The organism is Bacteriovorax sp. Seq25_V (genome assembly GCF_000447795.1).
Classification (GTDB): domain Bacteria; phylum Bdellovibrionota; class Bacteriovoracia; order Bacteriovoracales; family Bacteriovoracaceae; genus Halobacteriovorax_A.
In genome coordinates this window covers 464,198-515,544 of record NZ_AUNI01000015.1, presented here as the reverse complement: position 1 = coordinate 515,544, position 51,347 = coordinate 464,198, and the positions used below count along the sequence as shown (strand labels likewise).

The window sequence follows — 51,347 nt, the reverse complement described above, 5'->3', positions numbered from 1 at the left end:
GCTCCTGTGAAGCTACAAACTGGAGCTTGTGTATCTACAATCCAAGTCATATTGATTACATCAGAAGTTAAACCAGACTCATCAGTTGCTCTAACATTTAATGTATGTGAACCTTCACTCAGTCCGGTAAGATTTAGATTTGTTGCTGAATCACACAATGAATATGGTGCACCATCAACAGAGCACTCAACAACTAACGTTGTCGCATCAGTACATGCAAAAGTTACATTCTCACTATTTCTTCCAATATTTCCTGAAATAGGATATGCACCAGTATATGTACACACCGGTTTTACAGTATCTTTTATCCATGTGTGACTTACTTCACTACTTAGATTTCCAAGTGAATCTACCGCTTTAATAGTATATGTGTATGAACCGTCCGGGTTATCCGTTGAGTTTAGATCATATCCATCAGTAAGAGTTTCACAATTTTTCCAATCAAATAGAGCAACAGCTCCGTTTGGTCCTTCTAGTTTACAACTTTCAGAAGTTACTTCTACAGGCAGGGCCTCAAAGCATGTGTATTTTCTTAGATCTACAGTTTCTTCCGAATTTACGGCCGTCATTGTTGTAGTAAACCCAACATCAAAACTACATAATGGTCCTGTTCGATCTAATTTTACTGTGGTGCTTATACATTCTTGACCAAGTGGGTTTTGAATATATGCAACAACTTCCTGGTCCCCATCGGCTATGTCAGAAAGAGAAAATCTATGATTACCTTTTAAAACATTATAACTACCTGAGTAAGTTGAAGGGCAAGAACCGATTGCCATTGCTATATTTTCACCATTAGCACTTGTTACTTTGAAGTCATTTAAAAGTGTTGATGTTACAACAGGTCCAGTTATTGTCGACCCTGAAGGACTATTTTCATAATAAACAATGTCTCTTCTTAAACAATCAGACATAACACCAGTTACAGAATTTTTTAAGCGAAGATAAACAGTCTTTCTTCCTTCGCCTGTGCTTAGTGTGAAAGGATGGGAAGTTACCACTTCTGGTGGTGCTGAATTTACAGCACTCTCATACACTCCACTAGGACATCCAACACTCTCTGAAGCTATATACTGATCATACTGTAGAGAATTATCCCACATCAATACGATATTAACGTTTCTTGTATTTGTTCCTGAACCTTCGACGATGTTAAAAGATACAGGATAATCATCAACAACTATAGATTCCGACGGTTCTGTGCCAATATATGAAGCACTATCTCCTACACCTGAATTACTGCCATTACCTAACTGTCCATAGTCGTTACGACCAAGACAAACTAGCTTTCCACTTTCCATGTAACCACAGGCATGATTTACACCGATATCAAATAAATACACACCCTCTTCGTTACTTATATATGCGTCGGTACCTGCACCAAAGTGAGTACTAGATACAGAGCTAAAATCAGTTATTGAGTTTGTATGACCCAGCCCAAATTGCCCAGAACTATTATTTCCAAAACAATAAAGTTCATTATCATCTGCAATAACGCAAGAACTATCGCCAGCAGCATAAATAGCTACTATCTTTCTTGAATCTGCAAACGTTTTCTTAGTCGCACTATAAGTAGTAATATCATTTACTTTCAGTCCAACGCTTTTTCTGACTGCAGGATCAATTCCAAGCTGTCCTTCTGAGTTTTTCCCCCAACATGTGAAACCAGTATCTTTATAAAGAGCACAGGCATGAGAACTTCCGGCCACGATATCAGTTACATTGGTAGGTATTGAAACATTTCCAGCATTAACAGGCTCATTGTAGGTAACACTATTATCCAGTCCTAATTGACCAAAGTTATTTGCTCCCCAACAACTGACAGATCCATCTAAAAGAAGGGCACATGTAAAGTAATCACCTGCAACAATCTTGATAGGTATCGACATACCAAAGTCAACACTGTCCCCTGGTGTTACAAATTGACCTTTTGAGTTATCTCCAAAACATTTAACTTCTCTCTGTGAAGTTAGTACACAAATATGATCCATACCAATTGCAACGTCTTGGGCGACTCCTACCCCAAGATATATTGAATCAAATTCGATAGCAGCTGTATTTGTCAGAATATGTGTGTCTAGTTGGTTCTTAGAATTATCTCCCCAACAATAAAGCTTATCTGACTGATCAATAGCACATGAGTTTCTTGGACCAGCAAATACTTTTTTACCAACGATTACATCTGATCCGAATTTTACACCCTCAAGTGCAACCCCCATTTCCTGGCCAACAAGACCTTTTGTTAAATACACGCCAGAGTTTATCCCAAGCTGAGAATATTGATTATCCCCAAAGCATTTAACTTTTTCATCAACGACCACACATGTATGGTTTTCACCTAACGAAATAGATAAAACACCTGACTCAGTTGTAAAATTAGAAGTAAAGTTAGGAAAAATTGCTCTCCCCTTGTAATCCTTTAACTGAACAGTTGTTGATATCGTATACAAAGACGAGTATTTAAATTTTTTATTGGTAGTAGTAAAGACAGCTTCTTTCCCATTACAAGAATAAGTCCCTGAGACAAGAGTTGAGTTCCTTTTGATGACTAACCCATTAGAGTTAAGTGTCGAACAATCTAAGGTTTGATTAAAAGTTAACTTGATATTTCCTTCATCAACTAAAACATCAATAGACTTATCTTTAGGAGAAACTGACAGGACTTCGAACTTGGCCATATCAACTTCATCAGTGTTAAATGAATCTGAAGAACTGGCCCTAGACGATGAGGAAGCTGCAGTAGAAGAGTCCCCCCCACTATCAAATCCTTCCCCTCCAGAAATTCCAGTTTCTGTTCTTGTTCCAGACTTATCAGAATCACTATTTTCAGAATTTGTTTGATTATTCTGCGACTGAGAAGTATTTGCCTTAGCCGTCTTTGGAGCAACGACTCTTTTCCCTTTAGAAGAAGATTTTGCTTTATTTTCATCCGAACTAGTTGCTCTATAATTTACAACCAACCCACTTCTTGCTTTTGATTCCTTAGCAGTATCCTCTTCTTCGGAAGCTGGAGAACGACTAGTCCCGCCCTTACTATTTTTGGTATTGGTATTACTGATTTTATCGAGATAAATTTGAGAATCTTTTTCTATACTTTTTTGGAACCTTCCCACACTCAAATCATTTTCTTCACTTAGGCTCTCACCCTCCACATAAACAGAATCAGTCTCAACAGAATGATCCGAAATTTCTTGAGCTTTTTTCGATACGAGGTGAAAAAAGACGAAGAAGAGAATGGTTGAAAATGTTAAAAGTTTTTTCAAATAAGTCCCAATTGCTGAAATTACAAATGTCCTATCGTCATTTTAGGTGAAGAAGTTAGCAATTTAGATTATTTAGTGACCGTAGTTTCAATTGTTACCTAATATCAATAACAAAGAAAAAATATTGAACATGATCAATTAATTTTAAAGCTTAATAGAATTAATTATTGACCATTTTTATGGTCAAATTATAAAAATTTTTTAATCTTTAATAGATAGTTAAATCAGAAATTAAGCATCTGCTGAGATTTCGTTTAGGTTGTGAAATATAGAACCTCAAAATTGTTCTATTTTTTTTAGTAAGTATCTTAATTAAATATACCAAGAATTTTTCATCATCAATTTTCTTCTCTATTTCAAAATTAATCGTTTCCAGAGTAGATGAGGAAAAAATACTTTGTCCTTCATAATCAAGTACAATTACTTCTTTACCATCAAACCTTATCTTTCGAGAGCAAGAGAGAGGATCGACAACAGATTTAAACTCTCTGGTAATAAGAGCAATTTCTTTGTTCTCAGTTTCTCCATCGAATGAAAATGAATACAAAGAAAACATTGAGAATAAGAAAAATGCACACAATTTAGTCATATAGTAATATACTATTACAAATGTCTAAATTTATAAATATTTTTAAGAAAAACTACATCCTTATTATCGGTTTAATTTTTACCGTAATCTATTCTCACTTCGCCAATAATGATCTCATTTTGGATGACAAAGAATTTATCTTCGGTAGTAACGGACTAATACGCTCGCCTTCTATGTGGGCTTTTTGGGACTCTACCAGTGGGTACACGAGATCATGGCCAATGAGTTACTCTCTACTGTGGCTCTTATCAAAAGTATTTTTACAAAATATATACCTCTACAAAGTCACGAATATTATTCTACATTTTTTGAATTTCCTTCTTCTTTTTAAGATTTTAAAAAGTTTTTATTCTAAGGCGATATCTTCTTTCGCTGCAATAATTTTCCTAATTCACCCGATGCAAATAGAGAGCATATTTTGGGTTTTTCAATTCAAAACGATAATTTCAATCACATTTCTTTTCTTGTCTTTAATTTATTTCTTGAAATATCTTGATTTAAAGAAAAAGAGATTTTTTATTATCAGTATATTATTTTTTTCTCTTTCTCTTGCATCTAAAATTACTGCAATATTCTTTCCTTTACTATTAATTGCTTTTACCTATGGAAAAAAGAGAAGCCTTGTCTCCGCAATGGTTACATTACCGTTCCTGCTTATATCTGCATACTTTGGATATAAAACAATTCAAGGTGTAAATTATAGCAAAGCAGAGATTAGTGTAATAAATAGTGATTACAAAAACCAAGGCCATACTTCTACAGCGGCGTCTGATTTATTTGCCAATCAAGAAGCTCAAAAGATTAATTTTCCCAAACTAGAAATCCAAGACGAGAGATTTATTGATAATTCTATTTCGAGAATAAGAATTATTTTGTTCACGACTTCATTTTATTTCAAAAAGTTCCTTCTTTTCGGTAAAAATTCCCTACTGTATAAATATAACTATATTGGAACACTAGAAGAACTCTACTCTGTAATAACCTTTATTTTCCTAATGTCATCAGTATTCGTGCTCAAACTACCTTTTCAAAAGTTTGTCACAGTTGCTTTAATATACCTCTTATCTCATCTCCCTGTATCTGGATTAGCGTATGTTCCATACATGAAGTATTCTCTAGTTGCTGATCACTGGGCCTATTTATCGATTGCACCACTCTCCTTGCTCTTCTCAATCTTTCTTTACTCACTTCTGGCCAAGTACTCCATACAGAAGAGAACTGTTATGATCTTATCATTAGTTACTTTATTAATAACAATAGGCAATAGTGTAAATTATATAAAAATATTCACCAACAAAGAGGCCTTACTAGAACAATCAAGGACCATTAACACTACTGAGCCGGCCCTAGCCTTGGAGTACTTAGATTATAAGAACAAAAAAAATATAAAGATATCAGCCGACGAAGTAACAAATCTTCTTAATGTAGCCAGCTACACGAGAGATCTTCATTTTTTAAATAATTTAGAAGTTATAACTCTTAACAATGGAGACTTCTCAAACTTGGAGTATATCTACTTCAAGAAAGCTTTACTATATTTAGAGCAGGATGAGATCGATAATTTTGAGATAGCTTACACAAAACTTGAACAACTCAACTCTAAAAATCCAAATCTATCCTTATTAAAGCTTGTTAAGCATAAATTAGGGTTACATATTTTGAATGATAGTGAACTTGAAGAGCTTTTTAACAACTAAACTTTTACAAATCCCATCGCGCCCAGTTTCTTGATAATTTCTTGCTTGCTCCAGCTCTCATCTAATTTTTCTTTAGAGTGTTTTATATATACTGCTTGTAAATTTTTTATCTCCATCTCAACAAGATCATCAAGCTGATACTGTTCATCGATATAATCTTTCGAACCAGGATTGCTCATTTGAGGAGAAAGAACCCAGCCTTCTGCTTTTGCTAATTCTTTCAATTCTTCTTTTATTCCCCACCCTAATGTGGAATCTCCAGATACCAGTTCCCCATCTTCACCAAGATCAGTGAGAGGTATAGAGTCATACCAACTTGCAAGCTCTGGAAAAGCTCGAGTAAAGTTCTTGTTTTTTCTTCTAAGATCATATTGAGAAAAAAATGATTTTAGGTCTCTTTGCCTTGATTGAAGAGAAGATACTCCCCTATGTGGATCACCAATTTCTTCTAAGTAACTAATCAGACGCTTAACCGCATCAATTTCCATTTCATGCATGACTTCTATATCAGCAGAGGAATTTAGCCATTTCTTTATATGTTCAGACCTTTCTTTTCTTAACTCTAAAGGAAGAGTTCCAGGAGACATAAAACTTGGAAATCTTAAAATATTAAGAGAATAAACTCCATGAAAGCGACCGTACTTTTTCTTTAGACTATTACAATAGTCCATAAAATCAGTGATTGAGTACAAACACAAAGAATTAATAGTCATCATGACGTTAAACTCTTTAACATTCCCATGCGTAAGAAGTTTATCAACAGACTTTTTCCATTCATCCCAAACTAGCCCATCTCTTATATACTCAGCCTGCTCTCCAGTTGCTTCACAAGAAGTATAAATGACAAATTTCTTTATAGAGTGAGACGCATCAATTAATTCATCTAATTTCGTACCCTGTACACCAAGGTTCGTATTTACCGCAAACTGAATGTCTGAGTCTGGCTTTGTTTTCCACCATTCAACAAGCCTCCAAAAATCAGGACTGATTGTTGCTTCACCACCCGTTACTCTCAATTCAGAAATTTCTTTACTTAGCTGTGGCCACCAATCCCAAAACGCTTGAACGTAAGGATTTTCATCATCTTTTTTATATTGCCTCGCCCATGACCCATCATGCTGGTAAGCTTTTGCCCCATCACTCACAAGATTTTTATAAATCCCATTTTGCACAATATCTTTTTGCCAAGCTGTCGAAAAACTTGAATTACAATATGAACATGCAAAATTACAGTTTGCATCAAATGCTATTTCGAGTGTTTTTAAATCTACGTTTTCTGTCTCTCGGTACTTAGTCTGACAAAGCTTGATGTCATCTTCTTCGTAGATAACAGTCTTGAAAACTCTATCTGAAACATGTTCATTAGAAATATCTTCAATCTTCCAACAATACTCACACTCTTTTGGCCTAACACCATCAAGCATCTGCTTTCTAACTAGCTTCTTGTAACTAGTATTATGAATCATCGATGGATTTTTCTTTAAATCATCAAAGCTTTCACCATTTTCAAAGTCGATAATTCTATGCGCTGGGGGGTGATGACAACTAGCAGTTGTTCCATTGTTTAACCAAATTGTTGCGTTAAACCACTTTGCGGCACAAAAAGAAGGAGAAATACTATTAATAACGCGATCTCTATATTCAGTATTAGATTCGTTATATTTCTTTCCCATTGTGTCTCCGTTATATAAATAACAAAATTATACCATCAAATTCTATTAGCTGTACAAAATTAAAATAAGGCTACAAAAGAGAATAAACTTCTTCATACTCCTCAAGCATTGCATCAAACTGCGATCTTCGAAAGTAATAGAAAGTATTGCTTATCTTTGAAAAAAGATTAGATTTAGCGTGAATATTTCTCTTATCTAACTGTAGAAATCTTGCAAGAGCCTCTCGAGTATATTCACTACCTATAGAATTGTAGTATACTTCATACTGCTCACGACTAACCCTTCCCATTTGACTGTATATATCAAAAGAGTTTCTTAAAAAATTATTTTCACCAAATTCATCATCACTAATTCCTTCATCAAATACAGGGAAGAAATATTTAGAATGATTGTCTGTATAAATAACCTCTCCAATATCTTTCTCTCTAAGCTCTAGAACTTGTAGATAAGAAGCGGCAAATGTTGATCGTAAAGATGAAGAGAACTGCTTATTTAACGATCCTACTTTTAAGGATTCAATAAATTCTGATGCTTCTTCAATAGATTTGAAAGCAAATATATGCTTTGTATAATTATTGTAAAAAACTTTCTTAAACCCCGCCGTTTTGATTGTGTTAACTAAGTTCTTCAGGTAGGCATTTTTCGCACTTACATTTTTGATAAAAAAATTATGAGCTAAATTTGTATTTAAAGAGACAACACCTTTTGCAACAAGTGAATCAAAAACTAATTTGTAAAACTCTAAGGTTATACAGTGTTCCGGAATATATGAGGTTTTAAAAACATCAATATTTACATAATCAAACTTTTGACTACTTCTTTGTAAAAAACGTCTAGCGTCTGTAAAAATAAGTTTTGCATTTTTAGATAATGCTCTATCTAAATAATAGTCAGAAGTTTCAACAACCTCTTGATCAATATCAACACCGACTATCTCCCCTTCGGTATTCAAGGCCTTTAGCTGTAGTATTTGACTCCCTCCCGATACACCAAGAAAAAGGGACTTTTTTGGATTATTAAGATATGCCCATACCAACTGACTAGAACTCCATTGGCTTGAAAAAATATCACTAAAAGAAATAAACGTATCTGTACTACGGGAAGTTTTAACCTTGAGCCAATCTTTAGTTTTATGAATTTTTAGCTGTCCATAACTAGTTTCTCGCTCGTGAATGATTTCATCTACAGCATATGGTTTAACTTCAAAATTTATAGAGAATATCGTAGTGAAAATTATTAAGCTCAGAGCACTCATTTTTTTGTCTCGCATAAGAAACAATGCACAGAGAAAAAGTAGTGAACAAAAAATAGAAATTACTAATTTTTGACCAAAAATTGGAAGTAAAGCTAATGATGTTAGAAATGTTCCCAGAATACTGCCTAAAGATGACACTCCCAGTATCCGAGCTGTATTGTCAGAAATAATAGCTTGTTTATTTTCATTAATTTTAAATAGCAAAGGTAGAGCCTGTCCAAATACGAGGTTAGGCAATGCATAAAACAATAGCGAGAAAATTAATGTTATATAGAACTCATCTCTTAAATCTCTTATAAAAGCAGAATTGAAAAAATCAGCGAGAACGAATTTATGCATAACAAGAAGAAAGGTGGCAGTGAGAAGCAACTCGACACCAAAGATAAAAGTACTTCTTCTTTGACGAGCGATAAATGCACCTAAGAAATTTCCTAACATCAACGAAGACAAGATGACACTAAGAATCGTACTAATAACGATAACATTTGCAGATATTTGAAATTGAGCAATTCGAATTGCGACAACTTCAATTCCCATAATTAAAAAACCAATTAAGAATGAATAAAAATATGCCATTGCTGCTTATTCCTTTACAATCGTCAAACAAAGCTGTGATATAATTTTAACACATGAATCTAATAAAGCTCACTACTATTACAATTTTTTGTATTATTTTGATATTGAACATTGAAAATATCACAAGTAACTCATCCTACATTTCACAAAGCCAAAATTGGAAAATGTTTTCCCCAGATATCGAAACAAAAAAGCTGAACATAACTTTTCAGTGTCACGAATCTTCTCGCAAAATTTCTTTGACGAATAGTTACATGGCCAATATATCGAATGATATTTTGATTCTAAGAGCGTTACAAGATTATGCGAAAACAATTCTCGTAAAACAAAAGAGAATTCTCTCCAAATATAGCATATCTAATCATTTTATAGTTATTGAAGCACATACAAAAATAGTGAATATCCTTGAAACACAATGCAAACAACTGAGCTGGTATGAAATTAATCGCTAAGTTTGAAGATAAAAAAGATACAATTTCTAATACATTTAGATGTATAAATCTCTGGATCTTCGTTTATCTATTTTTTCTTCTATTCAATTATAAAAATATTTTCTTATCTCATCTTTTACTTTTAGGGTCTAATATTTCTCAAAATACATACCTCAGTAGCTTAATATACAATATGAACTCATCTGTTCTTGTTGGCGTTTCTTTTACTTTGTTGCTTGTATCTGTCGGCGTAGGAATATTTTATAAACTTCACTCAATATTTTACTTAATTCAACTCTTTCTTTTTTTAAACATTGAGTTTTATTTAGGTGCAACAACTGACACAGGAAACCAAGTAATTAAAAATATATTTGTTCTTGCGCTCATATATGAGATTCTGAAAAAGTATAATAGCCAAGATGCGATCAAATACTTCAAAACAATAGTGATTGTTCAATTAGCAGTGATTTACCTGTTTTCAGCAATAAACAAACTTCATGGAAATGATTGGACAACAGGTGTTGCGTTACAGAAGATTTTTTTACTTCGAGAAGACCTATATTTAATGAATTTACTTCCTCTGGGAAATAATGCCTTAAAAGTAATGAGCTATATAATAGTTATTTTTCAACTTCTTTCACCACTTTTAGCATTTCGAAGGATTAGAAAATATTATCTCCTTCTAGCAGCGAACTTTCATATATTGATATTCTTCGAGTTTGGATTATTCTACTTCTCACTAGCAATGCTATTACTTATTTTCGTCTCTTCATTGAAAACTAATGATCTCGAAAATAAAGTGACGAAGAAATAACCAATCATAAAGAAATGCCAATTCAAAACATTCACGCTAAAAAGACCTACCAAATGAAATACGATGCCCAGATAGCAAGAAAAACGCCAGAACTTAGTTAATATAAGTAACGCAACTAGCCCCTCAGTCAGCAAGACAGCATAATTTAATAACGATGAATACAAGCTACCAAATGGTATCCCCGTAAAGTCTATCAAGCTTTGAAAGTGATATAGCTTTAGAAATATTAAAGCTCCGTCCCCGCCTTGCCAAGCATCATCAAGACAGCGTAATTTAACAACGCTAAAATATAAAACAAAGATTAGAAGACGGGCAATGAAGAAAATCCTCTCCTCTCTCCTCCTCTTATCAAAGCTACTTATAACGACACCAAGAAATAAATTGAAGGCGAAGCTATAGCTACCAAATTCATTTGCGAGAGGAAAAATATTGTACATTCCAAATAGGCATAAGCTAGCTATGAAGATATTTTCCTTTTTTACAAGAAAAGCACTCGTTATCAATGTCAAAAAAAGAGAGAAATATAACAAAGGGCTTTCACCAATATAAACAGTCATATACTCTTGATTGAACGAAACCAAAAGTATGACCAAACAATTATATAGGGATAAAAACTTTAGTATTATTTTGAGCTCCTATTTTGACAATCAACTCTTAAAAGATTACCACTAAGGCTGAACATACCATTAGTTTTTACTGAGTTATATTTCACATTGTATAAAATTCTAAAACGCTCTTTTGGACCTAGACAATGTCTAAGCCCCTCGTTTCGATAAAAATCTAAGATGTCATTTCCGTATGAAAAATTCCTTTTTCTCAAATTTGTATTGATTTCGAGGCTGAAGTCATTATTTATTATCTGAGGAAGAGGAGTATTTTTATCATCTAAAGCATTTAAATCTTCATAAAACCCTAGCACTGAGAAGAAATTAATATAGCCATTATTCCTTGCAATACCCAAAAAACTTAAACCTTGTAGGTCTTTCCATATCTTTTCTTTTTTTCCATTCTCTCTCTCAAGTATGATTTCAGCATGAATTGGCACATGATGGACATGCTTGGCAGAAGTAAACATTGACATTTCACTAATCTTAAAAAAATTAGAAACTTTCAAGTATACATTATTGATGGAGGAGAACTCAGAAATACTAAGAGCTGGAAACAGAATTAAAAAGCAATATGTATAGAATAAAATTCTACTAATAATTTTTATGCTAAGGATAAAAGAGCCTCCACCAGGTAAAGTTAAAATCTCGATTTTTATCAAACCGCAATGCCATTTCTGTTACCAATGGAGTCTGAATAAAGCTTAAATCGGTTACATTTGTCTTAAGAGACATATTAGGTATTTCAAAGGGAACAAAATCTCCATCATATATTTTAGGTATTATTACTTTTTGACCTAGTCCATGACATAAACCATGATCATGAAATGAAATATTTCTTTTCCAATACCGAGCAAGGACTTCATCTTTAATCTCAGGGATAATATTCAACACGCCTAGCATTCCATGGCACCAATCCTGTCTAGTATAATCATTACCACCAAAAGTACGTGCCAGCTCAAAGTCACTATTTAGCGAGGTTTTAACTCGATGGAGCATTTCATTGCGACAAGCTTCAAAAGAATTATCAAAGTCTAATTTTCGACTTACATATATAATTGAAGATAATCCATGAGCAAACCCAACATGGTCAGAGCTGTATTCAATGAGCCTATCTTCTCCATCATAAACAACTTTTCCAATACGGGAAATGTCAAAGCCACTAAATTGAGTAAAGAAAACTTCTTTCACTATGGTCTGAAGACTAGAATTTAAATATGGGTAAATAATATACCAACCCGTAACACCGTAAATAAAATCGAGAACTCCAGAGTGATGATTTAAAAATTCCTTCTGTTCAACAAGATACTGCAACAAAATAGCGTCAATTCGATTGTGATCAATAATTGTTTTTTTGAAAACCTCTTCTGCTAAATATAGAGACCAAACGACTCCAAGAGGCCCTAAAAAAAATGAAGTCTCACCAAAGCCATCATCAAGGTTCTTTAGACAATGACCTATGATGTCTTTAGTTTTTTTGAAATCGTCAACATTCTTTAATGCCTGAAACCTCTGTAAGTGATAAAGAAGAAGTCCTGAAAAACCGTGGTTAATACTCGTCGAGCCATGTTTTTGAACAAAGTCATAATACTTATCATAATAACTTGCTGCATAATCTAAATATTCTTTTTCTAACATATAAACTCAACCAACTCGATCTTTCTTAAATGATTTATTATTGCAAAAACTTCTTTAAAGTCGACACCAGAATCTATGATGATGTCATTTATTGTTCGATGCCCATCTATTAAAACCCATATTCTCATCACTTTACTATTCAATTTTAAATCAAATTCAGCTGATTCAACAATGACCTCTTCTGGGCCAATATAAGTACGAACGCTACAAACATTCACTGTTCTGATTACTTTATGATTCACCATTTATCATCTCACGGGTAAGGTTACATAAAGTATATGAATTCTGACGAAATAATCCATCTCTAATATTACGAGGAACATTTTCAACAAAACTAGCAACTTCGTCCCAACTTAAGCTCTTTAAACTCAAGTCATCTGAACTCGCTAAAAGAGAATTTTCTTGTGATGACTTACACATAATTTCAACAATAGTGTCTAAAGAGTTCTCAGAGTAATCACAATCGATACTTTCTAGAAGTTTATTACTCGATATTCGTATAATGTTCTTCCCTCTAAGATGAGCATACGGACCGAAGGTCGATACGATTGTGCCCCCCCCAATCTGTTGCCACTGGGCGACTGAAACATTGAAGTCATCAAAAGGATCGAGTGACAAGTTTATTAAAGTTTTATCATGTGGATTCTCAACCTTTTTATACCAGTCAATACCTAGATCCCCAAGAAACTCGATTTCTATATCATTACTCTCTGGAATATAGCGTATGAAATCAGACTTTTTAAACATTGGAGAACAAACCTCAAGCTTCACGGCCTCATTAGTCATCTTTTTATAATGATTCAATAGCATTATAGTGAGTTCAAAGTTTTTTAAAGTTAAGGGACGACCAGAATATATAAAGTTCGAAAGTTTTGGTAAATCATATTCTCTTTCTACTATAGGTGGAAATAATTCATATCTGTCGAGGACTCCGATTGAATCTGACGGAAGTCCCAAATAATGAACAAAACGTTTTTTGAAATTTGAATTAAGAACCCAGAAAGTAAATCTGGACGTCCGAGGAAAGAGTTTATAAGAGAAAATATTTTTCAATCCGTGACCAAATAAAACAATATCTACGACATCGGACTTTTTAAAGGTTATATCTAAATTATCACAAAAAATTGTTGCGTTTCGATTCTGCTTGAGAAAGTGTAGTTTAATCAGGTGCTCAAGAATTGTGATACTACGACCGATCTCAGATCTGTACATATTTTTCTCGTTTGATTAAATCTGCTGCTAGCTTCAAAACAAAATCGTTTGCAAACACATGTGAACCATCCGTGAGCCTAAAAAGCTCCATATGTATTAATCGATTTACAAAGAAGTCCAAATCTTTATCAACCTTCCCGCTCTCAAACAGAGCTTCCCATGAGTCCAGAATTGGCATTATTTCAACTAATAAATTATCAACAAGAGCATTTACACTTGCGACAAACTTTGAATTGTTTTTACTCATCTCCAAAAAATAGTTAAATATTCTTTTATATGAAAAATTGAGATAATCCTCCTTAAAGATAATCTGTGATGGTTGACTAGACAATACTTTACTTGAAAACAGGCCTAAAAATAACAGAGCACTTACCGGACCAAAGTTATCATCAACCCCCAAATCGACAGAGTCGACAACTTCAGTAATCTTCAGGAAATTACGAGACATGACTTTTGAATAAATTAAATATAAATCAACACCATCTTTTCCATATATAGAAGTTTCTAACTCGTAATGAGTGACGAGCGAGTCTCTAACAGTAAAAAAATCATTCAATTGACTATCATTTGCAATTTGCATTGCTAGTTGTGAATTATTGAAAATTCTAAATCTCAAATGAGAAACCGGTAGCTGATAATTAATAAAATAAAACTCTATCTGATTTTCGCCCGAAAAATATTTCTGTATTATAAATTCAGCAAGATCTTTTAGCATGGCAGGTCCGGCAATCAGACGGACTTCAGAAATTTCGCTTAGAAGAGGAAGTTTTCTATTATTATAAATCTTAAAATTTTTCTTTTCCTTTTTCTCTTCCAAAGAAAAAGAATAAAATATTTCATTTACAAAGTTTTGCCCATTTTTTAATTTAACTGTAGAGCTTAGAGAAAAGTCTTCTTGTAATATAATTCTTGTTCCTGAAAGCTTCATAACTTGATCAATAATATAGGGACTCGAAGTATCAACAAGCCCATCTTTGTCTCCATCTATAACTCTCACAAATTGAGGGAGATCTTTAATGCAATTCCTCAATTGAGCCTCATTATCTAAAACCCAAGTTTTAGGGTAAAGAACAATTCCCTCATACATAACTCGTGGATAGATGCGTTTGTTCATCCATGCCATATCCAGATGCACACCATCATTATAGTGAAACTTAGAGATTGCACTCATAAATCGATAAATGAGATTTGAGGAATTTTCAGAAAGATAAGAAGACAGTAAAACAGGGACAATTCTTTTATTAAGTTTTTTTGAATAGAGTACTATTTCAGAGTGGCTTGCATAAACATAGACATCATTAAGTTCAATACTTTTTTGTATTGAAGCTAGTTTAGTACCATCTAAAGAAATCGCATAATTCGTTGCTAATGGACGATTTAGCAATACCCCTCTATCTAAGGAGTCTTGGCATAAGATATCACAATAAATAACATCTTCATCATCTGTGATGATTGTATCATTTGCATACTCACTCATTACTCTAAGTCCATTAAATGAACTGCGCGCGTATAACAATTGATACTTCTTGTCTGCGGACTCACTGATCTTACGAAATATAACCCCAAACTTCTGACTCAAGTTAGTTGGAAGTTTTAACGACGCCTCATTAAGAATTTTCAGATGACTTTCACTTAAAACAACTTGAGACTCACTATCCATCGAACTTAATACATCCGAAAACGCTTTTCTCGCAATGGATATCTGCGACTGAGATCGAATAAATAGCTCTTCTAAATCAGTATGGATTTTTTTTTCAGAAAAAAACAAGTCGAGTATTGGGATAGGATTAGCTCCATAGTTCTTAAAAATTTCAACTCTTACATCATTGAGCCAATAAATAGATTTGTTAACATCATTGCTATTTAGAAAAACAAGGCTAGCAATAGCTTTAGAAAGCTCATTTAAATCATGAACACTAATTTCACTTCGCTGTAGTGAAAAGTCTAACAAAGAACGACTAGAAAGTTTTCTCGTGTTATAAACATCGATATCTTTAATCTTAACTAAAAGGCCAAGTTTCAACAAATTGATAACTTGGGGTGTGATAGTATTTATTTCATCTGGCAGGCTGTTGAAATACTCGATGATCTCTTGAGACTTAATTCTCTTGATTCTTTTTCCCGCTATAAAAGATAAACTATTCGGCATAAATTTGATCGCTTTATTTTTTACGATAATAAAGTTCTCAATTGTCTTACCAGGCTTCACATCAACTTTGATATCATTATTAGAAAAAGCAGTTGAATGATCTGACAAACTTAACCCATGAACACCTGAAAACTCACGATAAGGAGAACACCTAGTAGTCGATCTCATTAGATAATTTAGAGCCGATACAATATCTTTTCTAGACATATTCTTATTAACAATTGACTCGTATAAATATTGATTTTCATGCTCTAGCAATTTTCTAAAATCCGAGTAAGCTTCAGTATTAATTAATTTCACTAATTCTGCAGGATCGCATAAACATGCATCAAGATATAACTCGACAGGAAAGCGGGGTAATCTAAGAAACGTATTATTTGCGTTAATTTTCATTTGAATAGCCTAAGTATATCTCTTGAACGGAATCAGAATCTGTACAAAAGTCTAGATTTTCCACATACACTTTATCAATTTTCTTATTAGCTTGATTAAATATCTCTGCAAGCATCTTTCTCATAGAGAGTTCATTACAAGTGTCTATTCTAAAAATACCGTTAAATAGGTTTAAGTAAAAGACAGAAGGTAGACCAATCTCTACCCTCCACTCTTCGCTAAAGATATTATCAATCATATCACTTTTTCTAAGACACCATGTATCTGGAGCAAGTATAACCTCTCCAACCTGTATTTTATCACGCTTTTTCCCTATCTCAGGTAAATAATCAAAAAAAGAAACTAGGTCTCGTCCATTAGTTCTCTTGGACTCATATATTTTTTTATATTTTTCATCTGCTATAGAATCGACAGGAAATGAGTCATAAATTATTGCATTACAAAATTCATTTTCCTGTAGTTCGGAGACAGGCTTCCTCTCTACCCCATGAGTCATCACGCGTTGGTAAAAATCAATAACTTGATTACCTGTACCCAATAGATAAAACATCGAGTCTTTGATCTCATGTTTAGAAAATCTCGCGAACTCAGAGGCATAAATACCTTTGAAGAGAAAGAGACATCCCGCACTAGTTCTCATCGAGAGGAATTTTAAAACATACGCACTATCTTCAAGATCTTCAGTTTTATAATAAGCTTCAAGTAATTTTCTTACTGACTCACGATTTGGAAGAACAACATCATCATAAGATTGTCCCATTTCATAAAAAATAGCCCCTGGCCAAGCATCACCTAATTTTACAGAGAGAATTGCCTTCAATTCTTCAAGCCCTAATCTCTTCCCGATTAACTCCTCAGACATCAGTCGCAGCTTACTTGATTCTAAGTTCTTCAAATAAATTTGTAAGTTTTTTGAATAGCCAGGATAGAAAATATTTTCTAGATAATGCAGCAGAGGATCAACTAATTTTAGATTTGAAATATAATTTTGTAACTCACGTGATCGGGAGATTTCAGAAAGAAGATTGGCCCTAACCGCCAAAAGTTTTATGGCCACAGATGGGTCACTATCGGAGGAACTCATTATGAACCAATTCATCCTCGAGTGTGTCTATTTGCTCTTTTATGTCATCTACAGCAATATGTGGGCAAAGTTCCACAAGATCAGTAAGTACTGAATAGAAGGTAAAAGGTTCATTTTTGTCATGAACAGAAAAATATAGGCCTAGAGCTCCATCTAATATCAGCAACTTATCTGACTCGGAGTTATAAATTGACAGTCTTTCTTCTTCTTTATTATAAGAAATGATAAGATCATCTTTGAAATATTGTTCTGTATTTTCATTATTCACAGAAATATTATAAAATATTATAGATCAGTAAGCAAATAGACAGGAAAATTTAATGAAAAATAAATTCAAGCAGTTAGCTCAAGCAATGAAAAAGATGAGACTTGGTAAAGTTGAGACTGTCGACCTGAAAAAAGAATTTAACTTTGATGATGGCTTTGAGTATGTAGATATTGCTCAAAACACAGCTGACGATTACACGAAAAAGAGAAAAATTTCTGCTTATGCATCTTATGCTACGACATCAGGATGTTCTGACTCTTGTGGATCTTCCACTAATTGCTGTTAAGATTCATTAATCTAGTAGCGGTTTCTTTTAACTGCTCCTCATTTTCATATTCAATAGTTTTAAAATCAACCTTGGAAAAAATATAAATCATCAACTTCATTCTTAATAAGAAAATTTTTAGCTTTCTAAAAAAATCAGAGATTCCAGTCTGCCAAAATATTTCAAATATAATAGGAGTATCAAAACCTATACAAAGGTACTTCATAAGATACGAAAATTTTTCTAAAAATGTTGATTTACGAACAGAACAGCCATGACCTTTCTTAAGTAAAAATAATTCTTTCAAGGCCATCGTTTGCTTTTCGGGGAGATAATTAGAAGGGTCAGCAAGTTCCTTCAATCCAAACCTTCTGCGCAGAACTTGAGAGAGTCCATCAAATGCCATTGAAGTAATATCATAGTCCTTGGGTATACCTACTCGTAAGGGAAAGATATAACACACTAAATTAGAATTAAGAAATAAAAGGTCATCACTAAAAACTTTAATATTATAATTACTTAAAAGGTTTAAAAGTAATGTCGACTTTCCAACATTACTTGCTCCTATAAAAGAATATAAGTTATCTTCGTATACACAGCTCATTCCATGAATTTTATGAACGCCAATCAAATCTAGAATTTTACCAAGTCGTGATAAAATGATGAGATAAATCATTTCGTGTAAAAAAACATGGTCAACAGAATATACTTCAAATTTATCTGTACTAAAATCAACAAGAATTTCATCACCATTTGCATAAGAAATAAGTCTGTGATTTTTTGATTCAAATATATTATATCTTTCACTCTTCCACACCAACCTAGTAAAGGAGTATTTCGTAGGATTGTTAGTTTGTTCGATAAAGATAGCTTTCTTACAAAGTTCGTTTTCTACTTTATTGAAGTTTTTAAAGTCAAAAGTTAACAGTCTCATAATGTCAGGACTTGCTTTAATATGAAAATCAATCCCAAAAATTGTCAAAACTTTATTTTCCATATAAATCCACTCGACAAAGAGCATATATTTGACCCAAGGAATAAGAAGAGACGATCATAACTTGTGCAAATATTACCCAAAGAAAGAGTTGTCCTTCCTTATTTTTAAGAGAATATACAAAAGAAGTAACTAAGTTTAGAAAAAAATAAAATCCCATCAAAAGCATTAGAACATCGATATATGTAAAAAAAAGAGTAATAGCGAGAATGAGACAAAGTAATGGAATGAAATAGATGAAGTCAAAATTTTCTTTTCTAAGCATACACATTCTAAAACGGTAATAACCACTGATAAAACTTGGTTTAAAAATTAATAGACCGTCTCTTCTCTTATGATAAACAAACAGATTCTCAGAGCGTAACATCCTGTATCCAAGAATCGTAAGCCTATTAAGAAAATCGTTTTCTTCGTTTCTTAATAACCTTTCATCAAAGTTTATTTGATGACATATTGAAGTTCTTACCAATAAATTACAGAGCGTCAAATTACTTTCATGACCAGAAGAATACTTTAATAAATTGTGCCTATATCTTGTCTTAAAAGTTGTTAATGGCGACTGTAGAGCAACTGAAACGGCCCTTTCTAGTCTTGAACTATTAAGATAAACACAATCAGGACCACCGACAACATCAATCTCAGAAGAATTTTCTTTAAAGACTTGATCAAGGTTATTTAAATAGTCATCATTTAAAATAATATCATCATCAAGAAAGAGGACATAATCTCCTATTACATTAACTACAATCTTATTTCTTATATAAGCAGGGTACTCATCGGCAAACTGTAAAGTTTTAAGTAGCGGGCTCACATGAGGAAGATAATTAATTTGCGTTGGCCTAGAAGAAAAGCCAACAACAACTTCTACAACATTAATTGCATTTTTTTTATGAGATGCAAAATTTTTATCAATAGACATTAAGCAATTATTTAAAAGCTCCTCTCTATCTTTTGACACTATTACGATTGAAATATTCAAGTTAGATATCCTTAATTTTATCTACATATTGTAAATATTCATCAAGGACACCAAAGCTTTCATGATTCCCCCCGACTGAAAATTCTACAAGGTCACCATTTTTTAAATATTCATTAAATAACAATGAAATATATAACTCTGTTTCATTCTCACTTTCTATAATTTTACGAATTCGCTCAACAAGATCTAAAGAATTGCCTAAATAATACAATCCGGCGACAGCTTGATTAGAAATACATACTTTCTCTTTTATCTCTAAAACATTATTTTTTTGAGTACGAACAAAAGAGAAAGAATCATTCGTTGAGTCAAAAATACAGAGTCTTGGTTTTCCTAATGATTTTTTTATTTCAGTCCAGAAATCTCTGGCATCAATACCTAGATCACAGTCTAAGCTAACAACCCCATCCTTCAAGTCCAAGTCAGAATCGATTTTCATTGCGGCATACAAGGACTCTAAAGCTCCACGTGTTTCCTTCCCAATATTAATAAAACTTGCATCCGGATATCTCTCTTTAAGAATTGAATAATTCTTATCCTCAGAAATTCTATCATTCACTACAAACTTAATTTTAAACGGAAAATCGATTCCACGAGTATTTGACTTCACAGAATGTTCAATTAGAAGTTCGTCACCGATGGGAAGAAAAGGCTTAGGACAATTATTAACAGTAAGCCTTTTAGACCGTCCAGAAGCGAGTACATAGATATTTAAGGCCATCTAGAAAACCTCACAATGTCTTTCTTCACTATTTTTGAGATACATTAATCTGCGAGTAAAAAAATAACAAAACAGCATTTTTATAAGGTCTTTTGCAACTCTAAAATTTCTTGCATTAGAAACTTGATCAATATTTATCCAGTTGATAGGCATCCATATTGTTTTCTTTCGATAAAAGAGAAAAAGTAAGTTAGCATCGAAAGCAATATGATTTGGCCAGTCTTCTATATCTGTAGAGAGACTAGAAACTTTATATGCATTCAAGCCACTTCCCAACTCTTTTATAGGAGTGAACAAAAACAGTGAATATAATGCCATTATAGCTAAATTTCCAATATATCTAAATGATGAGTAATTGAATCGTTCACTTTGAGACATAAAACGAGAGCCAAAGACACAATCCGGGTTCTGGAGAACGACAAGATCATACATTTTTTTTAGATCTTCCACTGTTGCCTGAAAATCTCCATGAAACCAAAATAAGTAATCAACACTATTCTCACGACAATACTTAACTGCAGACTTGAAACTCCCCCCAAGTCCATAATTCTTCTGATGTGATATTACTTTAATCGCTTGTGATGAACTATCTTTGTAACTCATCAAATGAGCTAGTGTATTGTCAGTACTACAATTTTCAATGAATACAATTTCTTCAAATTGTGTCAGGTCCGTTTTCTCTAAAGCAGAAAATAAGCGAACCAATTGCTTTTCGCAATTATAACAAGGAATAAATACTGTTTTTTTAATATTCATTCATAACCTGATTAAATAGTTGTAACATTCTACCGTATAATACATGGAATCTTCTTTTATTGTTCTTAGCAGCATAGGGCAAAGATCTTGCTAAATGAATGGCCTCATGAAAGTACAATTCCCATTTTTCTATAGTAAGCCGCTCTTTCAAGTATTCTTCAAAAAATGAATTTATACTTTTAGTTTTATCTGAAGTCGGTACGTTGAAATTGATAAAGTCATCACCAAATTCGACGGTTTCAACTTTATCAAAATTTTCATAACCAGAGTGTAAAGATTGTGATAATTTTGAATATTCCACAACGATATTGTCAAAGCCAGACAGAGGGTTACAATCTAGTAAAATAAAGTCACCATTATCATTTACGATTATATTCTCAGCTGTTAGATCACCATGAATCTCACAAAATGGCCTTTGTGAAAGCTTCTCTTCAAAAGTTTTAGTTTTAAAAAAATCAAGAATAGGAACAATATTTTTATACAAAACATCATTTACGCGGACTTCATCAGATTTGAGATAGCCAAAGATTTTTTTTTCAGCATCTAATATTTTTTGTGCTTCTAGCACCTTGTTCTTAAGTTTTACATCGATATACTCTACGATGCAAAAGGAAGAAGATATTGTTTTTGGATGGAGTCGATCCTCGAGGAAAGATATTATATTTTCAAGAACATTTTTCGATTCTTCGAAAGGTTTGCTCTGAATATAGTCTGAAAAATTAATATGCTCAGAATAAAAGGGCATTTCGTATTGCCCATAAGAAGAGGATTCAACCCATTGCGAAACACGTGGAAATTTCTCAATGTCTTTAAATTTGTCGAACCAAAGGTATTGTTGCTTCAGTTTAGTAAAATCACCTTCAATTTTTTTCACAACAATTTCTTTATCTGTATTTTTGAAACTAAGCTTAGCTCCAGATAATCCTGAACATAACTCCTTCATTTCTTAAACTCTCTTGAGGGAATCCTTAACTCTTGAGGTATAATTGATTCAAGAATACCAGCGAGATAAAAATAATCACAATTTTTACAATTATCAGCCGCTATATTTTTACATAAGAGCTCTCTTGTTTTTTTATAGTGAAGGCTGCTATTAAAATATTCTTCGACATCATCTTTATAAATATTACACAAAGCTTCTTGTGTCGTGTTTATTATACACTGCCTAACATCTCCATACACATCAATGACTAATCCCTCATAGGGCCAGAAGCAATTTTCATATTTCCAACCAGCAACGCCTTTGACATCCTTGGCATACTTTTTTAATGAAGAAATATCGTCAAGTTTTAAAGATAGACTATTCTTTTGATCTTCTGACCAATTCTGAGCTAAATTAATACGCACTCCTGCAAGCTCATAATTGTCGACAAGTTCATATATGTCATCTAGGCACTGAAGATTATTTTCTCCTAAAACAAAGTTTACAAATAACTTCTTCTTGTCCTCACTTGGGATAACATCTTTAATATATTCTAGCGAACTCAATAAGCGCTTGTACTTTGCTGGTGGTCGTAAATCTTCATAAATTTTTCCTACACCATCAATAGAAAGATATACCATATCAACATATCGAAGAGTTTCTTTAAATGTAGTTCTCTCAATTTGATATTGTAAATTAGTCGCAATAATAACAAAGGCAGATGGAAATACTTTCTTTACGACTCTTGCGCACTCGTCGAAACGACGATGCAACATTGGTTCAGAAATACCTTCCAATTTTATTGTGTCAATACGACAGTCTTTAAACTTAGATAAAAGTTGCTCAAGTTCCTCTGGAGTTATTTCTTTTGGTTCTCGCTTTCCTGAAGCAACGAGCTCTTCTCTATTGCAACTTAAACATTTTAAATTACATGACGAATTTACTTCTATAACAAGGTAGGATAATTCTTTAAAATGATTAATCATGAGAAATACCGTTTAACACTTCACATACGTACAAGACTTCTTCATTTGAGAGTTCAGGGTAACATGGTGGACAAAAATGAACTGCGCTAAAGTTATTTGCGACAGGAAAGTCTCCAATTATTCGGTCTGCAAAGTATGGCTGTCGATGGATTGGGATGTAATATACTCCACCGGTTATAGCGACTCCGTTATTTTGGCAGTGAAGAATAACTTTCTCTCTATCAATCACTTTACTTAAAACAACCTGTTTATAATAACTCCCACAGAAATCACCAGAATCTTTTATGCACTCATATAAATAAGAATTTAAATTATCCTGGTACAATCTCGCAATCTCTTGCCGTCTCCTGACCCTCAATGGCAGCCTATTTAAATCAAGTACTCCCAAAAGAGCACTAAATTCAGAGAGCTTGTAGTTGCTTCCTTGCCTGATGTGAGAGATGCTGTTTTCAAGATTCATTCCAAATTGCCTAACTGATTTTAACAATTGGTAATCTTCCTCTGTATTACAAGTAATTGCTCCCCCTTCTCCCATGGCAAGCACCTTTGTTGTAAAAAAGCTAAAGCACCCAAAGCGTGAAAAAGAACCAACTTTTTTCGAGTTTAAAGTTGCACCTAAACCTTGAGCGCAATCCTCTATTAATTCAATTCCTCTTTGCTTACAGATGTCGACGATTTTCTCAACGTCATAAGCGCAATGACTCCCAATATGGACGAGTATACAAGCTGCAATCTCTTTATCTTTTAAACCTTTCAATTTTTGCTGTAAATCAACATAACTCATCCCAAAATATTTAGATTCAACATCCACAAGAACTGGAATCCCACCTGAATTCTCAACTGCTATTGCTGTTGCGATAAATGTATTTGTAGGTAATAAGACATATTTATCTTTAACCCCTATAGCCTTCAAGGCTACTTCAAGAGCTCCTGTGCCTGATGTTACAGCAACTGACTGATAGGCTCCCTGATAGCGTGCAAATTTATCTTCGAAATCTTTTACGAATTGGTCATTTCCCAAGAATGCTTTTTTTAGAATATTTTCGGCACCAGACTTAAACTCTTCGATAAAATCTTCTTCATATTCTATATTAAATATTCTAACTTTTTTTTCAGGCATCATAACTAAATTATAAATGATATATGTACTATTTACTAATAAAAATGACCAATTATTGCTTTTTGAAAAGACTTAAGTCGAGCTTTGAGTTTCTATAAATTTCCCGACTATACGACTGCAAAAGACAACTTTCTGACTTTAGGTTTGTACGATATGCTCTTATTTTTAGAATTTTATTGGTGCCTGAGAAATTCAAGCTTTTATATAAATCATTCCATTGATTATTACCATATATGAGATCGAGATTAGCTTGATCAAAAATCATGCACGGCTTTTCTTGACTCGTTAATAATTTTCGAAACTGATTCATTCCATCATTGTACTTCATCGAACTAAAACCGCTCACCAAGACTAAAATAGTAGCAATTAAAACAATACAAACCTTAGAAATCTTAGAAATCTTAAGCTTCTCGGAATTATACAAGTACATAAAAAACACAGTCACAGGAATACTATAAACTCGAAAATGATACGAATTCGCAGTGGCCAATACCACAATACTACCGTTGTAAATAAATTCCAAAATGAGATAAGAGCCAATACACAAAATTAAGCTACCTATCCAGCAAACATATTTTTTTTTGATTCTCTCTTTTACCTTACAGATCAAAGCAAAAAAGATGAATTGGAAAAACAGAAAAAAAGGAAGATTTTTTAAGCTCTGAAAGCCGCCCGATACATGTTTTCTATATGAAGTGGTAGTATAAAACAAAGCAAAAATCATATAAAGCAAGACCGAGAAGAGAATTAAACCGAGATACTTTTTTTCTTTTTCAGAGAACTTTTCACTCTTGTACAAACCCCAAAGAAATAGAGGTAAAAATAAAAAACTCATATCATATGTAAAGATTAGTAGTGTCGAGAGACCGGCAATCAAGAATAAATCATATGACGTCTTTCTAAACTTTATTTTTTCTAACACAATCCATGCAAGAGAAACAGATAGATTAGATACGCCACATGCATAAGAATCAACCCCAATATATGTGATAAAATATGATAATATTGCAAATAAATAAAACCTGTCTCTATCTTTCAAATATTTACATACAAAATATAAAAGAATGGATTGAGATATAAGAAAGTAATTTAAACCATATGAATAACTAACTTCAATAGGCACGACTTCAGAAAAGAAGTTCAAGACAAAAACAGGAATGACTTGGTATAGATATATGATCAATCTAGTTGTCGGGTGATCATGGTGAAACTGATGATCAGCCAAGATATTACTTAACCAAAAGTGACCATCACCTCTCAAGCATTTCAATGAGAAAGCGGTGAAGAAATTCGCAATGAAGCCAAGTACAACAAGAAGAAAAACAAATAACTTATCATGCTTCTTTTCCATCTAATCCAGCTCAAATTTTTTAGAATTTTCTAAGAAGTAACTAACAACCTGTTCATCCTGCTCTGACTTATGGACAATAAATGAACCAATACAAAGGCAATCCATATCTGTATGAAAAAAGCATGAGATCGCATCGAGAGGACTCTCAACAATCGGTTCACCACGAACATTAAATGATGTATTAACACATATTCCCCACTTCTTCTTTTCCTTCACTTTGGACAAGACGAGATGCAATTTCTCATTCACCTCTTTTTTAAGAGATTGAAACCTTGCAGATTTATCAACATGTGTAATCGCGGGAAAGATAGATTTTTTCAGCGCTCTCTTTTCATTCAGAGAAAGTTTTTCAACATCTACAGGATTTCCCACTAACAAATCCTCATTTATATGATCAGTAATCAACATATATGGTGAGTCGATAATAGAGCTTGAGATTTTTTGCATATCTTCATACATCACAACTGGTGCAAAAGGTCTAAATCCCTCTCTCTTTTTTATTTTCAGATTAATACGAGACTGCATACTTTCACTCAATGCGGTAGCGATAATACTTCTATTACCAAGGGCCCTTGGACCAAACTCCATTCGTCCCTGAAACCAACCAATTACATTCTCATTTATAATCAGCTCACTTGCTGCTTCACAGTATTTATTAATTTCAGAAAATTCATGATATTTAATATTTAATCGTTCTAACTCATTCTTTATTTGTTGATCGTTATACTCAGGACCTAAGTAAGCATTTTGCATACCATCTGTGTCCATTACTTCACGAACATGACCCAAACTAAAGTAATAACCCAAGGCACATCCAACGGCACCTCCTGCGTCTCCAGCTGCGGGTTGTATCCAAACCTGATCAAATATTTTTTCTCTAATCAATTTACCATTAGCAACACAATTCAATGCAACACCACCAGCAAGACACAAATTAACTTCGCCAGTAATTTTTTTTGCATGAGTAGCTACTTTTAAAACAATCTTTTCTAAAAACAATTGTGCAGCTAAAGCAAAGTCACATATTTCTTGTGTTAGTTCGGACTCAAGAGGACGTGACTTTATCTGGAGCAAGTCCTCCCAGACAGTAGTATTAATCATTTTAAGACTATGAGAATATTCAAAATAGTCGGGATTAAGCCAAATGCTGCCATCATCATATACATGACAAATTTCATTAAAAAGCTCTAGTAACTTAACAACTCTATCGGAGTTTACGTTTCCATACGGAGCGAGCCCCATAAGTTTATATTCTCCAGAGTTTACTTTAAATCCAGCAAATTGAGTAAATGATGAGTATAGCAATCCCACAGAATGTGGATAATCCATTTGTTGGATGAGTTTCAATTTATTATTCGAACCGACACCAATTGTTGTAGTGGCCCACTCTCCCACTCCATCCATTGTGATAATACATGCATTTTGAAATGGAGATGGAAAAAATGCACTGGAGGCATGAGACAAATGATGATTTGAAAATTTTATTGGAACTTGCGAGGGGATAAATTTTCTAATTTGTTTCTCTAGGAAAATCTTTTCTTTGAGCCAAATAGGAAGACCTTGCTTAAAGAGCTCAAACCCACGAGGAACTTGAGAGTAATATGTTTCAACGATACGTTCAAATTTTAACCAAGGCTTATCATAAAAAACGACAGCATCAATATCTTCAATTTTTACAGAGCCGAATTCGAGACAAAACTCGAGCGATTTTTTTGGAAACGAATAGTCGTGCCTAATTCGAGAAAATCGTTCCTCTTGAGCAGCTGCAATAATTTTCCCATCCTCAATTAAGGCACAGGCACTATCATGATAGTAAGCTGATATTCCTATTATTTTCACCAATATTCCTGATATTCTTTTTCTTCGTTGTTCAAAGCGATCACACTAAAATTACTCGTATTTCCAGTCTCTAATTTTTTGAATTTTTTTAAGTCATTGCTAACTACTCTCCTAAGCATAGAAAATGGGGTTAAAACGAAGAAGAAAAACAGAAAAAATAAAAGAGGAGAAATAATATAATTAATACCGCTAGATATTTTGATAAAAACTTTTACAACGCTTTGCCTTGGTAAATCAAAAAAAAGTGATAAAAAGAGAAGAAGAACAACAATATAAAAATACTGATATTTAAAATAACCTAAAATAGAGAAAATAATCATTAAATTGATAACAAAAATTACTTGATTTTTTTTTGACATTTCTTCATTTGAATTTGACATACTTCTATTATAACAATTATCTTATAGTATGCTATCAAAATTATTTAGATATTTTAAAACTCGTAAAAAGTATTGGCTTCTACCACTACTCATTTTCTTTATGATGATTTCAGCACTAATTATTGCAGGGCCTAGCAATCCCTACTCTCCATTTATATATAGCTTATTCTAATGTTTAATCTAAAACTGATTATTTTATTTTTGTTTAATTTAAATTCTCTCGCAGAGATAGAGAATTTAAAAACTCAAAAGCTTAGAGACTTAGACCACAAAATAAATCCAACAGTAGCAAGAGAACTCTCTCACTATGCGAAAAGCCTAAACCTCGTTAGAAATATTAATGGCACGCAAGTGCTAAACCAAAAGTTGTACTATAACCAATTCGGGCTCAGAACAAGCAAGAGCAATATTAATGAAAGTAACGAATTTACTAATCCCAAGGATGGTCCGTCTATTATATTTGGAGGATGCTCTTATACTTTTGGAGAAGCCGTTGAATATAATGACATTTTTAGCTCTCTGGTAGCGAGTTCGCTAGAATCCAACAATATTTATAATTTCGGCTTTTCTGGTGGAAGTCCTATTAATCAAATTATCTATTTTCGATCTTATGACTTTAACAAATTGATCCCTTCGACCAAGGGAAGTGTTTATATCTACACCCTCTTTGATGATCATATAAAACGAGTAAATAAGGACTTCTCAATCCTAAGTTGGTACCACGATGCAATTGTTGATTACGAGGTTACAGATAGTGATGTAATTATAAAAGACCAAACAATGTCCGGAAACTTTTCCTATTTATTATTGAAGTTTTTTAAAACTATTAAGCTTGAATATTATTTCCTACGCTTTATTTATCACTTTGATAATATGGATAATAGGAAAAAAATATTAAAACTCATCACGTCTTTAGAGGTACTAAAAAAAGAGTATCTTCAACAATTTCCAGAGGGAAATTTCATTGTCTCAGAATTTTATCCATTTCCATTTATAGAAAGAGAAGAGGATAGAGCCTTTTTCCTTAAGGAGTTAGAAAATCGCAATATCAAATACTGGGAAAATAGAGATAATGACTTCAAGCTGGAATTTCGAAATAGTGACCTTGATCCAAACTTATTATTTTCAAACTTACAAGTATTCAACGATGGACATCCAAATAAGATTGCTCACAAAAAGTATGCAGACTTCTTAATAAAAAAACTTAAAGAATTAGATAAATTCAGATAAAAAAAGGGCCGCTACTGCGGCCCTCATTATTTTTTAATGAGCTACTAAATTTGGTAGTAATTCCATTAAGATCATAACTAGAATTGTTGGTCCAATTGCACCCATCAGTAGTCCAAGAGGGCTAATTCCATCTTTTCCAAATGAGCCTTTTAGAATTCCAAAACCAGCAGGGTTTGGAGCGTTAGCGATAACAGTTAAACCACCACCGGCAACAGCACCAGCGACAAGACTATGCTTAGCCCCATCACTTAGCTCAACAAGTGATCCTAAGTATGTTAGAGCTGCATTATCTGTAATAGCAGTAAGACCAGCCGCTCCAATAAATAGAGTTAGGTCACTTAGTTGAGTTAGAATTGGTTGTAACCACCAAGCTTGTTGACCACCAAGAACAACTAAACCACCAAGGAAGAAACCTACAAGTAGAGATTCCTTAAGTTTAATTTCGTCTTGATACTCTCTTGTTACACTTGTAAACCCTAGGAAGAATAAGAATAGACCTAGGAAGAAAACCATATGGTGAGCTGTATAAACAACTAGTGCCATAAAGATTAAGTGAATAAGAGTCATCCACCAAGTTGGAACCATCCAGTTGTCATGCTTTTGCTTAATTTCAAGCTTTCCTTCAAGTTCTTTTCTAAACATAAATGCAATAATAAGAGTCGAAATTAAGATAGAGACAACTGCCTTATAACCAAAGTTCCCCATCATAAATCCCATTCCCCAGTGCCACTTACTCGCAACCATTAATACTGGAGGAGCAGCAAAGTGTGTTAGAGTTCCACCAACTGAAATGCTCACGAATAAAAGTCCAAGTGTCGCATATTTAAACTTATCAGACATCTTGTTACTGTAGAAATAATCTAAAAGGATTAAAGCTGTAACAGTCATCGCAGCAGGCTCAGTAATGAATGAACCGAGAATCGGTCCTACGACCATCGTTGCAACATAGAAAGCCATCTTTCCTGGTAAAGGGATAACTTTCGCAATCGTTAAAATAATTTTCTCTGCGAAAAGAATGATTGGACGTGTACCGGCCATACACATAATAACGAATACAAATGCAGGCTCAGTGAAGTTCAGGTCTTGCTCTAAGTACTTAAGAGCTCCGCCAATCACTTTATGGTGCTCATCTAGAACCATTAGGCCTTGAGTAGCCGTATAGTAAGCTAGAAAAATTGCTGACCAAATTCCAAAAACAGCTTCTACTTCTCCTAAGAAGTGAAGTAAGTTTTCCATCATTGATCCTTCTGGATACTTGTGTGCGAGGTGTTGAATTTTAGAGACTAAGAATGTGTGCAAAATTGCCATTGCAAACAAAATTGTCCCTACTAACTGAAGATTAGTTGGGTTCATAGGTTCCTTCCTTTTTTAAAAAAAATCCATTTATATTACTTTAATACTCTTAAAGATTTTCATCAAATATTGGTAAGATATGCTCAAGACAAAACAATATTTGACCAAAAAAATCCACTTATTTTCGAAGTGAAATCATTTAAATTCCATAACCATAATGATAAAATAGTTTTTTTAATAAATGGAGATAAAATGTTACGTAATTTAATTTTTCTTAGTCTATTTTTGCTGATGTCATGTGCGCAGCAACCAAAGCAAAATTTTTCAGACCTAGCAACCGTATGGCAACAAAGCTCAGCAGAACTTACTGCCCTATCTTACCAGGCATATAATACAGCAAGGTTGCAGCTTAATAGAAGCTTAAAGATAAAAAGTAAAAAACCGCTTGCGATAATTGTTGATGTTGACGAGACAGTTCTTGATAACTCTCCTTATCAAGTAAAAAATATTTTTGAAGATAGAGAGTTCAATCAGGAAAACTGGTCGGAGTGGCTAGAAGTCGCCCAAGCACCAGCTGTTGCAGGAGCTGTAGACTTCTTAAACTATGCCCAGAGAAATAATGTTACGACTTTCTATGTAACAAATAGAAACAATAAAAATTTTGAAGCAACATACAAGAATTTAAAAGCACAGGGCTTTCCAATTACAAGAAACCAACTCAGACCTAAAGTAGATCCAAATTCGAGTAAGGAAAAAAGAAGACTAGAAATTCTAAAAAAATACAATGTTGTTCTCTACATTGGGGATGCTCTTGGTGATTTTAATAAAGACTTTGAAAAAGTAGAATTCGGTAAGAGAAAAGAGGTCGTGGAGAAATACAAAAACGACTTTGGAAGAAGCTATATAATTTTACCAAATCCTATGTACGGAGAATGGTTAGAGTCAATTTATAAGTATGATCACTCACTTTCTAATGAAGAAAAGAAGCATCTTCGTCACCAAATCCTTGAAGCTTATTAAATATATTCAATAACTTAGAGTGTGTAATTAGTTACACACTCTTGTTTTTTTAATGAATTATACCTCCAAAAAAGCAATAATGCCGCAATGCGACACTGGTTTTTTGGAGGATTTATGTCTTACGTAAGAAAAGGGACTTCTGCCCTACTTTCAACAGTACTTACTTTATCTGTTCTGGCCAAAGAGCCTGATAAGACTCCTTCGATTAGTGACTATGTCAAAACGCTCAAATACGCAAAGATAGACGCTAGTCTAAAGGAAGAGATAAGACAAATTCTTGAAAAAAATAAACTACCTTCGACAAGACCAGAGTTTTGTCCTTTGAATAATACGATGACCTATAAGCAAACAGTTGATAGCTTAAAATCTATTGTGACAGTTTTTCAGGATGATTGTTTTGATGGGAATCAAAGCCTTATTGATCAGATTCTTACAAGCTCTAACGAACTAGAAGCACAACTGAATAAATTAGCAGAAGAACAAGGAAAAGAAACAAAAGACGTAATCCCAGCAACGGAAGATGTGAAGATCGATGGTATTCCATTAACTCAATTAATGAATGGAATGAATACGCTATTTTCAAATAATAAATGTACAAATCTTGATAAGACTCCCTTTCTCGAACGTTCAGCTGATGTTATTCAAACTTTTGCACAATTTGGACTCTACTCTCCCGCTGGAGTTAGCGTTGCCTATGGGGGGTTGGCCGTCGCTTCAATACTCCGTTTTATTAATGGTATCTTTGATAAGAGATTTGAATTTGAAAATGAAACAGATATCGAAACTTTTGTAAAACTTAACTGTGCCTATTACGATGTAAGAAATCAGGTGAGAGCACTAGAAATGTTCGATATCGATACAGATGAACATTATAAAGATAAGGAAGTGGCCAAACTTCTTCTCGATGAAGTCACAAAAGCAAATAAAGCATTCTCCGAAGCTAAGGAGAAGTCACTTGTAGAACTTGAAAAAATAAAAACAACACAAGTAAATAATGTTGATAAAGAGACCGAGAAATTAATCTCTGATATTTTTGAACAAATTAAAAATCCAATTGTTGACCTTCCTGGCAAATCTGCGACGTATCAACAAGCAGAAGTTCTAGGTCAACTTGTCTTTATTAGACCAATGCTTGAAGAAGTTCTTACTGATTACATTAATGAATCGACAGGAGCAGACAAATTTCTAAATATTCTGTTTAAAAACAAACTCGCAATGCTTGACGATGCACAAAGTCTAATGGAGATGACTCCTAAGGATTTTAATTCAAAATTTCTGAATGATATTTCAAGTTCATTCAATAGAGTACTAGGAACAATCGCAAAGAAAAGAGAGTCAACAAAGAAAGTATTCGATGAAACTTACACAATTGATCTAGGAAGTGAAAAACTAACAGTCAAAGAGTTTAATGAACTTCTAAAAAGTAAAGAACTGGAAAAAAGAGAGAAAGAGTTAACTACTGCACTTGAGAAAATGACAGAGCTAAACAAGCGACTTGATACAATAATCGCGAAAAAAGAATACTCTTCGGAAGATTCGAAAGATGGTGGCCTTCGTGAAATAATCAAGTCTCTAGATATTGTAAAAAATCATGTTTATGGAAAGTATGGAAAACAATTCATCGAAAAAATGAGAGATCTTTCAGAATCTCAAAACAAAAATTTCGATGAAAAATTTGATACATTCAAAGAGCGATACTTCGTGAATGAATCAGGAGACATAGGTAATCTGAGTGAAGATGAAAAACTTAATGCATGTGTTGATGCTTCAACAGGAAGAGAAATTTGGGTTTACTCTCAAAAACTTTCTGAGCTTGGTTATGATTTTCTAGCAACGAATAATGATATTTTTGGAGATCCTGATAAGAACAAGGATAGAAAAATTATCAAATCCCACAATGACTCTGCTGTGCTTGCCCGAAGAATTATTACAGCAAAGAACTATATGAAAATGATCGCTAACGCAGAATCTTTTGGAAAGACAGAAGTTGAAATAGAAGGAAAAAATCTTTCTATCCTAGAAGCAAAAGAAGAAGCTTCCACAATTCGCTTTTATGGTAAAGTCATGACGATTAACGAAGCCCAAAAGTATCTAGACAAAGAATTTGGTCAGAAAGGATTAAAGAATGATCGTATTGGACAAATTATGCTTGAAATTATGAACAATCGCGAACGTACAATTTTACTACAAGATTTTTACAAGGGTAACGACTGTGATACGATGACAACAATAACAAGATAAAAAATAATGCTGGGACACATAGTCCCAGCGTCTTCACTACTCTACTGGTAATACGTAGAACGATCCCATTTCATTAGCATACTTTTGTGTAATTATTCCGTAGCCTGGATAGTACTCATTCCCAATCTTAGTTGTTGCACCAAAGCTTGAAGTTCCCCAAGAATTTTTAAAGAAGTAAACGCCTTTATAATTGAACTCTTTATATGTACCATCGTTCATCAATACATTAGTTGTCACAACATAATTATCATCATAGCCGACGATCATCACAGAATGACCTGCTCGATGCTGTCTTGAAATTGTCCTATCCTTACTATTATATTCTGGATAACCAACGATCCCCTCATTCCAATTACTAGCATCTCTTCCAATACCATACTCAGCTGCCTTTCTGTGGTTCCAAGCACCGTAGAAAAAATCTATTCCCATTGTTAATGGAATTCCATTAGACAGATAATTTTTAATTTCTGCAGTTGAATATAGTTGTGAGGATGTATTTGAAAATTTAACTTTCTTTTTAAACTCTTTTCCTTCTTTGATTAGGTCATAAACAAGTTGTGCGCCACTTATTTCAGAATCTTTAAGTGCTGTAAGGGTTGAGTTTATTAAGCGCGCATCGAAGTGACCAAGGTAACAATTTTTTAAATAATTCCCAGTTAAGTGAGAACATCTTTCATTCTTTAGACTTGAAAATCCACCTTCGCTCCAATCCTCACTAATGTATGGAAGAGTATTTTCTGAGACCATTCCGTATTTTTTGATAGCGTTGAAATTCGCATATGAGTATGAACCATCAGTTGTTTTAAGGCCATTTGTGGACATCGCAAGATATTCTAACCACTCTTCTGATAAATCAACATCCTTAGTTTCATAACCCTTAATTATAAGCATGGCCTCGAGTATTGCTGTTGCAGAAAAAATTGAACAAGTGCCGCGTGAGCCCTGAGATTTTACAGATGTAACTTTTGAAATCAGTTCTTTCGTGTTTGATACGGAATTAAAAGATTTGATATTCTTAGCATTGTCGACTGGATGAACAAGGTTTTCATAAGGCGCATCAAGATATGCCTCTTGCCCAAGCGCGGTAATACTTAGTAATCCAATAATTAGCTTCTTCATGATTGCCCCCATCTAAAGAATAATTTCGTGGAACATAGATTTTATTGTGGGCTTTGACAAGTTTCTTTATTTTGAGGGGGCTTAAGCGCCTAAAAGCAGGTGGAGATCCACCTGCCATAGTTGAGTTTTAGCCGTCGTTCCCGATAGAAGCGACTGGACATGCATCCATTTGCTCTTGGCAAAGTTCAATCTCTTCAGGAGTCGTTGGCTGCTTTTTAATATAAGCATTTCCATCTTCATCTTCAGCGAAAAAGTCTGGAGCACCTGTATAACAAACGTTACAAGCGATACATCCCTCTCCATTATCATCATCAGGATCCGTACAGTACCAAGCACCTGGCTGGTTCGACTTATGTTTCATGCTAGGATTTGCCATCTCTATCTCCTTTCAATCTAATTATATCCAAACAAAGATAATCTATATGTAGTTCTTCAAATAAACAAGTAGTTATATGGATAAGGCCTTATCGGAGGTTATGCAGATTCCATTTAATTAATAATTTTAAGTTACTGAAATTTGGACTGACAAAGATAAATGGCATCTTTTTATTTACCAAAATTCATAAGCCCTTGAACTTATGTTCAGCAAAAAAGTAACGATAAGATAGGTTGTAGTGAACTTCCCCAAGGGTTAAAAAATGAAAGTCATTTCCTTCCTAATAACAATACTTCTTCTTGCTTCTTGCGCAGGTAAGAAAGGTCACTCTTCAGCTAGCTTCAAAGTTGACCTTGCGGCACTGACGGGCTCACTTTCCACTGCTAACGGCGGGGCACTGCTAGTCGGTCATACACTCGATGATAAATTCAGTCTTTCAAAAGCATTAAGTGTAAATGATAGTGATCTTGTGCTTGAACTCCCAAACGGTGTTTGGGAATTTTATTTGGTAGCTTGGGATGGAGGTGGAGGCCCGACAATCCTTGAAGGAGTTACGAAATGTTCATATTCAGGAACACATACATTGGATGGTAACGATACAAGTGTTACATTCAAACTTACTACGTCAAATTGTGCTCTTCCAATTCCTGGAGACTCAGAATTATTTTCAGAATTTACTTATAACAATGGATCATGGCCAAAGGTAAATTTTCACAGCTGCTTAGCTATTGATGATGTAGCAAATACTTGCTCAGGAACAGGTTTAACTCAATCCTATCGAGTGAGTTTAGGAATGGATGTCGATGCAGGAATTGCTCCTCCTCCTCATCAATTAGTTTCTGGTTGTAAAACAATCAGTGACACAAATTATTTAACTCTACCAAGTGGCGATAGTCTTGGTGGCGGGTTCACACCAACTGTATTTTTCTACACATCAACAGATTGTACAGGACCAGAGGTTGTATATGCTTTCAAAGAAGGTTTCTTAAGAGGGTCAGATGGAACAGGGTCACAATACCCTAATTATACTGACTCAACGGCCGGAACGATTATAGTCGGTGGTAACTTAGATATTTACTTTGAACATAATACTGAGACTCCTGTAGGAGCGGGTCCAAATCCACTTCAAATTTTTGGAACAGGTGCAGACGGAAATTTATCTTCGTTTAGTTACGTTAATCACCTTGTTACAAACTTCTCTCCTGATGGTCGAAGTGCAAACATAGAATCAACAACTGGGTATAATCCAGGAGACGAAATCATGTGGTATGTCTCAGAGTTTACAGCTAGCTCATCAGAATGTGGGCCTCTTAGAACAGGAGAATATGGTTTTCAAAGAATTAAGACTGTTACTTCAGGTGTAATGCTTGAATTTTATGACACAATTAAACCAAATACAGACCTAACCTCAGGAAGTTCTGTTGATTATACAAATTGTAAAATTCAAGTTCTTCGAGTTCCAAATATTGCTAATTTTGCAGTAGCATCCACTCCGACACTAAATCCCTACTCCAATGGAAAAGGTGGAATTATTGCAGTAAGAGTTAGAGATAAGCTCACATTTTCTGCAAATATATCAGTTCTAAACAAAGGAACTACTCACCCTACACACAATCCTTCTATGTTTAGTGATTATACGAACTGTGATGATCCAAAGAACTGTCTACCTCTTGGAAAAGGTAATGGTTCAGCTCCTGGCGGTGGGTTAATACTGATCTTTGCAAGAGAGATCGATTTCTCCTCAAACGCTGCTGCGATCACTGCCGGAACGACAAATGTTGGCGCAAAAGCTGGAAGGGCAATGATTGTAACCGATAAAATCTATGCATCAGGAAGTAGCGTCACTATTGATGCATCAAAATTTACAGCTGATGGGATAACTCCAACAAATATGGGAAATCTTGATATTGTAAACTCAGGAACTGCATCATCTGTAGATGCTAGTATCCCTCTAGGTAATAGCTTTACTTCAAGTGCAACAGGAACAGTTGATGCAATCTTTTCGGGTATCGGTGGTTCGGCAACTAACGTTGGAAATACCTACATAAAAGATTTCGACGGAATTTATAAAGACTACTTTGTTTGGGAATCTCTAACACAACCTGCTGGTGTTATTGACTTCTCCTACTGTGCAATTGATTCTTCCAGACTTAATGGAGTAAGCACCATAGATGATACTAGTACATCGGGGACAAATCTTACAGGCTCCGTATATTTCAATCCAACTAGTCAATTATGCTTTGACTAATGACATTAAAACACGCGCCTAGGGCCTTCTAGGCGTATTTTGACACAACTCATATAAGGAAAAGGTGGACGTATCTTTTCCAATTTCTTAAAATGAGCCCCTAGTTTCAAGGAGTAAACATGAATTCATTAGACAAGGCACAGGCCTGGGCAAATAACGAATATTTCTCACCGGAAAGCAGAGCTGAGATCCAAGCTTTAATCGATGCTAACGACACGAAAGAAATCGAAGAAAGATTCTACCGTGAACTTGAGTTTGGTACAGGTGGTATCAGATCAATCCTTGGTGCGGGAAATAATAGAATAAATATCTACACAGTAAGAAAAGCAACTCAGGCCCTGGCCTCAGAGGTTTTAGACTATAGTGCAAAAAATAATATCGAGACTCCAAAAGTTGCAATCAGCTACGACTCTCGTCGCTTCTCTTTTGAGTTTGCAAAAGAAACAGCAGCAGTTATGGCGGCCAATGGAATTCACGCTTATATTTATGAAAGGCTAAATCCTGTTGCCCTACTCTCGTTCTCTGTAAGACATCACGGAGCACAGGCCGGCGTTATGGTAACAGCTTCTCACAATCCACCAGAATACAATGGATACAAAGTTTACTGGAATGATGGAGCACAGGTTACTCCTCCTAACGACAAGAATATCATCAATCGTTACGCCAATATTGAACGTTTTGAAGATGTTAAAGTGATGAGCTTTGAGGACGGTCTCGAAAAAGGACTTATTCATTGGGTTGGAACAGATGTTGAAGATAAGTATTTTGAAGCAATTCTATCAAAAGCGGTTAACCCAACATTTTCAAGAAATAATGGAAAAGACTTAAAGATCATTTATACTCCAATTCACGGAACAGGTTTAGTTCCATGCCTTAGAGGTCTTTCTGATCTTGGCTTCACAAATGTTGAAGTTGTAAAAGAGCAAGCACAACCTGATGGCAGTTTTCCAACTGTCTCAAGCCCTAACCCAGAAAACCCTGAGGCCCTTAAAATGGCCGTTGACCTCATGGAAAAAACTGGTGGTGATATCGTCATGGGATCTGATCCAGACACAGACAGACTTGGTGTTGCAATTAAACATAACGGTGAAGTGGTTTATCTCAATGGAAACCAGATCGGAATCCTTATGCTTCACTACATTCTTGAAAGCTTAAAGGAGCAAGATAAACTTCCTGAGAATTCATACTTTGTAAAAACTGTTGTAACTACCCCTCTCCAAGAAGTAATCGCAGCACACTACGGAGTTGAAAGTCATAGCACATTGACAGGATTCAAATGGATCTGTGGTCTTATGAATAAAATGGAAATTGAACAACCAAATAAGAACTTCCTTTTTGCGACTGAAGAATCTTTTGGTTACCTTCCACACAACTTTGTAAGAGATAAAGATGGGATTGCATCTGTAACTCTTATGTCAGAAGTTGCTCTTTACTATAAGAGAAAAGGAATTGATCTCGTTCAAGCACTCGATAAAATTTATGAGCAGTTTGGATTCTCAGAGGAAACTCTCTTAAACCTAAACTACTTCGGTAAGGAAGGTTCTGAAAAAATTACACGAATTATGGCGCATTTTAGAAGTTTGAGGCCTACAAACTTGTGTGGTCATGAAATTAGCGTTATAGAAGATTACGAGCAAAAAATTATCGAAGACCTTGAAACTAATGAGAAAAGATCTCTCGACTTCCCAAAAAGTAATGTTATTGGATATCACTTTAAGAATGGAAGTAGACTTTATCTTAGACCATCAGGAACTGAGCCAAAGATTAAATTCTACATCATGCTAAGTGAGAAAGAAGGCAGTCTCAATCAGAAAAAAGAAAAGGCAATGCTCGCAACAGAGCAGTTTCTAAACTTCATTAAAGAGACTGCAAATAATTGTTAGAGGAAGTATATGTCAAAGTCGAAGGAATTAGCAGTTGTATTAGTAAGTGGTGGAATGGACTCATTAGTGAGTGCTGCCATTGCCAATGAGGCCCACGAGCATCTTGCTTTCCTTCACTTAAACTATGGACAAAAAACAGAAGAGCGTGAGCTTGATTGTTTTCATAAAATTGCTGATCACTACGGAGTTGATCCAAGCCTAAGAAAAATTATCGATGTAAGCTTCCTTAAGCAAATTGGAGGAAGCTCACTTACTGATGATGGAATTGATGTCAAACAATTCAAAGGCGACTCAGAAGAAATTCCTGACAGCTATGTTCCGTTTAGAAACACGCACATTATCGCGATGGCAGTTTCATGGTCAGAAGTTGTAGGCGCTAAGAAGATTTATATTGGTGCTGTTGATGAAGATTCTTCAGGTTATCCAGACTGCCGTCCAAGCTACTACGCGGCTTACAACAACCTTATCAAAGAAGGAACGAAGGCCGGAGATATTTCAATTATTACTCCTGTAATAAGTCTTAAAAAACATGAGATCGTAAATAAGGCCCTAGAGCTTAAGGCGCCACTTATCCACTCTTATTCTTGTTATGCCAGAGGAGATAAGGCCTGTGGAGTTTGTGACTCTTGCGCGCTAAGATTACGTGGCTTCCAAAAAGCTGGCGTGGAAGATCCAATCGAATACGTCACAAGGCCAAACTATGCTTAAGAGATGTTGGTTTTATATCCTCATCTCTTTCCTTGCTTCGTGTGCCACGACTAAGCACTATACTTACAAATCACAAAATAAACTTTACAGTACTGAACATGGTTTTATGTATCGTTTAAAACATACTCAAAAACCTGTTACCTATTATTATAATTTCGATTATACAGATGATACCGAATACTTAAAACTTCATCTGCTCATCGAAAATAACTCGAATAAAGACATTATATTTTCAACAACAGGTGTTTCCCTAACTGCCAATGGAGAAACGACCCTCCCACTTGATAAAGATCTAATCTTAAAAAACTTAAGAGCCGAGATTAAGTCAAAACAAAATGATGTGAACTTTAGAAGTGATGTTCAACTTCTAGACGATCTCTCAAGTACACTTCACCTACTCGCAACGAGTTCAACGGATCCCGAATATATTGAGAAACAAAAAGAAATCAAAGAGAAAGAGAATCAAATTGAACAATCTGCAAGAGAGATCAGAAACCTCAAACAACAATTAAATATCATTAAACTCGGTATGGCCGAAAAAGAACTTAATATCGCACCAAACTCTAGCTCTTACTCATTCATTTATCTCGATCCTTCAGCTAAAATACTAGAAAGTAAAGAAGCTCGACTAAAAATAACCGACGAACTTCCTCGGGTTCCATTAACTCAACTCCAAGAGTAAAACTCCGAAAAGAACTCTATGAGAAGAGTTCAACTATTAATAATTTTACTATTACATTCATTTACATTTTCCACAGATTTTACAAGTGGTCCATACGGTGGTGGCTATGGTGGTGGCTATGGTGGTGGCGGTATCGGAATGGGTGGCGGTTTTGGCATGGGAGGAATAGGTATTGGCTTTCCTGGTATAAATTCAGATGGTGCTCCAGAACTTCAAGACGATCCTATGACAATTGAGATGATTGCTGCAAATATTACTTTCATATCAGGGAATGATCAGGAAGTTGACGTTAAATCAGAGGCCCTGAAAAATTTAATATCGATGTACAAACTTGATGATAGTAAAAATCAACAAATCTTTGAAAAATCACTAAGTCGCGCCTACGAAAAATTGGCAATGAAAGATATCAATTGGAATTATGATGAAAAATCAGGGCTAATGAAAATTAATGGCTATCATGAACACAATCGTTTTGAGGACTTGCAAAAGCTGCTCGATCAAACAAACGTCGCTCAACCATCTGGTTACACAGATGCCTATCTCTTAAAAGAAGCACGAGATAATTCAAATACTCCAGAAGAATACTTCAAAGAGCTTCAAAAAAGATTCTCTCCAGGAAGTGATATTTACGCCAAAGCGCTTAAAGATGGATTCTATAATTTTTCAATGAATATGAATGACTCAAAAGCATTTATTAAAGAGATGGCAAAGGGTGAAATTGATCAAAATTTTCTAGGCTCTCTTTTACAGGGACAGCTATACCTTGATGCCACAGGCTTTCAAGAAGTAAATGGATTAACTGAATTAATTGCCGAACATTATGATTTCAGTACGAATTTAATGATGGGAGAAAATATTCTTTGCTCCCAAGTTGTCGGAAGAAAAATGGGGCTTAACTTTAAGCAGCAAATGACTGAACCACAGTTTGACTTTAGAACTAGTATGACCGTAGAAGAGAAAGAAGCCTATGAAGTCATGCAAAAAATACAAGACAAGACAATGATTGATAATGTTTCAAAACTTATTAAACTTGGTGCTGATGCAAATATAACATGCCAAACAGGAGATACTGTTGCTGAGATTATTGAAGAGCTAAGAGATGCTGGTGTTATAGACGAATATGATCTGCAATTCGATCACACTCCATCAAGCGAGCCATGCCTCCCTGAAATTGATACGAGTGATCTCGTTGGTCTTTGTGATGTTGCCAATGCGACAGGTTCACTTTCAAATCAGATTCAACAAAATGATAGAATGATTCCAAAACTTAAGGCCAACAATGGAACAATGGTTTATGTTGAAGGAAAAGAAAAGTGCCACTTTAGATTACTAGATAAAATTGTAAAAGGAATCAATGGCGTAAAATCTAGAGAAATTTCTCTTACGATCACTGAAAACACAACTCATAAAGAAATTACAATGACATCAAAAAGTAAGGAAGATTTTCTTAAGAAGTTAGATGCCTTAATGAAATAATTAAGGCATCAAAAATATCGTCATTAACAACCAGGATTAGTGACTACTTCTTCCCCATTATAGATTAAATTTGCAGCAGGAAGAATTGATTTAATATGCTTCACCTCTTCTCTTCCCTCTCCAAAAGTTTCTGGGGATCTCGCTCTCTCATCTTTAGCCAACTCAGAGTCGAACTCAGAGAACTCTCTTTCGATAAGATCAAGCTTAATATTATCATTGTCATACTGATTAACCATTCTCATTGGCAGGGCCTTCACACCATTAATAAATGTTCCCTTGCTATTTTTAGTTAGTCCTAAGAATAGAGTTACCGAAGAACGCTGTGCAAGTTTCTTCGCAAGACAGGCTCTTTCACCATTACATTCAGACTCTTTACCACCTTGGTTAGAAACAAAATTACCAAGTGAGTAAATAATAAATCCCTCTCTACCATCTTTAGCGACAACTTTTTCCATTGGTTGTAAAACGTGAGGGTGAGAGCCAATAACAGCTGTCGCCCCCATCTCAATCCATTTACGGCCAAATTCTTTTTGAATATCATTTGGCGAATTCACATACTCATTACCCCAGTGAGGAGTGATGATAATAGCATCAACTTCTTTCTTTTGTTTTGCGATAATCTTTTGAATTCTTTCCTGCCCTTTAGTCGACTTGCAAAACATAACTTGATCGTATGGATCCACGGCACCATTTTCTTCTCTATACTTTGTATAGTTCATGATAAATGTACAACCAATCCACGCAACCTTTACTCCGTTAATATCTGTAACACGATACCAATCTTCCAGCTTATCTTTCTTCTGGTCTTTTTTATATCTTGTACCAACTAATTGGATATCTTCACTTTCAATTTCTTTTAACGTTTGATCAATTCCACGCGACTGTCTATCAAGAGAGTGATTATTAGCAGTTGATAAAATATCAAGACCACTCTTCTTTAGCTCTCTAATGATACTTGGATGATAATTAAACATTGGATATGATGAGTACACTTTGCCATCATACTTAAATCCTGGATCACGAACTTTAGCACCTGTTTTATCAGTTCCCTCAGCCGCAGGAGCCTCAAGGTTTCCATACGAATAATCCGAACTTTCAAAGTATGGTATAACTTCTTCCCAAAGGGGCTCAAAAGAATTCTCTTTTACAGCTCGTCTTTGTAAAGTCTCGTGCAACAAAATATCCCCAACCGCAGAGATTGTAATATTTTGTCCCCTCTCACATGCACGAGAGAAACTTATCCCTTCACTTGCGACCGCACTCGTTGTGATGGCCATCAGAGAAAAAGCTACACCTAATACTTTTAAGTTCTTCATATATTCACCAGTCCTATTTTATTTCTTGTACGAACCAATCTTTACGTAGCTCGGTAAAAACTCAGAGTTAAAACCACCCTTGATAATACCTTCTGCTTTTGGATGATCATATCCATCAAAAAGACCTGTATCGACATAGAATACCCCTTTAAATGCATCTGCAGGGATTTTGTATAGGTTACATTCTTTATCTTTAATTTTCTTAATATCAGAGATAAGTACATCCTTCTTAGATGTTCTATCTGCTTCGCTTAAGATAAGTCTATCAGTATCAGACTCGTCACACTGTGAAGACTTTGCACTACGTGGTTGAACAACGTGTGGGTAATTTGAGAACTCAAAAGTTCCCTCTTCTAAAATCTCATCTGAACGAAGACCACGTGATTCAACGAAATTCTTATGTGCAGAAGTAGCATCTTTATTAGTAGCTCTTACCCCATCAGTTGTAAGCGCATAATCCCACGTAAACTTAGCTTCCTTATTATAGATTTTCTTCATCGAAGCTTCATCTTGGTACTTTTCAAGTGCATAAACTTTTAAGATTGGTGTTCCAACAGGAAGTATATGTCTTAAAAATGCAATTGCCTTATTAGAAACTCTTGAACATCCTGAACTTCTAAGAGAAGTAAAAGTAGAAGCAATCTTCCCTAGGAAATCTTCTCCTTTTGCTCTCTTAATATTCTCTTCACTTGAGTCTCCCCAACCGATTGTTCCGTGTGTCCACTGCTCATTAGCGTTTGGTTCAACAAGAGCAGTGTACCAACCAAATGCTCCTCTCATCATTGACCCATCAGACTTCCATGGCATGACGTCATCTTTAAACCATTTTGACCAACTCTCATCCGCATCAGGAACAGATGGGAAGCTTGGATCGTACCAAGATGGATAATGACCACCGTTCTTATCTTGATAGAACTTATGCCATTCAAAAACTCTAAAACTACCAACTCTAGTTCTGTAAGCGAATTTCTCATCACCTTTTTTAAAACCAGCAACAAAGTCTGTTTCAAGGATAATTTTTGGAGGACAAGAGTTATCCTTACATACTCTCTGATAAACTCTTAACTTTTCTGTTGCAATATTTTGTACAACGAAAACATCAGAATCAAATTTCTTATAATCTTCATAAACAGATAAGCCGTCTAAGTTTACAAGAACTGTCTTATTAGTCATGTATCTGTCTTTAGAGTAATTAACTTTTACTAAGATTTTCCTATCAGGAGTATTTTCTGAATTATCAACGACAGTTAAACGGTCAAGACGTCCAAGAGATCTCCCTCTAACTAATTTTCCATCTTCCATCGTATAAGTTGCTTGGTATCTATCAAAGACCATGATTTCCTGGCCAATAGAAACATCTGATTTTGAACTAAACTCTACGTGTTCTGCACCACGTGCAAAACCTGTATTATCAAAATTGTTCTCAGAAATATCTCTTACATCTGGCATCGAGTAAGGAGCGGCCAAAACCTGAGACATAGAAAGTAATATTAATAAACTCTTGATATGCGAATTTTTCACAAATTCCTCCGGGTAGTTATCTAACCATCTAAGACATTATTCGATGGCAAAATACCACACCCACCAACGCATTGCATCACAAACCCGTTAGCATGAAAACTTTACACTTTTACTCGAGCTTAAACAATTGTAAGTATCTGATATCACGTTAAAATTGTCAGCTTTTTAACTCGGAGCAACTTTCAAATATCGGACCATTTCCTTATGATAAGTGCACGCAAAACTTTATGGAGACATTATTAATGAAACATTTATCACTATTTCTTAGTGCAGCCGCACTAATCACACTCGTGTCTTGTTCTGGGGGCAAAAGCAATAAAAATACTTTTGTTTATTGCTCGGAAGGTTCACCTACTGCATTCAATCCACAAGTAACAACAGATGGTACTTCAAACAATGCTTCGGCCCATACAATTTATAACAGGCTTGTTGATTTTAAAACTGGATCAACAGAGATCTATCCAAGCTTAGCTGAAAGCTATGAAGTCAGTGAAGATAAGTTAACTTATACTTTCAAGCTTAGAAAAGGTGTTAAGTTTCATACGACTAAATATTTTACTCCTACTCGTGAGTTTAATGCTGATGATGTGCTTTTCTCATTCAATAGAATGTTTGATAAAAGTAGTGAGTACCACATGATTGGTGGCGGAACTTATGAGTATTTCTCAGGTATGGGAATGGGTGATCTAATCAAGAGCATCGACAAAATTAATGATCATGAAGTTTCAATCACTCTCAACAAACCAGAAGCCCCATTCTTAGCAAATATGGCAATGAGTTTCATGAGTATTCTTTCAAAAGAATATGCAGACAACCTAAGTAAAGAAGGGAAAAAAGAAAACCTTGATACATATCCTATTGGTACAGGGCCATACATATTCCAAGTTTACCAAAAAGATAATGTTATTAAGTATGTTACAAATAAAGAGTATTTCTCAGAGAAACCAAAAGTTGAAAGACTTGTATTCTCTATTACTCCTGACGCATCTGTACGTTTTCAAAAATTAAAAGCTGGCGAGTGTCACTTAGTTATTGAACCATCTCCATCAGATCTTGAATCTATTAAAACAGAACCTAATTTAAAACTAATGTCAGGAGCAGGGCTTAACGTTGGTTACCTCGCAATGAATACGACTAAAAAGCCATTTGATAATTTACTAGTAAGAAAAGCTATCTCCATGGCCCTTAATAAGCCATCTTATATTGAAGCGATTTACCTAGGTCACGCGTCAGTAGCAAAGAACCCACTCCCTCCAACGATCTGGTCATATAACGATGACATTAAAGATTATGATTACAACGTAGACGAAGCGAAAGCATTACTTGCAAAAGCTGGTTTCCCAAATGGGTTTGAGACAACTCTTTGGACTCTTCCAGTATCTCGTCCATACAATCCAAATGGAAAGAAGATGGGTGAATTAATGCAAGCAGACCTTGCAAAAATCGGGATAAAAGTAAAACTAGTTTCTTTTGACTGGCCTACATACTTAAAGAAATCATCTCAAGGAGAGCACGAAATGCTACAACTAGGATGGTCTGGAGATAACGGAGACCCAGACAACTTCCTACACATTCTTCTTGGGTGTCAATCAGTTGAAGCAGGCTCAAACTATGCAAGATGGTGTAATGCTGACTTTGATAAACTTGTAAATGAAGCGAAGAGAATCACAGATATAGCAGAAAGAACGAAGCTCTATAGAGATGCTCAGGTTATTTTTAAAGAACAAGCACCTTGGGTTCCTATTGCCCACTCTACAGTATTTAGAGCAATGGCAAAGAATGTTAAGGGCTACGTAATCGATCCACTAGGTGGCGATATTTTTGATAAAATTGAACTTGAGTAATAAATGAGAAAATTTTTAAAAGAAAAAATATTTCAGCTAATCCCAACACTCGTTGGGATTTCGCTTTTATCCTTCATTGTAATTCGTCTCGTACCAGGTGATCCAGTCATGCTTATGCTTGGAGAACGTGGAGCAGATCCAGAAGTTTACATGGAGATGAAGAAAAATCTTGGACTTGATAAACCTATCCTTGAACAATATGCCATTTATATGAAAAATGCTGTTCAAGGTGATTTCGGGCGTTCTCTTGTGAGTAAGAGACCGGTTACAACAGAATTCTTCGACCGCTTCCCTGCTACTTTAGAGCTTGGAATTTGCGCGATGATCTTTGCAATCCTGATAGGAATTCCTGCAGGTGTCTATGCTGCAACAAATAGAAACTCTATGCCCGATTACCTCTTAATGGGAACCTCTCTCGTTGGTTACTCCATGCCAATTTTCTGGTGGGGGCTTATTCTCATTATCATCTTTTCGGTTAATCTTGGTATAACCCCAGTATCGGGGCGCCTCGATGTTCTCTTTGATGTACCAACTGTAACAGGATTACTTCTCATCGACTCTCTTAACCCAAGCGTTATTGAGATGGATGGATTTCAACCATTTATCAGTGCCCTTAGACATTTAATACTTCCAACAATTGCGATGGGAACAATCCCTCTCGCAGTTGTCGCGAGAATGACAAGATCTTCCGTTCTTGAAGTTCTTCGTGCTCCATACATTCAAACAGCAAAGGCCAAAGGTCAAAGCTATACGAAGGTAATTTGGAAGCATGCCTTTAGAAATGCTCTTATTCCTATTGTTACAGTAATCGGATTACTTTTTGGAAGTATCATCACCGGAGCAATTCTTACAGAGACAATTTTCTCATGGCCAGGAATTGGGAAATGGTTAGTGGCAAGTATTCACGCAAGAGACTATCCAGTAATACAAGGAGGGATTCTGTTTATTGCGATTATGGTTATCACGATCAATTTCATCGTGGATATAATCTACACGTATGCAAATCCAAAATTAAGATAATAAAGTTAGGGATAAAATGAATACAGATATACTAGAAGAAAAAATTACATTTAAAACACAAGCAAAAGAGTTTTGGGAACATTTTAGCGAGAACAAAGGTGCAGTAGTTGGGCTTGCCCTTGTTCTAGGATTTATAATCCTAGCGATCCTTGCTCCCCTCATCTCTCCCCATGGAGCCAGTGAAGTATTTCCAGGAATGTTAAGACTACCGCCAGTTTGGGCAGAAGGTGGTTCAACTCAATTTATTCTTGGAACAGATGATCTCGGTCGCGATGTACTTTCAAGATTAATTTGGGGTGCTCAGATTTCACTTTTTGTAGGTGTTTCAATCGTTGTCATCTCTACAGTTACAGGAACTCTTCTTGGTCTTATGGCCGGATACTTTGGCGGAAAAGTCGATACCGTCATCATGAGAATGATTGATATCCTTATGGCCTATCCAAGTATCCTTCTTGCAATTATTGTTGTTTCAGTTATTGGCCCAGGACTTACAAATGCCATCATCGCAGTAGCGCTTGTTAATATTCCATCTTTTACAAGACTCGTTAGAGCAAACGTACTTGAAATAAAGAAGAGACAATTTGTTATGGCCGCACAAACTTTTGGTGCTGGACCTTGGAGAATAATGATCAAAGAAATTCTTCCAAACTGTATGGCCACACTCATTGTTCAAACAACACTTGGCCTAAGTGAAGGTATCCTCTCTACGGCAGCTCTTGGATTCTTAGGTCTTGGTGTTCAACCACCCACCCCTGAATGGGGAATTATGCTAAGTGATGCGAGACCTTACATTCAAAGTTCTCCATGGCTTGTGACATTTCCAGGACTTTGTATTCTCGCTGTAGTTCTTGGGCTTAACCTCTTTGGAGATGGCTTAAGAGATGCACTTGATCCAAAACTAAAAAGATAATTTAAAGGGATAAAATGAATATATTATTAAAAGTTCGAAATCTTTCAATTAAGTTTCAAACGAAGAAGGGAATCATTGAAGCCGTTCGCGATGTAAACTTTAACGTTCACGAGGGTGAAACCCTTGGAGTTGTTGGGGAATCAGGATGCGGAAAAAGTATCACAAATATGGCCATAATGGGGCTTCTTGCAGAGAACGCAATCATTACAGCTGATGAGCTCATCTTCAATGGTAAAAATCTTCTGACAATTTCAACTGAAGAATGGCAACAGATTAGAGGAAAAGAAATCGGAATGATCTTTCAGGATCCGATGAGTTCACTAAATCCATGTTATACAGTTGAACAACAACTCACTGAAGTCCTTGATATCCACGAGCCAAATCTAACAAGAGAAGAAAAAGCACAACGCGTGCTTGATCTTCTCTACAACGTCGGTATCCCAGCTCCAAAAGATAGATTAAAGGCATACCCACACGAGCTATCAGGTGGGATGAGCCAACGAATTATGATTGCCATGGCCATTGCGTGTAATCCAAAACTTCTCATCGCCGATGAGCCTACAACAGCACTCGATGTAACTGTTCAACAGCAAATCATTGACCTTATCGAGTCTCTTAAAGTGAAGTTTAATATGTCTGTCATTTTCGTAAGCCACGACCTTTCTGTTGTAAAAGATATTACAGATAGAATTCAAGTTATGTATGCAGGAGAAATAATCGAGACAGGGAAAACTGATCTTGTCATTAACCAACCAAAACATCCATACACAAAAGGACTACTTGACTCTATTCCTTCATTTCATACAACAAAGACAGAAGAACTATTCTCTATCTCTGGAATCGTCCCCGATCTACACCATAGGCCACAGGGATGTCAGTTCTATGCTCGTTGTTTTAATAAGAAAGATGACTGCAATGTTTCAACTCCAAAAATTTCAGAAGTTGAAAACAGAGAAGTACGCTGTATCCACACACTATAATTTAAGGGCATAGATATAAATGGAAAATGTATTAACAGTAAAAAATTTAAAAACATATTACCCCGTCAATAAAGGACCAAATAAATTTGTAAAGGCCCTTGATGATTTGAGTTTTAGCATCAAAAAGAATCAAACAATTGGTATAGTCGGTGAATCTGGTTGTGGAAAAAGTACCCTGGCAAAAACACTAATGGGTCTCGAGAAAAGAACTGGTGGCGAAATTTATTTTGGCGATAAATCATTTGATGATATCTCCTCTAAAGAGCGCTATGGAAATATTCAAATGGTTTTCCAAGACCCACTCGACTCTCTTAACCCTAGAAAGAAAGCATGGGAAATTATCGCTGATCCTCTTTTAATTAACTCTAACGTTTCTAAAGACGAGGCATTAAAAAAAGCAAAAGAACTAATGGAGCTCGTTGGACTTAGACCAGAAGGAGCACATAAGTATCCACATATGTTCTCAGGGGGACAACGTCAAAGACTTGGGATTGCAAGAGCGCTTATCCTCAATCCAAAAGTTTTAATTCTTGATGAACCAGTTTCGGCCCTTGATGTTTCGATTCAAGCGCAGATCTTAAACCTCTTAAAAGACCTACAAAAGAAAATGGGCCTAAGCTATATTTTCATTTCTCACGATCTTTCTGTTGTAAATTATATCGCAGATGAGATTCTTGTAATGTATCTTGGAAAGGTTTCTGAATACGGTCCAGCTGAAAAAGTTTTCAAAGCACCTCAGCATCCATATACAAAGACACTTTTAAAAAGTGCTCACATCTCAAATAATGATGAAATTAAAAACTTTCCTAAACTAAAAGATGCAGAACTTCCTTCGCCTCTAAATCCTCCAAATGGGTGTTCATTTCATACAAGATGTCCACTTGCGACTGAAGAGTGTGAAAAAGGATTACCAAACTTAGATAATAAAGATGGTGTGCAAGTGAGATGTATTCTTTCTTAACTGCCCCCTCGCAGTGGTGTTAGCACTCCCAAATTCTCATTGTGATAACACATATAAATTTCCAGATGTTTCTCAAGGCATCTGGACATTTCGTCGTCCCCCATGTCTTTCTAATTAGTTTTCCAATTCCATCCCTAAGCATTGCGAAGTTATGATTCAATGTAAAAATTGGATCAAACCTTAATCTCTTTAGCTCCCCTTGACCAGTTGAACATCCTCGACCTCCTATGAATTGCTGATGAGTAGCCTGTGGTAAATAAGTTCTAACCACGGAATTATAGACACTATGATCATCAGACTGTACGAGTGCGTTTGGTTTTACACAGTTTTTGATTTCTCCAAATAAACTTCTCAACTCTCTTAGATGTTCACTCTTGCGCTTCCCATATTTTCGTCGAGATTTCTCTGCAAGCAAACCATTCGCAGGTATCCGTGCAACTCGAAAACCAAGTATTGATCGATTCTTTGCGTTTACCACCATCGAAACCGACAAAGGTTTCATCTTAGTATGCTCAATTGTAATCAGATCATCGAATTGAATATGCTCAACTTGCTTCAC

The 51,347-nt window shown here is 35.0% G+C and carries 43 protein-coding genes; 17 read left to right on the top strand and 26 right to left on the bottom strand.

What is annotated here, in order from left to right; genetic code table 11:
• Both M900_RS10185 and M900_RS10180 read right to left on the bottom strand, forming a co-directional pair.
• Positions 1-3,263: Ig-like domain-containing protein (locus tag M900_RS10185; protein WP_021274718.1), on the bottom strand; the 3,263-nt coding region annotated here is incomplete at its 3' end.
• Between the two features lie 208 nt (positions 3,264-3,471).
• Entirely contained in the window at positions 3,472-3,852 is a 381-nt protein-coding gene (locus M900_RS10180; RefSeq protein WP_157680630.1) for a hypothetical protein, read from the bottom strand.
• A 20-nt stretch (positions 3,853-3,872) separates the two neighbouring features.
• Here M900_RS10180 and M900_RS10175 point away from each other — a divergent pair, with 20 nt between their 5' ends.
• Positions 3,873-5,549 (top strand): glycosyltransferase family 39 protein, encoded by a 1,677-nt coding sequence (locus M900_RS10175; RefSeq protein ID WP_021274343.1) that lies wholly within the window; start codon positions 3,873-3,875, stop codon positions 5,547-5,549.
• Here the strand turns inward: M900_RS10175 and M900_RS10170 are convergent.
• Both M900_RS10170 and M900_RS10165 read right to left on the bottom strand, forming a co-directional pair.
• Positions 5,546-7,222, bottom strand: a complete 1,677-nt coding sequence (locus tag M900_RS10170) for a twitch domain-containing radical SAM protein (protein ID WP_021274758.1) — start codon at positions 7,220-7,222, stop codon at positions 5,546-5,548. The two genes, M900_RS10175 and M900_RS10170, sit on opposite strands and share 4 nt — an antisense overlap.
• Before the next feature lie 70 nt (positions 7,223-7,292).
• The gene (locus M900_RS10165; RefSeq protein WP_021274483.1) at positions 7,293-9,053 is read right to left on the bottom strand and encodes a fused MFS/spermidine synthase; all 1,761 of its coding nucleotides are present in this window, start codon (positions 9,051-9,053) and stop codon (positions 7,293-7,295) included.
• A gap of 435 nt (positions 9,054-9,488) precedes the next feature.
• Here M900_RS10165 and M900_RS10155 point away from each other — a divergent pair, with 435 nt between their 5' ends.
• Positions 9,489-10,298 carry an HTTM domain-containing protein gene (locus tag M900_RS10155; protein ID WP_021274548.1) on the top strand — a complete coding sequence of 270 codons (810 nt, stop codon included), beginning with the start codon at positions 9,489-9,491 and terminating at the stop codon, positions 10,296-10,298.
• A gap of 622 nt (positions 10,299-10,920) precedes the next feature.
• Here M900_RS10155 and M900_RS10150 read toward each other — a convergent pair.
• The 7 genes from M900_RS10150 to M900_RS10120 form a co-directional block, all read right to left on the bottom strand.
• Entirely contained in the window at positions 10,921-11,412 is a 492-nt protein-coding gene (locus M900_RS10150) for a hypothetical protein (protein ID WP_157680628.1), read from the bottom strand.
• A gap of 100 nt (positions 11,413-11,512) precedes the next feature.
• Entirely contained in the window at positions 11,513-12,541 is a 1,029-nt protein-coding gene (locus tag M900_RS10145) for a lanthionine synthetase LanC family protein (RefSeq protein WP_021274395.1), read from the bottom strand.
• Positions 12,535-12,783: a hypothetical protein gene (locus M900_RS10140; protein ID WP_157680626.1), complete on the bottom strand. Its 249-nt coding sequence runs from the start codon at positions 12,781-12,783 to the stop codon at positions 12,535-12,537. Before M900_RS10140 ends, M900_RS10145 begins: the two co-directional genes overlap by 7 nt.
• Positions 12,773-13,753, bottom strand: coding sequence for a hypothetical protein (locus M900_RS10135; protein WP_021274672.1), 981 nt, complete (start codon positions 13,751-13,753; stop codon positions 12,773-12,775). Before M900_RS10135 ends, M900_RS10140 begins: the two co-directional genes overlap by 11 nt.
• Complete coding sequence (locus M900_RS10130; RefSeq protein WP_034732241.1) at positions 13,740-16,295, bottom strand: lantibiotic dehydratase; 2,556 nt, start codon at positions 16,293-16,295, stop codon at positions 13,740-13,742. The genes M900_RS10135 and M900_RS10130 overlap by 14 nt, the downstream gene beginning before the upstream one ends.
• Positions 16,285-17,379, bottom strand: coding sequence for a lantibiotic dehydratase C-terminal domain protein (locus M900_RS10125; RefSeq protein WP_021274426.1), 1,095 nt, complete (start codon positions 17,377-17,379; stop codon positions 16,285-16,287). Before M900_RS10125 ends, M900_RS10130 begins: the two co-directional genes overlap by 11 nt.
• Positions 17,363-17,647 (bottom strand): hypothetical protein, encoded by a 285-nt coding sequence (locus tag M900_RS10120; RefSeq protein WP_034732239.1) that lies wholly within the window; start codon positions 17,645-17,647, stop codon positions 17,363-17,365. Before M900_RS10120 ends, M900_RS10125 begins: the two co-directional genes overlap by 17 nt.
• A 52-nt stretch (positions 17,648-17,699) precedes the next feature.
• On the opposite strand from M900_RS10120, the gene M900_RS10115 reads away from it, so the two are divergent.
• Positions 17,700-17,933: a hypothetical protein gene (locus tag M900_RS10115; protein WP_021274384.1), complete on the top strand. Its 234-nt coding sequence runs from the start codon at positions 17,700-17,702 to the stop codon at positions 17,931-17,933.
• Here M900_RS10115 and M900_RS10110 read toward each other — a convergent pair.
• Genes M900_RS10110 through M900_RS10065 form a run of 10 tightly spaced genes read right to left on the bottom strand, consistent with a single transcriptional unit; the run spans position 17,920 to position 27,960 of the window.
• Entirely contained in the window at positions 17,920-18,909 is a 990-nt protein-coding gene (locus tag M900_RS10110) for a hypothetical protein (protein WP_034732237.1), read from the bottom strand. The two genes, M900_RS10115 and M900_RS10110, sit on opposite strands and share 14 nt — an antisense overlap.
• Positions 18,899-19,885, bottom strand: a complete 987-nt coding sequence (locus tag M900_RS10105) for a glycosyltransferase group 2 family protein (RefSeq protein ID WP_021274372.1) — start codon at positions 19,883-19,885, stop codon at positions 18,899-18,901. The genes M900_RS10110 and M900_RS10105 overlap by 11 nt, the downstream gene beginning before the upstream one ends.
• 1 nt (position 19,886) lies before the next feature.
• Positions 19,887-20,606: an NTP transferase domain-containing protein gene (locus M900_RS10100; RefSeq protein WP_021274474.1), complete on the bottom strand. Its 720-nt coding sequence runs from the start codon at positions 20,604-20,606 to the stop codon at positions 19,887-19,889.
• Positions 20,607-21,362, bottom strand: a complete 756-nt coding sequence (locus M900_RS10095) for a glycosyltransferase family 2 protein (RefSeq protein WP_021274760.1) — start codon at positions 21,360-21,362, stop codon at positions 20,607-20,609.
• The gene (locus M900_RS10090) at positions 21,352-22,305 is read right to left on the bottom strand and encodes a hypothetical protein (protein ID WP_021274568.1); all 954 of its coding nucleotides are present in this window, start codon (positions 22,303-22,305) and stop codon (positions 21,352-21,354) included. The genes M900_RS10095 and M900_RS10090 overlap by 11 nt, the downstream gene beginning before the upstream one ends.
• Positions 22,302-23,270 (bottom strand): radical SAM/SPASM domain-containing protein, encoded by a 969-nt coding sequence (locus tag M900_RS10085; protein ID WP_021274765.1) that lies wholly within the window; start codon positions 23,268-23,270, stop codon positions 22,302-22,304. The genes M900_RS10090 and M900_RS10085 overlap by 4 nt, the downstream gene beginning before the upstream one ends.
• Complete coding sequence (locus M900_RS10080; protein WP_021274733.1) at positions 23,263-24,393, bottom strand: DegT/DnrJ/EryC1/StrS aminotransferase family protein; 1,131 nt, start codon at positions 24,391-24,393, stop codon at positions 23,263-23,265. Before M900_RS10080 ends, M900_RS10085 begins: the two co-directional genes overlap by 8 nt.
• 49 nt (positions 24,394-24,442) lie before the next feature.
• Positions 24,443-25,741 carry a hypothetical protein gene (locus M900_RS10075; protein WP_021274449.1) on the bottom strand — a complete coding sequence of 433 codons (1,299 nt, stop codon included), beginning with the start codon at positions 25,739-25,741 and terminating at the stop codon, positions 24,443-24,445.
• Positions 25,742-27,580: a carbamoyltransferase N-terminal domain-containing protein gene (locus M900_RS10070; protein ID WP_021274589.1), complete on the bottom strand. Its 1,839-nt coding sequence runs from the start codon at positions 27,578-27,580 to the stop codon at positions 25,742-25,744.
• Positions 27,577-27,960 (bottom strand): hypothetical protein, encoded by a 384-nt coding sequence (locus M900_RS10065; protein WP_021274768.1) that lies wholly within the window; start codon positions 27,958-27,960, stop codon positions 27,577-27,579. Before M900_RS10065 ends, M900_RS10070 begins: the two co-directional genes overlap by 4 nt.
• 28 nt (positions 27,961-27,988) lie before the next feature.
• Here M900_RS10065 and M900_RS18050 point away from each other — a divergent pair, with 28 nt between their 5' ends.
• Together M900_RS18050 and M900_RS10060 are read left to right on the top strand one after the other, a co-directional pair.
• A complete protein-coding gene (locus M900_RS18050) occupies positions 27,989-28,132 on the top strand; it encodes a DUF5989 family protein (RefSeq protein ID WP_021274513.1) in 144 nt (47 codons plus the stop codon).
• A complete protein-coding gene (locus M900_RS10060) occupies positions 28,132-29,190 on the top strand; it encodes a hypothetical protein (RefSeq protein ID WP_021274564.1) in 1,059 nt (352 codons plus the stop codon). The genes M900_RS18050 and M900_RS10060 overlap by 1 nt, the downstream gene beginning before the upstream one ends.
• A gap of 33 nt (positions 29,191-29,223) precedes the next feature.
• Here the strand turns inward: M900_RS10060 and M900_RS10055 are convergent, their stop codons facing one another.
• A complete protein-coding gene (locus M900_RS10055; RefSeq protein ID WP_021274685.1) occupies positions 29,224-30,543 on the bottom strand; it encodes a putative Na+/H+ antiporter in 1,320 nt (439 codons plus the stop codon).
• Between the two features lie 192 nt (positions 30,544-30,735).
• On the opposite strand from M900_RS10055, the gene M900_RS10050 reads away from it, so the two are divergent.
• Together M900_RS10050 and M900_RS10045 are read left to right on the top strand one after the other, a co-directional pair.
• On the top strand, positions 30,736-31,503 hold the full coding sequence (locus tag M900_RS10050; protein ID WP_021274407.1) for a 5'-nucleotidase, lipoprotein e(P4) family: 768 nt from the start codon (positions 30,736-30,738) through the stop codon (positions 31,501-31,503).
• 114 nt (positions 31,504-31,617) lie between these two features.
• Positions 31,618-33,744, top strand: a complete 2,127-nt coding sequence (locus M900_RS10045; protein WP_021274350.1) for a hypothetical protein — start codon at positions 31,618-31,620, stop codon at positions 33,742-33,744.
• 36 nt (positions 33,745-33,780) lie between these two features.
• Here the strand turns inward: M900_RS10045 and M900_RS10040 are convergent, their stop codons facing one another.
• Positions 33,781-34,863, bottom strand: a complete 1,083-nt coding sequence (locus tag M900_RS10040; RefSeq protein ID WP_034732232.1) for a C1 family peptidase — start codon at positions 34,861-34,863, stop codon at positions 33,781-33,783.
• Positions 34,864-34,990: 127 nt separating this feature from the next.
• The gene (locus M900_RS10035) at positions 34,991-35,239 is read right to left on the bottom strand and encodes a ferredoxin (RefSeq protein WP_021274591.1); all 249 of its coding nucleotides are present in this window, start codon (positions 35,237-35,239) and stop codon (positions 34,991-34,993) included.
• 262 nt (positions 35,240-35,501) lie between these two features.
• On the opposite strand from M900_RS10035, the gene M900_RS10030 reads away from it, so the two are divergent.
• The 5 genes from M900_RS10030 (at position 35,502) to M900_RS10010 (ending at position 42,236) form a co-directional block, all read left to right on the top strand.
• Positions 35,502-37,487, top strand: coding sequence for a hypothetical protein (locus tag M900_RS10030; protein ID WP_021274608.1), 1,986 nt, complete (start codon positions 35,502-35,504; stop codon positions 37,485-37,487).
• 119 nt (positions 37,488-37,606) lie between these two features.
• The gene (locus M900_RS10025) at positions 37,607-39,370 is read left to right on the top strand and encodes a phospho-sugar mutase (RefSeq protein ID WP_021274542.1); all 1,764 of its coding nucleotides are present in this window, start codon (positions 37,607-37,609) and stop codon (positions 39,368-39,370) included.
• A gap of 9 nt (positions 39,371-39,379) precedes the next feature.
• On the top strand, positions 39,380-40,078 hold the full coding sequence (gene queC / locus M900_RS10020; RefSeq protein WP_021274756.1) for a 7-cyano-7-deazaguanine synthase QueC: 699 nt from the start codon (positions 39,380-39,382) through the stop codon (positions 40,076-40,078).
• Positions 40,071-40,760 carry a hypothetical protein gene (locus M900_RS10015; protein ID WP_034732230.1) on the top strand — a complete coding sequence of 230 codons (690 nt, stop codon included), beginning with the start codon at positions 40,071-40,073 and terminating at the stop codon, positions 40,758-40,760. The genes queC and M900_RS10015 overlap by 8 nt, the downstream gene beginning before the upstream one ends.
• Before the next feature lie 18 nt (positions 40,761-40,778).
• Positions 40,779-42,236: a hypothetical protein gene (locus M900_RS10010; protein WP_021274340.1), complete on the top strand. Its 1,458-nt coding sequence runs from the start codon at positions 40,779-40,781 to the stop codon at positions 42,234-42,236.
• Between the two features lie 23 nt (positions 42,237-42,259).
• Here the strand turns inward: M900_RS10010 and M900_RS10005 are convergent, their stop codons facing one another.
• Both M900_RS10005 and M900_RS10000 read right to left on the bottom strand, forming a co-directional pair.
• Positions 42,260-43,552 carry a CapA family protein gene (locus M900_RS10005; RefSeq protein ID WP_021274627.1) on the bottom strand — a complete coding sequence of 431 codons (1,293 nt, stop codon included), beginning with the start codon at positions 43,550-43,552 and terminating at the stop codon, positions 42,260-42,262.
• Positions 43,553-43,570: 18 nt separating this feature from the next.
• Positions 43,571-45,073 carry a L,D-transpeptidase gene (locus M900_RS10000; RefSeq protein WP_034732228.1) on the bottom strand — a complete coding sequence of 501 codons (1,503 nt, stop codon included), beginning with the start codon at positions 45,071-45,073 and terminating at the stop codon, positions 43,571-43,573.
• Between the two features lie 242 nt (positions 45,074-45,315).
• Here M900_RS10000 and M900_RS09995 point away from each other — a divergent pair, with 242 nt between their 5' ends.
• Genes M900_RS09995 through M900_RS09975 form a run of 5 tightly spaced genes read left to right on the top strand, consistent with a single transcriptional unit; the run spans position 45,316 to position 50,788 of the window.
• A complete protein-coding gene (locus M900_RS09995) occupies positions 45,316-46,917 on the top strand; it encodes an ABC transporter substrate-binding protein (protein WP_021274774.1) in 1,602 nt (533 codons plus the stop codon).
• Between the two features lie 3 nt (positions 46,918-46,920).
• Positions 46,921-47,937, top strand: a complete 1,017-nt coding sequence (locus tag M900_RS09990; protein WP_021274650.1) for an ABC transporter permease — start codon at positions 46,921-46,923, stop codon at positions 47,935-47,937.
• A gap of 16 nt (positions 47,938-47,953) precedes the next feature.
• A complete protein-coding gene (locus M900_RS09985; RefSeq protein WP_021274495.1) occupies positions 47,954-48,847 on the top strand; it encodes an ABC transporter permease in 894 nt (297 codons plus the stop codon).
• 14 nt (positions 48,848-48,861) lie between these two features.
• Positions 48,862-49,827, top strand: a complete 966-nt coding sequence (locus M900_RS09980) for an ABC transporter ATP-binding protein (RefSeq protein WP_021274739.1) — start codon at positions 48,862-48,864, stop codon at positions 49,825-49,827.
• A 19-nt stretch (positions 49,828-49,846) separates the two neighbouring features.
• Positions 49,847-50,788, top strand: a complete 942-nt coding sequence (locus M900_RS09975; RefSeq protein ID WP_021274712.1) for an ABC transporter ATP-binding protein — start codon at positions 49,847-49,849, stop codon at positions 50,786-50,788.
• Positions 50,789-51,347 lie beyond the last annotated feature (559 nt).

What these genes read in the sequence shown, in the direction of transcription:
- M900_RS10180 (WP_157680630.1), bottom strand. Translation starts at nt 3,852, where the DNA reads ATGACTAAATTGTGTGCATTTTTCTTATTCTCAATGTTTTCTTTGTAT.
- M900_RS10175 (WP_021274343.1), top strand. Translation starts at nt 3,873, where the DNA reads ATGTCTAAATTTATAAATATTTTTAAGAAAAACTACATCCTTATTATC.
- M900_RS10170 (WP_021274758.1), bottom strand. Translation starts at nt 7,222, where the DNA reads ATGGGAAAGAAATATAACGAATCTAATACTGAATATAGAGATCGCGTT.
- M900_RS10165 (WP_021274483.1), bottom strand. Translation starts at nt 9,053, where the DNA reads ATGGCATATTTTTATTCATTCTTAATTGGTTTTTTAATTATGGGAATT.
- M900_RS10155 (WP_021274548.1), top strand. Translation starts at nt 9,489, where the DNA reads ATGAAATTAATCGCTAAGTTTGAAGATAAAAAAGATACAATTTCTAAT.
- M900_RS10145 (WP_021274395.1), bottom strand. Translation starts at nt 12,541, where the DNA reads ATGTTAGAAAAAGAATATTTAGATTATGCAGCAAGTTATTATGATAAG.
- M900_RS10135 (WP_021274672.1), bottom strand. Translation starts at nt 13,753, where the DNA reads ATGTACAGATCTGAGATCGGTCGTAGTATCACAATTCTTGAGCACCTG.
- M900_RS10130 (WP_034732241.1), bottom strand. Translation starts at nt 16,295, where the DNA reads ATGAAAATTAACGCAAATAATACGTTTCTTAGATTACCCCGCTTTCCT.
- M900_RS10125 (WP_021274426.1), bottom strand. Translation starts at nt 17,379, where the DNA reads ATGAGTTCCTCCGATAGTGACCCATCTGTGGCCATAAAACTTTTGGCG.
- M900_RS10115 (WP_021274384.1), top strand. Translation starts at nt 17,700, where the DNA reads ATGAAAAATAAATTCAAGCAGTTAGCTCAAGCAATGAAAAAGATGAGA.
- M900_RS10110 (WP_034732237.1), bottom strand. Translation starts at nt 18,909, where the DNA reads ATGGAAAATAAAGTTTTGACAATTTTTGGGATTGATTTTCATATTAAA.
- M900_RS10100 (WP_021274474.1), bottom strand. Translation starts at nt 20,606, where the DNA reads ATGGCCTTAAATATCTATGTACTCGCTTCTGGACGGTCTAAAAGGCTT.
- M900_RS10095 (WP_021274760.1), bottom strand. Translation starts at nt 21,362, where the DNA reads ATGAATATTAAAAAAACAGTATTTATTCCTTGTTATAATTGCGAAAAG.
- M900_RS10090 (WP_021274568.1), bottom strand. Translation starts at nt 22,305, where the DNA reads ATGAAGGAGTTATGTTCAGGATTATCTGGAGCTAAGCTTAGTTTCAAA.
- M900_RS10085 (WP_021274765.1), bottom strand. Translation starts at nt 23,270, where the DNA reads ATGATTAATCATTTTAAAGAATTATCCTACCTTGTTATAGAAGTAAAT.
- M900_RS10080 (WP_021274733.1), bottom strand. Translation starts at nt 24,393, where the DNA reads ATGATGCCTGAAAAAAAAGTTAGAATATTTAATATAGAATATGAAGAA.
- M900_RS10075 (WP_021274449.1), bottom strand. Translation starts at nt 25,741, where the DNA reads ATGGAAAAGAAGCATGATAAGTTATTTGTTTTTCTTCTTGTTGTACTT.
- M900_RS10065 (WP_021274768.1), bottom strand. Translation starts at nt 27,960, where the DNA reads ATGTCAAATTCAAATGAAGAAATGTCAAAAAAAAATCAAGTAATTTTT.
- M900_RS18050 (WP_021274513.1), top strand. Translation starts at nt 27,989, where the DNA reads ATGCTATCAAAATTATTTAGATATTTTAAAACTCGTAAAAAGTATTGG.
- M900_RS10060 (WP_021274564.1), top strand. Translation starts at nt 28,132, where the DNA reads ATGTTTAATCTAAAACTGATTATTTTATTTTTGTTTAATTTAAATTCT.
- M900_RS10055 (WP_021274685.1), bottom strand. Translation starts at nt 30,543, where the DNA reads ATGAACCCAACTAATCTTCAGTTAGTAGGGACAATTTTGTTTGCAATG.
- M900_RS10050 (WP_021274407.1), top strand. Translation starts at nt 30,736, where the DNA reads ATGTTACGTAATTTAATTTTTCTTAGTCTATTTTTGCTGATGTCATGT.
- M900_RS10045 (WP_021274350.1), top strand. Translation starts at nt 31,618, where the DNA reads ATGTCTTACGTAAGAAAAGGGACTTCTGCCCTACTTTCAACAGTACTT.
- M900_RS10040 (WP_034732232.1), bottom strand. Translation starts at nt 34,863, where the DNA reads ATGAAGAAGCTAATTATTGGATTACTAAGTATTACCGCGCTTGGGCAA.
- M900_RS10035 (WP_021274591.1), bottom strand. Translation starts at nt 35,239, where the DNA reads ATGGCAAATCCTAGCATGAAACATAAGTCGAACCAGCCAGGTGCTTGG.
- M900_RS10030 (WP_021274608.1), top strand. Translation starts at nt 35,502, where the DNA reads ATGAAAGTCATTTCCTTCCTAATAACAATACTTCTTCTTGCTTCTTGC.
- M900_RS10025 (WP_021274542.1), top strand. Translation starts at nt 37,607, where the DNA reads ATGAATTCATTAGACAAGGCACAGGCCTGGGCAAATAACGAATATTTC.
- queC (WP_021274756.1), top strand. Translation starts at nt 39,380, where the DNA reads ATGTCAAAGTCGAAGGAATTAGCAGTTGTATTAGTAAGTGGTGGAATG.
- M900_RS10015 (WP_034732230.1), top strand. Translation starts at nt 40,071, where the DNA reads ATGCTTAAGAGATGTTGGTTTTATATCCTCATCTCTTTCCTTGCTTCG.
- M900_RS10010 (WP_021274340.1), top strand. Translation starts at nt 40,779, where the DNA reads ATGAGAAGAGTTCAACTATTAATAATTTTACTATTACATTCATTTACA.
- M900_RS10005 (WP_021274627.1), bottom strand. Translation starts at nt 43,552, where the DNA reads ATGAAGAACTTAAAAGTATTAGGTGTAGCTTTTTCTCTGATGGCCATC.
- M900_RS09995 (WP_021274774.1), top strand. Translation starts at nt 45,316, where the DNA reads ATGAAACATTTATCACTATTTCTTAGTGCAGCCGCACTAATCACACTC.
- M900_RS09990 (WP_021274650.1), top strand. Translation starts at nt 46,921, where the DNA reads ATGAGAAAATTTTTAAAAGAAAAAATATTTCAGCTAATCCCAACACTC.
- M900_RS09985 (WP_021274495.1), top strand. Translation starts at nt 47,954, where the DNA reads ATGAATACAGATATACTAGAAGAAAAAATTACATTTAAAACACAAGCA.
- M900_RS09980 (WP_021274739.1), top strand. Translation starts at nt 48,862, where the DNA reads ATGAATATATTATTAAAAGTTCGAAATCTTTCAATTAAGTTTCAAACG.
- M900_RS09975 (WP_021274712.1), top strand. Translation starts at nt 49,847, where the DNA reads ATGGAAAATGTATTAACAGTAAAAAATTTAAAAACATATTACCCCGTC.